Source organism: Streptomyces sp. NPDC050732, from assembly GCF_040654255.1.
Lineage (GTDB): Bacteria > Actinomycetota > Actinomycetes > Streptomycetales > Streptomycetaceae > Streptomyces.
Genome location: NZ_JBFAHP010000039.1, coordinates 1 through 57144 on the forward strand (window position 1 = coordinate 1; position 57144 = coordinate 57144).

51 protein-coding genes and 5 tRNA genes (1 of these 56 only partly in view) are annotated in these 57144 nt (G+C 71.3%); 19 read left to right on the top strand and 37 right to left on the bottom strand.

What is annotated here, in order from left to right; genetic code table 11:
• Positions 1-694: 694 nt before the first annotated feature.
• The 4 genes from AB0H82_RS29635 to AB0H82_RS29650 all read right to left on the bottom strand — a co-directional run bounded on the left by AB0H82_RS29635 (position 695) and on the right by AB0H82_RS29650 (position 6745).
• Positions 695-3223, bottom strand: coding sequence for a [protein-PII] uridylyltransferase (locus AB0H82_RS29635; RefSeq protein WP_362998091.1), 2529 nt, complete (start codon positions 3221-3223; stop codon positions 695-697).
• A gap of 75 nt (positions 3224-3298) precedes the next feature.
• A complete protein-coding gene (locus AB0H82_RS29640) occupies positions 3299-3637 on the bottom strand; it encodes a P-II family nitrogen regulator (RefSeq protein ID WP_362998093.1) in 339 nt (112 codons plus the stop codon).
• Positions 3634-4995, bottom strand: a complete 1362-nt coding sequence (locus tag AB0H82_RS29645; RefSeq protein WP_362998095.1) for an ammonium transporter — start codon at positions 4993-4995, stop codon at positions 3634-3636. Before AB0H82_RS29645 ends, AB0H82_RS29640 begins: the two co-directional genes overlap by 4 nt.
• A gap of 268 nt (positions 4996-5263) precedes the next feature.
• Positions 5264-6745 (bottom strand): hypothetical protein, encoded by a 1482-nt coding sequence (locus tag AB0H82_RS29650; RefSeq protein ID WP_362998097.1) that lies wholly within the window; start codon positions 6743-6745, stop codon positions 5264-5266.
• 421 nt (positions 6746-7166) lie between these two features.
• Here AB0H82_RS29650 and AB0H82_RS29655 point away from each other — a divergent pair, with 421 nt between their 5' ends.
• Positions 7167-7829, top strand: coding sequence for a bifunctional DNA primase/polymerase (locus AB0H82_RS29655; protein ID WP_362998099.1), 663 nt, complete (start codon positions 7167-7169; stop codon positions 7827-7829).
• 97 nt (positions 7830-7926) lie between these two features.
• Here AB0H82_RS29655 and ftsY read toward each other — a convergent pair whose 3' ends face one another.
• The gene (gene ftsY / locus AB0H82_RS29660) at positions 7927-9147 is read right to left on the bottom strand and encodes a signal recognition particle-docking protein FtsY (RefSeq protein WP_362998101.1); all 1221 of its coding nucleotides are present in this window, start codon (positions 9145-9147) and stop codon (positions 7927-7929) included.
• A gap of 198 nt (positions 9148-9345) precedes the next feature.
• Between ftsY and AB0H82_RS29665 the strand changes: the two genes are divergently transcribed.
• Together AB0H82_RS29665 and AB0H82_RS29670 are read left to right on the top strand one after the other, a co-directional pair.
• Positions 9346-10797 carry a cytosine permease gene (locus AB0H82_RS29665; protein WP_362998103.1) on the top strand — a complete coding sequence of 484 codons (1452 nt, stop codon included), beginning with the start codon at positions 9346-9348 and terminating at the stop codon, positions 10795-10797.
• Positions 10798-10911: 114 nt separating this feature from the next.
• Entirely contained in the window at positions 10912-11895 is a 984-nt protein-coding gene (locus AB0H82_RS29670) for an LLM class flavin-dependent oxidoreductase (protein WP_362998105.1), read from the top strand.
• 53 nt (positions 11896-11948) lie between these two features.
• Here AB0H82_RS29670 and AB0H82_RS29675 read toward each other — a convergent pair whose 3' ends face one another.
• The 4 genes from AB0H82_RS29675 to AB0H82_RS29690 all read right to left on the bottom strand — a co-directional run bounded on the left by AB0H82_RS29675 (position 11949) and on the right by AB0H82_RS29690 (position 18290).
• Entirely contained in the window at positions 11949-13373 is a 1425-nt protein-coding gene (locus tag AB0H82_RS29675; protein WP_362998107.1) for a sugar porter family MFS transporter, read from the bottom strand.
• A 207-nt stretch (positions 13374-13580) separates the two neighbouring features.
• Positions 13581-17141 carry a chromosome segregation protein SMC gene (gene smc / locus AB0H82_RS29680; protein ID WP_362998109.1) on the bottom strand — a complete coding sequence of 1187 codons (3561 nt, stop codon included), beginning with the start codon at positions 17139-17141 and terminating at the stop codon, positions 13581-13583.
• A 262-nt stretch (positions 17142-17403) separates the two neighbouring features.
• Positions 17404-17607, bottom strand: coding sequence for a hypothetical protein (locus AB0H82_RS29685; protein WP_362998111.1), 204 nt, complete (start codon positions 17605-17607; stop codon positions 17404-17406).
• 401 nt (positions 17608-18008) lie between these two features.
• Positions 18009-18290, bottom strand: coding sequence for an acylphosphatase (locus tag AB0H82_RS29690; RefSeq protein ID WP_362998113.1), 282 nt, complete (start codon positions 18288-18290; stop codon positions 18009-18011).
• A 129-nt stretch (positions 18291-18419) separates the two neighbouring features.
• On the opposite strand from AB0H82_RS29690, the gene AB0H82_RS29695 reads away from it, so the two are divergent.
• Positions 18420-19298 carry a CAP domain-containing protein gene (locus AB0H82_RS29695; RefSeq protein ID WP_362998115.1) on the top strand — a complete coding sequence of 293 codons (879 nt, stop codon included), beginning with the start codon at positions 18420-18422 and terminating at the stop codon, positions 19296-19298.
• Positions 19299-19362: 64 nt separating this feature from the next.
• Positions 19363-19743 carry a helix-turn-helix domain-containing protein gene (locus AB0H82_RS29700; protein WP_362998117.1) on the top strand — a complete coding sequence of 127 codons (381 nt, stop codon included), beginning with the start codon at positions 19363-19365 and terminating at the stop codon, positions 19741-19743.
• Here AB0H82_RS29700 and mutM read toward each other — a convergent pair.
• The 9 genes from mutM to AB0H82_RS29745 all read right to left on the bottom strand — a co-directional run bounded on the left by mutM (position 19716) and on the right by AB0H82_RS29745 (position 28797).
• Positions 19716-20576, bottom strand: coding sequence for a bifunctional DNA-formamidopyrimidine glycosylase/DNA-(apurinic or apyrimidinic site) lyase (mutM, locus tag AB0H82_RS29705; protein WP_362998119.1), 861 nt, complete (start codon positions 20574-20576; stop codon positions 19716-19718). The genes AB0H82_RS29700 and mutM overlap by 28 nt on opposite strands.
• 110 nt (positions 20577-20686) lie before the next feature.
• A complete protein-coding gene (rnc, locus tag AB0H82_RS29710; RefSeq protein WP_362998121.1) occupies positions 20687-21517 on the bottom strand; it encodes a ribonuclease III in 831 nt (276 codons plus the stop codon).
• 7 nt (positions 21518-21524) lie between these two features.
• Positions 21525-21698 carry a 50S ribosomal protein L32 gene (gene rpmF / locus AB0H82_RS29715; RefSeq protein WP_026165248.1) on the bottom strand — a complete coding sequence of 58 codons (174 nt, stop codon included), beginning with the start codon at positions 21696-21698 and terminating at the stop codon, positions 21525-21527.
• A gap of 2 nt (positions 21699-21700) precedes the next feature.
• A complete protein-coding gene (locus AB0H82_RS29720; protein WP_362998123.1) occupies positions 21701-22384 on the bottom strand; it encodes a YceD family protein in 684 nt (227 codons plus the stop codon).
• A 129-nt stretch (positions 22385-22513) separates the two neighbouring features.
• Positions 22514-23566 (bottom strand): cell division initiation protein, encoded by a 1053-nt coding sequence (locus AB0H82_RS29725; protein ID WP_362998125.1) that lies wholly within the window; start codon positions 23564-23566, stop codon positions 22514-22516.
• 111 nt (positions 23567-23677) lie between these two features.
• Complete coding sequence (coaD, locus tag AB0H82_RS29730; RefSeq protein WP_362998215.1) at positions 23678-24157, bottom strand: pantetheine-phosphate adenylyltransferase; 480 nt, start codon at positions 24155-24157, stop codon at positions 23678-23680.
• A 26-nt stretch (positions 24158-24183) separates the two neighbouring features.
• The gene (rsmD, locus tag AB0H82_RS29735) at positions 24184-24777 is read right to left on the bottom strand and encodes a 16S rRNA (guanine(966)-N(2))-methyltransferase RsmD (RefSeq protein WP_362998127.1); all 594 of its coding nucleotides are present in this window, start codon (positions 24775-24777) and stop codon (positions 24184-24186) included.
• Between the two features lie 53 nt (positions 24778-24830).
• Entirely contained in the window at positions 24831-27041 is a 2211-nt protein-coding gene (gene recG / locus AB0H82_RS29740) for an ATP-dependent DNA helicase RecG (protein WP_362998128.1), read from the bottom strand.
• A gap of 61 nt (positions 27042-27102) precedes the next feature.
• Positions 27103-28797 carry a DAK2 domain-containing protein gene (locus AB0H82_RS29745; protein ID WP_362998130.1) on the bottom strand — a complete coding sequence of 565 codons (1695 nt, stop codon included), beginning with the start codon at positions 28795-28797 and terminating at the stop codon, positions 27103-27105.
• Positions 28798-29036: 239 nt separating this feature from the next.
• On the opposite strand from AB0H82_RS29745, the gene rpmB reads away from it, so the two are divergent.
• The 3 genes from rpmB (at position 29037) to AB0H82_RS29760 (ending at position 33742) form a co-directional block, all read left to right on the top strand.
• Complete coding sequence (gene rpmB, locus AB0H82_RS29750) at positions 29037-29222, top strand: 50S ribosomal protein L28 (RefSeq protein WP_016642993.1); 186 nt, start codon at positions 29037-29039, stop codon at positions 29220-29222.
• 72 nt (positions 29223-29294) lie between these two features.
• Positions 29295-32432 carry a BTAD domain-containing putative transcriptional regulator gene (locus tag AB0H82_RS29755; RefSeq protein ID WP_362998132.1) on the top strand — a complete coding sequence of 1046 codons (3138 nt, stop codon included), beginning with the start codon at positions 29295-29297 and terminating at the stop codon, positions 32430-32432.
• A gap of 35 nt (positions 32433-32467) precedes the next feature.
• Positions 32468-33742: an FAD-dependent monooxygenase gene (locus AB0H82_RS29760; protein WP_362998134.1), complete on the top strand. Its 1275-nt coding sequence runs from the start codon at positions 32468-32470 to the stop codon at positions 33740-33742.
• Here AB0H82_RS29760 and thiD read toward each other — a convergent pair.
• A complete protein-coding gene (gene thiD / locus AB0H82_RS29765) occupies positions 33715-34527 on the bottom strand; it encodes a bifunctional hydroxymethylpyrimidine kinase/phosphomethylpyrimidine kinase (RefSeq protein WP_362998135.1) in 813 nt (270 codons plus the stop codon). The genes AB0H82_RS29760 and thiD overlap by 28 nt on opposite strands.
• Positions 34524-35492, bottom strand: coding sequence for a thiamine-phosphate kinase (locus tag AB0H82_RS29770; RefSeq protein WP_362998137.1), 969 nt, complete (start codon positions 35490-35492; stop codon positions 34524-34526). The genes thiD and AB0H82_RS29770 overlap by 4 nt, the downstream gene beginning before the upstream one ends.
• A 212-nt stretch (positions 35493-35704) precedes the next feature.
• Here AB0H82_RS29770 and AB0H82_RS29775 point away from each other — a divergent pair, with 212 nt between their 5' ends.
• Positions 35705-35938: an Lrp/AsnC ligand binding domain-containing protein gene (locus tag AB0H82_RS29775; protein ID WP_016642988.1), complete on the top strand. Its 234-nt coding sequence runs from the start codon at positions 35705-35707 to the stop codon at positions 35936-35938.
• Between the two features lie 20 nt (positions 35939-35958).
• Positions 35959-36456, top strand: a complete 498-nt coding sequence (locus tag AB0H82_RS29780) for a DUF3515 domain-containing protein (protein ID WP_362998139.1) — start codon at positions 35959-35961, stop codon at positions 36454-36456.
• A gap of 3 nt (positions 36457-36459) precedes the next feature.
• On the opposite strand, the gene AB0H82_RS29785 is transcribed toward AB0H82_RS29780, so the two are convergent.
• The 3 genes from AB0H82_RS29785 to AB0H82_RS29795 all read right to left on the bottom strand — a co-directional run bounded on the left by AB0H82_RS29785 (position 36460) and on the right by AB0H82_RS29795 (position 39485).
• A complete protein-coding gene (locus AB0H82_RS29785) occupies positions 36460-37617 on the bottom strand; it encodes a D-alanine--D-alanine ligase family protein (protein ID WP_362998141.1) in 1158 nt (385 codons plus the stop codon).
• A 48-nt stretch (positions 37618-37665) separates the two neighbouring features.
• Positions 37666-38616: an NAD(P)H-dependent glycerol-3-phosphate dehydrogenase gene (locus AB0H82_RS29790; RefSeq protein WP_362998217.1), complete on the bottom strand. Its 951-nt coding sequence runs from the start codon at positions 38614-38616 to the stop codon at positions 37666-37668.
• Between the two features lie 83 nt (positions 38617-38699).
• Positions 38700-39485: a lysophospholipid acyltransferase family protein gene (locus AB0H82_RS29795; RefSeq protein ID WP_362998143.1), complete on the bottom strand. Its 786-nt coding sequence runs from the start codon at positions 39483-39485 to the stop codon at positions 38700-38702.
• 152 nt (positions 39486-39637) lie between these two features.
• On the opposite strand from AB0H82_RS29795, the gene cofC reads away from it, so the two are divergent.
• Positions 39638-40273 carry a 2-phospho-L-lactate guanylyltransferase gene (gene cofC / locus AB0H82_RS29800; protein ID WP_362998219.1) on the top strand — a complete coding sequence of 212 codons (636 nt, stop codon included), beginning with the start codon at positions 39638-39640 and terminating at the stop codon, positions 40271-40273.
• A gap of 14 nt (positions 40274-40287) precedes the next feature.
• On the top strand, positions 40288-40491 hold the full coding sequence (locus tag AB0H82_RS29805) for a hypothetical protein (RefSeq protein ID WP_362998145.1): 204 nt from the start codon (positions 40288-40290) through the stop codon (positions 40489-40491).
• 116 nt (positions 40492-40607) lie between these two features.
• Here AB0H82_RS29805 and AB0H82_RS29810 read toward each other — a convergent pair whose 3' ends face one another.
• From AB0H82_RS29810 to leuC, 4 genes are all read right to left on the bottom strand, one after another.
• A complete protein-coding gene (locus tag AB0H82_RS29810; protein ID WP_362998147.1) occupies positions 40608-41318 on the bottom strand; it encodes an HU family DNA-binding protein in 711 nt (236 codons plus the stop codon).
• 161 nt (positions 41319-41479) lie between these two features.
• On the bottom strand, positions 41480-41716 hold the full coding sequence (locus AB0H82_RS29815) for a hypothetical protein (RefSeq protein ID WP_362998149.1): 237 nt from the start codon (positions 41714-41716) through the stop codon (positions 41480-41482).
• 248 nt (positions 41717-41964) lie between these two features.
• On the bottom strand, positions 41965-42558 hold the full coding sequence (gene leuD / locus AB0H82_RS29820) for a 3-isopropylmalate dehydratase small subunit (protein ID WP_362998151.1): 594 nt from the start codon (positions 42556-42558) through the stop codon (positions 41965-41967).
• Between the two features lie 2 nt (positions 42559-42560).
• Positions 42561-43988: a 3-isopropylmalate dehydratase large subunit gene (gene leuC, locus AB0H82_RS29825; RefSeq protein ID WP_362998153.1), complete on the bottom strand. Its 1428-nt coding sequence runs from the start codon at positions 43986-43988 to the stop codon at positions 42561-42563.
• 181 nt (positions 43989-44169) lie between these two features.
• Here leuC and ndgR point away from each other — a divergent pair, with 181 nt between their 5' ends.
• Entirely contained in the window at positions 44170-44886 is a 717-nt protein-coding gene (gene ndgR, locus AB0H82_RS29830; protein WP_058942291.1) for an IclR family transcriptional regulator NdgR, read from the top strand.
• Between the two features lie 130 nt (positions 44887-45016).
• On the opposite strand, the gene AB0H82_RS29835 is transcribed toward ndgR, so the two are convergent.
• Entirely contained in the window at positions 45017-45475 is a 459-nt protein-coding gene (locus AB0H82_RS29835; protein ID WP_362998221.1) for a DUF4188 domain-containing protein, read from the bottom strand.
• Between the two features lie 133 nt (positions 45476-45608).
• Between AB0H82_RS29835 and AB0H82_RS29840 the strand changes: the two genes are divergently transcribed.
• Positions 45609-46265 (top strand): MerR family transcriptional regulator, encoded by a 657-nt coding sequence (locus AB0H82_RS29840; RefSeq protein WP_362998155.1) that lies wholly within the window; start codon positions 45609-45611, stop codon positions 46263-46265.
• A gap of 42 nt (positions 46266-46307) precedes the next feature.
• Here the strand turns inward: AB0H82_RS29840 and AB0H82_RS29845 are convergent.
• The 9 genes from AB0H82_RS29845 to AB0H82_RS29885 form a co-directional block, all read right to left on the bottom strand.
• Positions 46308-46380, bottom strand: a tRNA-Glu gene (locus tag AB0H82_RS29845).
• A gap of 28 nt (positions 46381-46408) precedes the next feature.
• Positions 46409-46480 (bottom strand) — tRNA-Gln (locus AB0H82_RS29850).
• 31 nt (positions 46481-46511) lie between these two features.
• Positions 46512-46584 (bottom strand) — tRNA-Glu (locus AB0H82_RS29855).
• Positions 46585-46646: 62 nt separating this feature from the next.
• Positions 46647-46719 (bottom strand) — tRNA-Glu (locus AB0H82_RS29860).
• A 41-nt stretch (positions 46720-46760) separates the two neighbouring features.
• Positions 46761-46832 (bottom strand) — tRNA-Gln (locus tag AB0H82_RS29865).
• A gap of 87 nt (positions 46833-46919) precedes the next feature.
• Positions 46920-47648 (bottom strand): HAD family hydrolase, encoded by a 729-nt coding sequence (locus AB0H82_RS29870; RefSeq protein WP_362998157.1) that lies wholly within the window; start codon positions 47646-47648, stop codon positions 46920-46922.
• Between the two features lie 170 nt (positions 47649-47818).
• A complete protein-coding gene (gene gltX / locus AB0H82_RS29875; RefSeq protein WP_362998159.1) occupies positions 47819-49297 on the bottom strand; it encodes a glutamate--tRNA ligase in 1479 nt (492 codons plus the stop codon).
• Positions 49290-50078, bottom strand: coding sequence for a fumarylacetoacetate hydrolase family protein (locus AB0H82_RS29880; protein WP_362998161.1), 789 nt, complete (start codon positions 50076-50078; stop codon positions 49290-49292). Before AB0H82_RS29880 ends, gltX begins: the two co-directional genes overlap by 8 nt.
• A 78-nt stretch (positions 50079-50156) precedes the next feature.
• The gene (locus AB0H82_RS29885) at positions 50157-50357 is read right to left on the bottom strand and encodes a hypothetical protein (protein WP_362998163.1); all 201 of its coding nucleotides are present in this window, start codon (positions 50355-50357) and stop codon (positions 50157-50159) included.
• A gap of 574 nt (positions 50358-50931) precedes the next feature.
• Between AB0H82_RS29885 and AB0H82_RS29890 the strand changes: the two genes are divergently transcribed.
• The 5 genes from AB0H82_RS29890 to AB0H82_RS29910 all read left to right on the top strand — a co-directional run.
• Positions 50932-54897 (top strand): nitrate- and nitrite sensing domain-containing protein, encoded by a 3966-nt coding sequence (locus tag AB0H82_RS29890; protein WP_362998165.1) that lies wholly within the window; start codon positions 50932-50934, stop codon positions 54895-54897.
• 9 nt (positions 54898-54906) lie between these two features.
• A complete protein-coding gene (locus tag AB0H82_RS29895; protein WP_030787430.1) occupies positions 54907-55320 on the top strand; it encodes a roadblock/LC7 domain-containing protein in 414 nt (137 codons plus the stop codon).
• A 141-nt stretch (positions 55321-55461) separates the two neighbouring features.
• Positions 55462-55863: a DUF742 domain-containing protein gene (locus tag AB0H82_RS29900; RefSeq protein ID WP_362998167.1), complete on the top strand. Its 402-nt coding sequence runs from the start codon at positions 55462-55464 to the stop codon at positions 55861-55863.
• Positions 55844-56428, top strand: a complete 585-nt coding sequence (locus AB0H82_RS29905) for an ATP/GTP-binding protein (protein ID WP_362998169.1) — start codon at positions 55844-55846, stop codon at positions 56426-56428. The genes AB0H82_RS29900 and AB0H82_RS29905 overlap by 20 nt, the downstream gene beginning before the upstream one ends.
• 339 nt (positions 56429-56767) lie before the next feature.
• A protein-coding gene (locus AB0H82_RS29910; protein WP_362998171.1) for a nitrate- and nitrite sensing domain-containing protein crosses the window boundary here: on the top strand, positions 56768-57144 show its 5' end (the start). It continues 2767 nt past the right edge of the window; 377 of the gene's 3144 nt are visible here — the first part of the coding sequence; it begins with the start codon at positions 56768-56770; its stop codon lies off the right edge, out of view.

Below are 57144 nucleotides of genomic sequence, written 5' to 3' on the forward strand. Positions count from 1 at the left end.
GGCAGGGGCGAGTGGGTGGGGGGGGCGGCCTGCGACGTCCTGCGGGGGCAGGGGCGAGTGGGTGGGGGGCGCGGCCTGCGACGTCCTGCGGGGGCAGGGGCGAGTGGGTGGGGGGCGCGGCCTGCGACGTCCTGCGGGGGCAGGGGCGAGTGGGTGGGGGTGGCCTGCGACGTCCCGCAGGAGCAGGGGTGGGTGGGTGGGGGGGACCTGCGACGTCCCGCGGGAGCAGGGGGCCGGGTGCCCTGCGACGATCAGCCGGAGGTGAGGCCAGAGGGCGGGTGCGCCCTGCGACGATCAGCCGGAGTTGAGGCGGCTAGGCGGGAGGGGTGCCCTGCGACGTGCAGCGGGGGCAGGGGCCAGGGGTGCCCTGCGACGATCATTTAGGGCAGGGGCCGGGGGATGCATGCCCTGCGACGATCAGCCTGAGGCCCGAGGGGGGAGCCCGGTGGGAACCCCCACCGGGCCGCAGGCGCAAGCGCTCCCGAGGGGACGTGGGGGTATGTGCGAACGGAGCACCGAGGAAACATCGGCGCCTTTGTCCGTGTGCCGCGGCGCAGGGATGGCGAGTACGCACATACCCCCGCGGCCCCGCCCCACAGACGGGCAGAAGGCGCACCGCCCCAGACAGCCCTGCCCCCCAGCGCCTCCCCGCTCCCCCCCCAAGAAGGGCAGAAGCGCGCCGACCCACACAGACCTAGCCCCGCAGCGCCTCCTCCACCCCCCGAGCCACCCCCGCAGCCCGCTCCCCCGTCAAGGGAGCCCCCTCCACACCCGTCACATAGAACGCGTCCACCGCATTCGCCCCCAGCGTCGACACATGCGCACTCCGCACCACCACCCCCGCCTCCTCCAGCGCGCGGCCGATCCGGTGCAGGAGGCCGGGGGCGTCCTGGGCGCGGACCTCGATCACCGTCGCGAGGCGGGAGCCCGCCGCAGCGACCGTCACCCGGGGCGGCGGCGCGACGGTGCCCCGGCGCCGCGGGTACGCCGCCTCCCGTTCCGCGAGCCGCGCCTCGATGTGCAGCGAGCCGTCCAGTGCCCGTACGAGATCGGCCCGCAGCCGCGCCGCCTGCGGCAGCGACCCGTACTCCGCGGCGACCCGCCAGCTGAGCAGCAGCACGGAGGACCCCATGCCCGCCGGCAACGTCACCTCCCGCAGCTCCGCCGTGCGTACGGCGAGCCGATGCAGCGCCAGCACCCCGGCCACCGATGACAGCACCCCGGGCTGGTCCGGCACCGCGACCACCAGCTCCACACCCAACAGCTCCGGCCCGTCGGCAGACTCTCCCGCCCCCTCCCCTGCCTCCCCTGCCTCCGCCCCCTCCGCCCGCGTACGCAGCGAAAGCACCGGCCCGCCCGTCCGGAACGCCTCCACCGCCAGCCGCTCCTGCTCAGCCGTGGGCACCGCCTCGCCATCGGCCGCCTGCTCAGTCACCTCCCCGGCCAGCACCGCCGCCACCCGCTTCACGAGGTCGGCGACCAACGCGCCCCGCCAGGCCGACCAGGCCGCGGGCCCGGTGGCCAGCGCGTCCGCCTCGGTCAGCGCGTGCAGCAGTTCCAGCGTCCCCTCGGACCGCACCGCCTCGGCGACGCCCCGTACCGTCGCCGGGTCGTCGAGGTCGCGCCGCGTGGCCGTCTCGACGAGGAGCAGGTGGTGGCGGACCAGGCACGCGATGACCGCCACGTCCGCCGTGTCGAAGCCGATCCGTGCCGCGACGTCCCGGGCGATGGTCTCGCCGGCCACGGAGTGGTCCCCGGGCCAGCCCTTCCCGATGTCGTGCAGCAGCGCGGCGACGAGCAGCAGGTCGGGCCGCCCCACCCGCCGGGTGAGCGCGGCCGCCCGCACCGCCGTCTCGACCAGGTGCCGGTCGACCGTCCACGTGTGGACGGCGTTGCGCTGGGGCCGGCACCGCACTCGCTCCCAGTCGGGCAGGAGCCGGTTGATGAGCCCTTCCGCCTCCAGTGCCTCCCACACGGGGACCGTCGGCCGTCCCGCGCCGAGCAGCGTCACGAGTTGCTCGCGCGCCTCGGCGGGCCACGGCGTGGGCAGGTTCCCCGCTGTGGCGGCCAGTCGCCGCACGGCGTGCAGGGAGAGGGGAAGTCCGGCCTGGGCGGCTGCCGCGGCGGCGCGCAGCGGCAGCACGGGGTCCCGTTCGGGCCGGGCGGCGCGTGCGAGCACGGCCTCACCGTCGTGCTCCACGACCCCTTCGGCCAGCGGCGACCGCTCGGCCGCGGTCCCCCGGCCGTCGCCGCGGCCACCTCCTCGACCCGCCCCGCGCCCTCCGAGCATCGCCCGCAGCCGCGGCCGTCCGGACCGCGCCCGCAGCACGCGCCCCACCTCGCGCCAGGTGACGTCACTGGCGTACGAGACGACGCGCGCGGACTCGTACACCTGCCGCAGCAGGGTGTCCGCGTCGAGGAGGCCCAGTTCGGCGGCGACCTGGTCCTGTTCCTGGAGGGCGAGCCGGTCGGTGGCGCGGCCTGTCGCCAGGTGCAGGGCGTCGCGCACGTCGAGGAGGCGTCGCCGGGCGTCGGCGAGTCCCTCGCGGGGCGCGTCCGCCAGCCACGACGCGGCGACGGCCCGCAGCGCGGTCACGTCGCGCAGCCCGCCCCTGGCCTCCTTCAGGTCGGGTTCGAGCAGATGGCCCAACTCGCCCTGCCGCTCGGCCCGTTCCTCGCAGAGTTCGCGCAGCTCGGGCAGTCGTTTCGGTGCCTGGTTGCGCCAGTCGGCGAGCACGGCCGTGCGGAGCGCGGCGGTCAGGCCGAGGTCTCCGGCGACATGCCGCGCGTCGAGGAGGCCGAGGTGCACCTTGAGGTCTTCGCCGGCGGTCTTCCTGGCCTCCGCGGGTGTGCGCACGGAGTGGTCGAGGGCGAGCCCGAGGTCCCAGACGGGGTACCAGAGGCGGTCGGCGAGCGCGGCCACCTCGGCCGGGTCCGCGCTGCCGTCGTGCAGGAGCAGCAGGTCGAGGTCGCTGCGCGGTGACAGCTCACCGCGGCCGTAGCCGCCCACCGCGACGAGTGCGGCGCCCCGCGGCACCCCGGAGGGGCCGCCGCCGACCCGGAAGAGCCCCGCCAGCCAGTCGTCCGTCAGCTCCGCGAGGGCGGAACGGCGCGGCGGCCCGGACCGCGACTCCTCCTGGAGGAGCCGCAGCCGGGCCGCCGCGTAGCCGCTGGGTCCGGAGTCTTCCTGTTCTGAAGCGGTATCCACGTCCACACTCGTCACCCAGCAGCTCCTGTTCAGTCCCGCATGCTTCCGTTCAGTCCCGCCCGGTCGGCCCCCCGGCCCCGCACGCGTGCCTCACAGCGCGTCGGGCCCGCGCTCCCCCGTCCGCACCCGGACAGCCGTCTCGACCGGCACGCTCCAGACCTTGCCGTCCCCGATCTTGCCGGTGCGGGCGGCCTTCACGACGACCTCCACGAGCTCTTCGGCGTCGTCGTCCTCGACGAGCACCTCGATGCGGATCTTCGGCACGAGGTCGACCGTGTACTCGGCGCCCCGGTAGACCTCGGTGTGTCCGCGCTGCCGTCCGTAGCCGCTGGCCTCGGTGACCGTCAGGCCCTGGACACCGAAGGCGTGCAGCGCTTCCTTGATCTCGTCGAGCCGGTGCGGCTTGACGACCGCGGTGATGAGCTTCATGCGTCCACCTTCTTGTTCTTCTGAGCCTGTGCTGCCGCCGTGCCCGGGAGCGGTCCCGGGACGGGGGTACGCGGGGCCGTACCGCCGCCCGCCCCGCTGAAGTCGTACGCGGTCTCGGCGTGTTCGACCTGGTCGATGCCCCCGACCTCATCGTCCTCGCTGACCCGCATGCCGATCGTCTTGTCCAGGAGGAAGGCAAGCACGGCGGAGGCGATCAGGGAGTACGCGAAGACCGCGCCGACGCCCGCGAGCTGCTTCCACAGCTGTTCGAGGCCGCCTCCGTAGAACAGGCCCTGCGCCTTCGACTGGCCGCCGCCGGTGGCGAAGAAGCCGACGAGGACCGAGCCGGCGACGCCGCCGACCAGGTGGACGCCGACGACGTCGAGGGAGTCGTCGTAGCCGAATTTGAACTTGAGTCCGACGGCCATGGCGCACAGCAGACCGGCGATGGCGCCGATGGCGATGGCGCCGAGCGGCGAGCAGGAGCCGCCGGACGGGGTGATGGCGACGAGGCCGGCGACGGCACCCGACGCGGCGCCCAGCGTGGTGAACGCGCCGTGCCGGATCTTCTCGTAGACGAGCCAGGCGAGCATCGCCGCGGCGGTGGCGACCTGTGTGTTGACGAACATGAGCGCGCCGACGCCGTCGTCGTTGCCGAGCCACGAGCCGGCGTTGAAGCCGAACCAGCCGAACCAGAGCAGGGCCGCGCCGAGCATCACGAGCGGCAGCGAGTGGGGCCGCATCGGGTCCTTCTTGAAGCCGACGCGCTTGCCGATGACGAGGATCACGCCGAGCGCCGCGGCTCCGGCGTTGATGTGCACGGCCGTGCCGCCCGCGAAGTCGATGACGCCGAGCTCGAAGGCCCAGCCGCCGGTGCCCCACACCCAGTGCGCGACCGGGAAGTACACGACGGTGGCCCAGAGGGCGACGAACAGCGCCCAGGCCGTGAACTTGACGCGGTCCGCGAGGGCGCCGCTGATCAGTGCCGGCGTGATGATCGCGAACATCAGCTGGAAGACGGCGAAGACGTAGACCGGGATGGTGTAGCCGTCCCAGAGCTGGTTGATGCCGAGGCCGCTGAGCCCGACGTAGTCGCTCTCCCAGCCGAAGAGGCTGCCGTGGTCGGTGCCAAACGCGACGGAGAAGCCGTACAGCACCCAGAGGATGGTGACGATCCCCAGGCTGATGAAGCTCATCATCAGCATGTTCAGGGTGCTTTTGACGCGGACCATGCCTCCGTAGAAGAAGGCGAGTCCGGGCGTCATGAGCATCACCAGGGCGGAGCAGATGAGCATGAACCCGGTATTGGCGGCAGACAGCTCGGGGGCGTCTGCGGCGATCGTGATGCCTGGGGGCATCGGCGTCTCCTCGCTGTGGGGCCGGTTGTGCGCCAGACATTGGCGCAGCGCGGTTTCGGCGGGGGCGCCTCGGTGTTTCACGGCAGTGACGAAGAGGTCGTACGTGTTACGCGTCCATGAACTGCCGGGTCGCGCGGGGTGCGGTTTCCTACCCTGCGCGGAGCGTGAGAACCGGCCGCGGCGGCCATCCGGCTGACCTGGCATGGGGGGAGCCGAGTCGGGCTGTAAGGGATGGTCCGGCCGCGGCCGGGGCCGGTCGTGCCGGGCTTCAGACCGCCTCCGCGGTCTCCGGCATCTCGATGGCGAGCCGTTCGGTGAGCTGGACGACCTCGGCGACGTCTCCGAAGTCGCGGACGGCCGTGTCGACGGTTTTGCGCAGGCGGGTGTTGACCCGCTCGGAGCGGACCTTCTTGGCGATGTCGAGGGCCCGTCCGGCGAGGACCGTGCTCTGCTCGGGCTCGCGTTGGAGCAGGTGGACGGTGGCTTTGCCGATGAGGTTCAGCGCGTACGAACGCTGGTGCTCGGCGTCCGACTCGAAGAGCTCGACCGCGCGGTCCATGACGGGCTCGGCGAGCGAGGCGTAGGTGGGGCTGCGGCCCGCCACGTAGGCCAGGTCGCGGTACGAGTGGGCGTTCTCGCCGTTGAGCTCGGCTTCGGAGAAGAAGCGGATCCAGTCCGGCTCGGGCTCGGTGAAGTCCTCGGCGTCGGCGAAGGTGTCCTCGGCCATCCGCACGGCCCGCTTGCACTTGCCGGGCTGCCCCATGCTGGCGTACGCCCGGGCCTCCATCGCATACAGCATGGCCTGGGTGCGCGGACCCGCGCAGTCCCGGCTGCCGTACTGCGCGAGGTGGATCAGTTCGAGTGCGTCCTCAGGGCGGCCGAGGTGGATCATCTGGCGGCTCATGCTGGAGAGGATGTACGACCCGAGGGGCTTCTCGCCCGCTTCCTTGGCGGCGTGCAGGGCGAGGACGAAGTACTTCTGGGCGGTGGGCTGGAGCCCTACGTCGTAGCTCATCCAGCCGGCCAGCTCGGCGAGCTCGCCCGCGACCTTGAAGAGGCGCTTGGAGGTGGCTTCGGGCTGGGGCTCCTGCAACAGGTCCGTCACTTCGTGCAGCTGTCCGACGACGGCCTTGCGCCGGAGCCCTCCCCCGCACTGGGCGTCCCACTGGCGGAACATCACCGTCGTGGACTCCAGGAGGTCGAGCTCCGGCTTGGAGAGCCGGGCCGGGCGGCGCGACACGGCGGGCTCGGGGTCCTGGCGCGGGGACGAGGGCGAGGGCACGAGCCAGCGCTGCATGGGCTCGATGAGGGCGGGGCCCGCGGAGAGCGCCAGCGAGGTGCCGAGGAAGCCGCGGCGGGCGAGCATCAGGTCGCTGCGGGAGAACTCACTGATGAGGGCGACCGTCTGCGGGCCGGTCCAGGGCAGGTCGACCCCGGAGGAGGCGGGCGTGCGGTGGGCCGCGCGCAGGCCCAGGTCCTCGACGGCGACGACGCAGCCGAACCGCTCGGAGAACAGCTCGGAAAGGATGCGGGGAATCGGCTCGCGGGGATTCTCGCCGTCCAGCCAGCGGCGCACCCGCGAGGTGTCGGTGGAAATGTGGTGAGCACCCAACTGCCGTGCCCTGCGGTTCACTTGCCGGGCCAGCTCGCCCTTCGACCAGCCGCTGCGCACGAACCAGGACGTGAGCATCTCGTTGGGGCGCTTCTCGGCGCTCGTGGCGTGCGTGCCGCCTCCACCGTTGCCGCTCACTGGAACGCCCCCATCCCTCATGACACTTGTGCGCTGTCCACGCCAAGCCCTAACAGAATGCCGCGCCTTACGGCCGCCCGTCCGGAGAATGTCACCCGTCGAACAGGAAACCGACTTGCCTCCGGCATACCCGCGAGTGCTCGAACTCCCAGGGTCATGTACCGAAAGTAATCCCACGATCACGCGCCCGGCGAGGGCGATTGCAGAAACGCCACCATTCGCCACCCCTTCGAATGAACTCCCGTGCGGCGGCAAGCGATTCACTTGACATAGGTCGACGGAAAGTGGGCGGAGCGGAGTGCACCGGCGCGCGCAACGACCGGCGCACCACCGCGAATGCTTCGAGCGCCGCCTCAAGAACAGACGGTCACGAACCGATTCCGTCTCGTAACCGCTGCACGCGCGACACGTTGGAGGGGGCATGGGCTTCACGATCGGCGGCATCCGGGGAACCGACAGGCCCCGGACCGGATCACGGCGGCGCGGCCGCACATCGGACTGCACCGCGGTGGCGGAGTACACCGGCCTGTGGGGCTGGGCCGCGGTGCCCGGCGCCCGCGCCCTGGACGGCGCCTGCTCGTGCGGAGCCACCGCCTGCCCCGCCCCCGGCGCCCACCCGCTGGGCTTCGCGCCCGAGGTCCCGGCCGGGGCCACCCTCGACGAAGTGGCGGACGCCTGGGCGGAGTTCCCCGGCGCCGCCGTGTTATTGCCGGTGGGCCGCGCCTTCGACGTGATCGAGGTGGCGGAGACCGCGGGGCGGCGCGCCCTGGTCAGGCTGGAGCGGATGGGCATCCCGCTCGGCCCCGTGGCGGTCACGCCCGACGGGCGGGCGCAGTTCTTCGTCGCCCCCGGCGCCGCGGCCGGGCTCCCCCAGCTGCTCTACCGCATGGGCTGGGACGGCGCCGACCTGGACCTGCACGGTCTCGGCAGGGGCGACCACATCACGGCGCCGCCGTCCGACCGCGGCGGCCTCGGCCCGGTCCGCTGGCTCCGCTCCCCGGCCCTCGACACGGCGACGAACCCGCCCGAGGCCCGGCTCCTCCTCGGAACCCTGGCGTACGTGGCACACCGCTCCCCCGCGTAGCGCCGCACGGCGAAGACACGGCGGAACAGAGACCGAAGGGCCCCCTCGCATCTGCACCGTGCGAGGGGGCCCTTCACCTGCGTACGAAAGCGGGACCTCAGTCCCCGATGAGCGCGTCCACGAACGCCTCCGGCTCGAACGGCGCGAGGTCGTCCGCGCCCTCGCCGAGGCCGATCAGCTTGACCGGCACGCCCAGTTCCCGCTGCACGGCGACGACGATGCCGCCCTTGGCGGTGCCGTCCAGCTTGGTGAGGACGATGCCCGTGATGTCGACGACCTCGGCGAAGACCCGGGCCTGCACCAGGCCGTTCTGCCCGGTCGTGGCGTCGAGGACGAGCAGCACCTCGTCGAGCGGGGCGTGCTTCTCGACGACGCGCTTGACCTTGCCGAGCTCGTCCATGAGGCCCGTCTTGGTGTGCAGCCGGCCCGCGGTGTCGATGAGGACGACGTCCGCTCCCTCGGCGATGCCCTCCTTGACCGCGTCGAAGGCGATGGAGGCCGGGTCGCCGCCCTCGGGGCCGCGGACCGTGCGGGCGCCGACGCGCTCGCCCCAGGTCTGCAGCTGGTCGGCGGCGGCGGCGCGGAAGGTGTCGGCGGCGCCGAGGACGACCGAGCGGCCGTCGGCGACGAGGACGCGCGCGAGCTTGCCGGTGGTGGTGGTCTTGCCGGTGCCGTTGACCCCGACGACCATCACGATGCCCGGCGTCTCCAGGCCGGACTCGGTCTTCACGGTGCGGTCGAAGTCCGTGCCCGCCCCCGTGCCGAGGAGCGCGATGAGCTCCTCGCGCAGGAGGGTGCGCAGCTCGTCCGGGGTGCGGGTGCCGAGGACGCGGACGCGCTCGCGCAGCCGCTCCACGAGCTCCTGGGTGGGCGCGACACCGACGTCCGCGGTGAGCAGGGTGTCCTCGATCTCCTCCCAGGTGTCCTCGTCGAGGTGCTCACGGGACAGCAGCGTGAGCAGTCCCTTGCCGAGCGCGTTCTGCGAGCGGGAGAGCCGGGCGCGCAGCCGGACCAGGCGTCCCGCGGTGGGCTCGGGGGTCTCGATCTCCGGCGCGGCCGGCTCCTCGACGACGACCGGGGCCGGGGCCGTCGGCTCGACGAGGGGAAGATCCACCTCCTCGATCGTGCGGCGCGGTTCGTCGCGCGGCGTCTCGGCCTCGTCGCCGACCTTCGGTTCGGCGGGAGGGGCGGTGATGGTGGGCGCGGAGGGCGGGGCCTGCGGCGGCAGCTGCTTCTTCTTGCGGCTGCCGATCACGAGCCCGCCGAGCGCGCCGATCACGACCACGGCGATGACTACAGCAAGGATGACGATTTCCATAACCCGTCCAGTATCGGCCATGGCCCCCGCAGAGGCCCAGATTGTGTTTTCCTCCAAAGAACATATGCCCCGGGAGGGCACTACTCGGATTAAAGTACGATGGAGCTCTCTGCATCAACGCGCGTAGAGTCCATCGCGATCAACCCCACCGACGGATCGCGACGTTGCGAGCCGAGCGAGAGGCACGGACCCACCCCCATGAGCACCACCGCCGAATCCGAAGGCGCCCTTGAGACGCGCGGCCTTGAGCCCGTCCCGGACGCCGAGCGCACGGGCAAGACCCGCGAACTGTTCCCCACCTGGGTCGCGGCCAACATCAGTGTCCTGCTGCTCACCATGGGTGCGGGTCTGATCGTGTCCAACGGCCTGAACTTCTGGCAGGTCCTGGTCGTCGCGCTCGTCTCGCCCCTGCTGAGCTACGGCATGGTCGGTCTGATCTCCGTCGCCGGCAAGCGCGGCGGCTCGCCGGGCATGACGCTCTCGCGCGCGGTCTTCGGCCAGCGCGGCAACCTCTTCCCGGGCGCCCTGATCTGGGTCGCCCGCTGGGGCTGGGAGACGATCAACGCGGTCACGGGCGCGTACGCGATCATCACGGTCCTGGACATCTGCTTCGGTGTGAAGTCGAGCACCTGGCTGACCGTCGTCACGCTCGTCGCCTTCGTCACCTGCACGTTCCTGATCAGCGGTCTCGGCCGGAAGATCCTGCACATCTGCAGCACCTGGTCGACGTACGCCTTCGGCGCGTTCAGCGTGCTCGTGCTCGTCTACCTCCTCGCCGAGACCGACTGGTCCGCCGTCTTCGACAAGCCCGCGGGCTCCACGGCGATGATGGTCGCGGGCGTCGGCACCATCGCGGCGGGCGGCATCAGCTGGGTGCCCACCGGCCCCGACTTCACCCGCTACCTGCCGCGCAACGCCTCCAACAAGCCGCTGGTCGGCCACGCCATCGGCGGCGCCGCGATCGTCGTCGTGCCGATGGTCCTGATGGGTGCCGTCATGGCGGTCTCCGACCCCAAGCTCTCCTCGGCGCAGGACCCGGTCTCCTTCCTCGGTGAGCTGCTGCCGATGTGGATCGCCGTGCCGTACCTGCTGATGGCCCTCATCGGCATGCTGCTGATCAACTCGATGTCGATGTACTCCGCGGGCTTCACCGCCATGACGCTCGGCATCAAGGTCCCGCGCGCATGGGCCGTCAGCGTGAACGCGATCATCAGCCTGATCTTCGGCTACATCCTGATGAACGTGGCGACGAGCTTCATGGGCTCGTTCATCTCCTTCCTCACCCTCCTCGCGGTCGCGTTCTCCGCCTGGATCGGCGTCTTCGGCATCGACATGCTGCGCCGCAAGACGTACGACGGCGAGGCCCTGATGGACACCAAGCGCACCAGCGCCTACTGGTACAAGGCCGGCTTCGCCTGGCAGGCCATGACGGCGTGGGCGATCGCCCTGGTGGTGGGCCTGCTCTTCACCAAGGTCGACTGGTTCAGCGGCCCGCTCGCCACGTCCTGGCTCGGCCGGCACGGCCTGGGCTGGCTGATCACGATCGTCGTCGCGGCCGTGCTGTACGCGGTCCTGCCGAAGACGCCGCTGGTGGAGCAGGACGCGGTGGCCGGCAAGGGCGGGGACGACACCGAGCTGGTCTCCGCCTGATCCTCGCCAACTTCCCCGCGGGGCCATCCCACTCCCGTACGAGGGTATCCATCTGATTTCACGTCAGCTAACGTCCCCCTTCGCCGCCCACGCACGGTGAAGGGGGACGTTTCCATGCCCGCCACAGTCGTACGTTTCAACCTCGTCGATCCCGCGGCGACGCCCGCCTCGCTGAGTGAGCGCTACCGGACCGCCCTGGAGATGGCCACCTACGCGGACGACCGCGGCATCGCCACGGTCCAGACGGAGGAGCACCACGGCGCGGAGAACAACTGGATCTCCTCGCCCTTCACGTTCGCGGGCGCCGTCTTCGGCGCCACCCGGCGCATCACGGTGACGGTGTCCGCGGTCATCGGGCCGCTGCACGACCCGCTGCGGCTCGCCGAGGACATCGCCGTGCTCGACCTGCTGAGCGCGGGCCGCCTGGTCACGGTGGCGGGGATCGGCTACCGGCCGGAGGAGTACGAGCAGGCGGGGGTCGACTGGAAGAGCCGCGGGAAGCTCCAGGACGAGCTGCTGGAGACGCTGCTCAAGGCGTGGACCGGCGAGCCCTTCGAGTTCCGCGGCCGCACGGTGCGCGTCACGCCGCGCCCCTTCACCCGGCCGCACCCGCTGCTGCTTGTCGGCGGCTCGTCGAAGGCGGCGGCCCGGCGGGCGGCCCGGCTCGGCCTGCCGTTCTTCCCGAGCGCCCATCTGCCGGAGCTGGAGGCGTACTACACCGAACAGCTCGCGGCGCACGGCACCGAGGGCTGGACGATGATGCCCGCCGCCGAGACCCACCTGCTGCACATCGCCGACGACCCGGACCACGCCTGGGCCAAGCACGGCGAGCACTTCCTGCACGAGGCCCGCACGTACGCCTCCTGGCAGTCGAAAGACATCCGCTCGGCGGTGAAGTCGGCGGCCACCACGGTGGAGGAGCTGCGCGCCGAGGGCGTCTACCGGATCCTGACGCCCGACGAGTGCGTGGCGTACGCGAAGGGCGGCACCGGCAGCCTCATCCTGCATCCGCTCTCCGGCGGCATGCCCGTCGACGAGGGCTGGCGCAGCCTGCACCACTTCTGCGAAAACGTACTGCCCCGGCTGAAGGACAAGTGAGCACGAGTCCTTCGGCCGGGGCAGCTTCCTGAAGAGGAGGGGGCAGCGGGGGTTTAGCCCATCTCCTCCAGGGCCTTGCCCTTCGTCTCCTTGACGAACTTCATGACGAAGGGGATCGAGATCGCGGCGAAGGCGCCGTAGATGATGTACGAGCCGGTCAGGGACCACTCGGACATGCTCGGGAAGGTCTTGGTGATCGCGAAGTTGGCGAGCCACTGGGCGGACGCGGCCACACCGAGCGCGGCGGCACGGATCCGGTTCGGGAAGATCTCGCCGAGCAGCACCCAGACGACCACGCCCCAGGACAGGGCGAAGAAGAGCACGAAGGCGTTGGCGGCGATGATCGCGGTCAGGCCCTGCGCGTTCGGCAGCGAGACGTTGTCACCGGAGCCGGTCTTGTACGAGAACGCCCACGCCATGGTGAACAGGGCCGCGGCCATGCCCGCGGAGCCGATGATGGCGAGGGGCTTGCGGCCGATGCGGTCGACGAAGATCATCGCGATGACCGTGCCGATGATGTTCACGATCGACGTCTCGAACGAGTACAGGAACGAGCTGGACGGGTCCTTGCCGATCGACTGCCACAGCTGGTTCGAGTAGTAGAAGATCACGTTGATGCCGACGAGCTGCTGGAAGACCGAGAGCCCGATGCCGATCCAGACGATCGGCAGGAAGCCGACCTTGCCGAGCAGGTCCTTGAAGGACGGCTTGTGCTCGCGGTGCAGGCCCTTCTCGATCTCGTCGACGCGCGCGTCCAGGTCGATGGAGGTGCCCTCGACCTCGCCGAGCACCTTCTTGGCCTCGGTGTGCCGTCCCGCCGAGATCAGGAAGCGCGGCGACTCCGGGATGATGAAGGACAGCAGGCCGTAGAGCAGCGCCGGGATGACCATGACGCCGAGCATCCACTGCCAGGCCTCAAGGCCCGCCAGCTTGCCGCGCTGGTCGCCGTCGGCCATGTTCAGGATGCCCCAGTTGACCAGCTGGGAGACGGCGATGCCGATGACGATGGCCGCCTGCTGGAACGAGGCGAGTCGGCCGCGGTAGGCGGGCGGCGCGACCTCGGCGATGTACGCCGGGCCGATCACCGAGGCCATGCCGATGCCGATGCCGCCGATGAGGCGCCACATCGTGAGGTCCCAGGCCGCGAAGGGCAGGGCGGAGCCGACGGCGCTGGCCGCGAAGAGGACGGCGGCGATCTGCATGCAGCGGATGCGGCCGATGCGGTCGGCGATGCGTCCGGCGACCGCGGCACCGACGGCACAGCCCAGCAGCGCGGTGGCGATGATCCAGCCGAGCATGTTGGCGTCGACGTCGAAGCGGTGCTGGATGGCGACGGTCGCGCCATTGATCACCGAACTGTCGTAGCCGAAGAGGAAGCCACCCATCGCGGCAGCCGCCGTAATGAAGATGACATGGCCGAGATGGTCCGGGTGGGCCTCTCTGGCTCCGGACTGGGGCGCCTGCGATGTGCTGGTCACGTGTACTCCTCGGGCCACCGGCAGCGCTGCCGGGGGTGGGGGCGAGCTCTTCAAGTGGCGCACAACTTCGTGCCGCCCACCACCTGAAGGTAAAAGCAACGTTGCAGAGACTATGCCTTCAAGTTTCGAAGTCAATAGGTGGGCCGCTGTGAAATTGAGGGCACTCTGAGGCCGCTTGTGTTCAAGCCTTGAAGTTGTGAAGGGGGGCTAGCGGAGGCGCTGGCTGATGACCTTGGAGACGCCGTCACCCTGCATCGAGACGCCGTACAGCGCGTCGGCGACCTCCATCGTGCGCTTCTGGTGCGTGATCACGATGAGCTGCGAGGCCTCCTGCAGCTCCTGCATGATGCGGATGAGCCGCTGCAGGTTGGTGTCGTCGAGCGCCGCCTCGACCTCGTCCATCACGTAGAACGGACTGGGCCGCGCCTTGAAGATCGAGACGAGCAGCGCCACGGCCGTCAGCGAGCGCTCGCCGCCGGACAGCAGCGAGAGCCTCTTGACCTTCTTGCCCGGCGGCCGGGCCTCGACGTCGATGCCTGTGGTGAGCATGTTGCCGGGATCGGTCAGGACGAGCCGCCCCTCGCCGCCCGGGAAGAGCCGCGAGAAGACACCCTCGAACTCCCGCGCCGTGTCGTAGTAGGCCTCCGTGAAGACCTGCTCGACGCGTTCGTCGACTTCCTTCACCACCTGGAGGAGGTCGGTCCGGGTCTTCTTCAGGTCTTCGAGCTGCTCGCTCAGGAACTTGTGGCGCTCCTCCAGCGCCGCGAACTCCTCAAGGGCCAGCGGATTCACTTTTCCGAGCTGCTGATACGCCCGTTCGGCTGACCTGAGCCGCTTCTCCTGCTCCTCGCGGACGAACGGCACCGGCTGGTTGCGCGGGTGCCGCGGGTCGTCGGGCAGCTCCTCCCCGTCGGCGGGGGGCGAGGGCGGCACGGGCTGACCGGGGCCGTAGTCGGCGACGAGCCCCGCCGGTTCCACACCGAGTTCCTCCAGCGCCTTGGTCTCCAGCTGCTCGATCCGCAGCCTCTTCTCGGCACCGAGTACCTCGCCGCGGTGAACGTAATCCGTCAGTTTGTCGAGTTCGGCCTTGAGGTCGCGGCCCCGGCCGCGCTCCGCGACCAGATCCCGCTCCCGCACCTCCTTGGCGCGCTCGGCGGCCGTCCGCTCCTCCTGCGCGCGTACGAGGGAGACCTCGACGTGGGCGAGCAGCTGCCGCCCGCCGGACGCGACGGCCTCGGCGACCGCGGCCTCGTGGCGCAGCCGCGCCCTGCGCTGCTCGGCACGCGCGCGTGCCTCGCGTTCGGCGCGCGCGGCGCGGTCCAGGGAGTCGGCGCGGCCCGCGAGGGCCTTCACCCGCTCCTCGTGCGTGCGGGCCTGGAGCCTGGCCTCCATCTCGGTCTGCCGGGCGTTGGCACCGTCGGCGGCGAGGCGGTCGCGGACGGAGGTGTCGGGCTCCTCCTCGGCGCCGGAAGGGGACGCCTCCTCGGCGACGGCCAGCCGCTCGGCGAGCTCCTCGGCCTCCTCGACCGCTTTGTCCAGCGCGTCCTGGGCCTTCGCCGCGGCCGCGGCACTGCGCTCGGCCTCGCCCGCGGCGCCCCGCGCCTGCCCGGCGAGCCTCCCCAACTGCTGTGCCACGGAGGACTTCTCCCGGTCGGCGGCCCTGCGCCGCTCCCCCAACTCCTCGACGAGCGCGGCACATTCCTTGCGCCGCTCCCCCGCGCTCCGCTGAGCCTCCGCCAACTCCTCGCACCGCACGGCCAGTTGTTCCAGCTCAGCGGCGGCCTCGTCGACGGACGCCTGTACTTCGAGCAGGCTGGGCGCGCCGGCGGACCCGCCCTGCGCGAAGTGCGCCCCGAGCAGGTCACCTTCGGCGGTGACGGCGGTCAGCTCCGGGTGCGCGTAGACCAGATCCTCGGCGTCCTCCAACGTGCCGACGGCGACGATCCCGCGCAGCAGCCGCCGCACCGCGGGCATCAGCTCGTCGGGTCCCCGCACGAGATCGGCGACGTACGGCGGCCCGCCGGGGCGCTCCGGGCGTACGTCGTCGGGGGCGCCCCCGAGCAGCAGCGCCGCCCGGCCCGCGTCCTGCTTGCGGAGCAGCCGGATGGCCTCGGCGGCCGTGCCGGGCCCGTGCACGGCGATGGCGTCGGCCCCGGCGCCGAGCGCGGCCGCGACGGGCACCTCGTAGCCGGGGGCGACGGTGAGCAGGGTGGCGGCGGGGCCGAGCAGACCGGTGAGCTGGTCCTTGGCGGCGAGCAGCGTGCCGGTGCCGTCCTTGCGGCGCAGGCCGAGCGCGAGCGCGTCGTGCCGGGCGGCGACCGCGGCCCGCTTGCGCTCGGCGCCGGTCGCCGCCTCCCGCGCGGCGGTGAGCGCGGCCTCGGCCTCGGCGAGCTCCCGCTTCGCCGCGTCGTGCCGCTCGCCGAGCTCCGCGTCGTCCGCGTCGAGCCCGTCGACCTCGGCCTTGAGCTGCTCGTACTCCTCCTGGGCCGCGACCGCGCGCTCCGCGGCTTCGTCCCGCGCCACGGCGAGCCGGTCGATCTCGGCCTGGGCGGACGCGGCACGCGAGCGGGCCGCGTTGACCTGTCCGGTCAGCCGTGCGAGGCCCTCGCGCCGGTCGGCGATGGCGCGCGCCACGTCCTTGAGGCGGCGCTCCTCGGCGGCCAGCTGCCGTTCCAGTTCGGCCCGGTGGGCGACCGTGTCCTCCAGGGCGTGCTCGGCTGCCTCCAGGGCGGCTTCGAGTTCGGCCTCCTGTTCGCGGATGCGGGCGGCCTCGCGCTCCATGTCCTCGGGGTCGCGGCCGCGCCGCTCCTCGGGGGGCGCTGCGGTGGCGCTCTTGACCCGGGCCTCGGCCAGGGAGACGGTGCCGCGCACGCGCTCGGCCAGCTGGGACAGTTCGTACCAGGTCTGCTGGGCCCGCTGCAGTCGCGGTGTGAGGCGCCGCACCTCTTCTTCCAGCTGGGCCTCGCGCTGCACGGCGGCCTTCAGCTCGGCCTCCGCGCTGTCCTTGCGTTCCTTGAGCGCGGCCTCGTCGGCGACCTCGGCGTTCAGCGCTTCGCGCAGCCGTACGAGGTCGTCGGCGAGCAGGCGCAGCCGGGCGTCGCGCAGGTCGGCCTGGATGACGGCGGCCCTGCGGGCGACGGCGGCCTGCCGGCCGAGCGGTTTGAGCTGGCGCCGCAGCTCGTCGGTGAGGTCCTGCACGCGCGCGAGGTTGGCCTGCATCGCGTCGAGCTTGCGCAGGGCCTTCTCCTTGCGCTTGCGGTGCTTGAGGACGCCCGCGGCCTCCTCGATGAACGCGCGGCGCCCCATCGGGTCGGCGTGCAGCACCCCGTCGAGCTGGCCCTGGCCGACGATGACGTGCATCTCCCGGCCGATGCCGGAGTCGGAGAGCAGTTCCTGGATGTCGAGGAGGCGGCAGGTGTCGCCGTTGATCTGGTACTCGCTGCCGCCGTTGCGGAACATGATCCGCGTGATGGTGACCTCGGCGTACTCGATGGGCAGGGCGCCGTCGGAGTTGTCGATGGTGAGGGAGACCTCGGCGCGGCCGAGCGGGGGCCGCCCGGTGGTGCCGGCGAAGATGACGTCCTCCATCTTGCCGCCGCGCAGGGATTTGGCGCCCTGCTCGCCCATGACCCAGCTGAGCGCATCCACGACGTTGGACTTGCCGGAGCCGTTGGGTCCGACGACACAGGTGATGCCCGGTTCGAACTTCAGCGTCGTCGCCGACGCGAAGGACTTGAAGCCGCGCAGGGTCAGGGCCTTGAGATGCACGCCGTCGGACTCTACCTTTCGCTGACAGTTTCACCGATGAAGGTGCAGGGCACATCAGACGGTAAAGAGGCCAAGGTAAAGAGAGCAGCGTACGCCGGAGCAAGGCGGGGCCGAGCCGGGCTCCCGGGCCGGGGAAAGAAAGAAGGGACGCCGAAGCGTCCCTTGCAGATCTGGACAAGCGGCTGACACGACAGCCTGACCACTTGCTTAGTACGGGCCGTTACGACAAGGCAAGGCCCATGTGTTCGTCATCGGATAGGGATCAGGTGAGCGCAGGCTCCGCCTGGGGTACGTCGATGCTCTCCAGGAGCGATTCGTGAGAAGCGGCAGCCGCCAGCGCGTCGTTCTCCGCCTGGATCCGAGTGAGCTCGGATTCCAGGTCCTGGACGCGCTGCTGGAGCCGTCGCATCTCGGCGAGGAGTCGCGGGTCGCTGCCGCCGACGTAACCGAGAAGCGCCTTTGCCATGATGGATGGTCCTCCACACTGAGTGACCGACCGAAGCGGTGTGGGTCGTGAGGGATTCGCACCCGCGGTGCTTGGCACTTGTTGTTTCGCTGGGTCTTGCTGGCCGTTCTCACATGCCAAACAGCTAAGGTGCGCGGGGCTTCCAGAGTCTCACCAAAAAGTTTGACGGTCAACACGATCACGCCCCGTATTGGCGGGCGACCCGGGGGCGCGCGGCCTCTGAACGGGCGGCGCAGCTACTCCTTCGGGGCCCTGGGGGCGTGGAGATCATCCTTACCCGGGGAGCCTGCCACGACAAGCCCTTCTTGGCAACCACCAGGCTTTTTCTGCCCCGGACAGTTGCCCAGGACACACGTCCGGCGCCATGGCACTCCCTCCTCACCGCGTTCGCGCGGGTCACCTCAGCGGATGGCGAAGGTCTCGTATATGCCGCGCGGTGTGTCCCAGATCTCGGTGACGCCGTCCACTCGCCCGGGTGTGTCGCCCTCACGGAGCCAGTCGAGCAAATTCTGGCAGCCCGCCCGGGGCCCTTCGGCGACGACCTGCACGCGGCCGTCCTCCAGATTGAGAGCAAAACCACTCAGGCCGCCGATCTCCAGCGCCTTGGCCCGCGTGAACCAGCGGAAACCCACGGCCTGCACGCGTCCCCGCACCCAGGCGGTGAGTCGCACGTCATCGTTCATGGGAGCACGCTAACCGGCCAATTGCTCTGGGAGCACTTCGTCCCCATGCGTCATCGCGTACAGTCCCGAATCGATGAGCCTCACTCATACGAGTGAGTCACGTTGCTCGCAGGACGAAAGGCACAGGAGATGGGACGCCACCGACGCTCCGGCGCTGGACAGGCCGCCGCCACCCCTGAGGACCACCCGGGGACGGGGTCCCACCGCCGCAAGCGCCGCGCCGCCCCGGTGCGTACGGGGCTGCTCGGGGTCTCCGCCGCCGTCGCGATGGGCGCCGTCGCGGTCGCCGCGGGCGTGCTGCCGGGCAGCGACAACTATCGGCTGGGCGGCGGGGGCGAGCCCGGCGAGGTGCGGTCCGCGGCCGTTCCGACCGAGGTGGACGCGCAGGGCGGCTCGGGCGCCGAGGCCGGCCGCGGTGAGCCGTCGCCGAGCCGTGGCACCCACCGCTCCGAGACGCCGCGCCCCACCCCCTCCAAGGCCGACCCGAAGCCCTCGAAGAAGCCGTCCGAGAAACCGTCGAGGCAGGCCCCGAAGAAGCCGGACCCCGCCGAGAAGCCGACGCCGCCCCCGTCCCGTACGCCCGAGGAGAAGCCCGAGGCTCCCCCGGCGAGCTCGCAGTCGTCGTCCGACGAAAGCGCCGCGGAGGCCGCGGTGCTCACACTGGTCAATCAGGAGCGGGCCAAGGTCGGCTGCCGGCCGGTGCGGACCGACGACCGGCTCGCGGCGCTGGCCGGCGACTTCAGCTCGGACATGGCGGAGCGGGACTTCTTCGACCACACGGACCCGGACGGCGCGACGCCGTGGGACCGCGCCGAGAAGGCCGGCATAGCGGACCTGGGCGGGGAGAACATCGCCCGCGGCCAGGCCGACGCCCGAGCCGTGATGGACGCCTGGATGAACAGCGAGGGCCACCGCGCCAACATCCTCAACTGCGACTACAAGACCCTGGGCGTCGGCGCGCACTTCGCGCCGGGCGGCCCGTGGTGGACGCAGGACTTCGGCTTCTGAGCCCACCCCGCCACCCGACCGGCGCTAACTATTCGAAAGCGCTGTGCGGGCGTATCGTGTCGGCATGGAATCCTCCGACCTGGCGTACGACGTGTTCTCCCGGCAGTGTCCGTCGCGGGGCACCCTGGAGCACGTCACGGGACGCTGGGGCGCGCTCACTCTCGGAGCGCTGCACGACGGCACGTTCCGCTTCAACGAACTGCGCCGCCGCGTCGACGGCGTGAGCGAGAAGATGCTCTCCCAGACCCTGCAGGCGCTGGAGCGCGACGGTCTCGTCCACCGCGACGCGCAGCCGACCAACCCGCCGCGCGTGGACTACCGGCTCACCCCGCTGGGCCGCGAGGTCGCCGAGCGCCTGCTGGCCCTGATCCGCTGCGTGGAGGGCCGGCAGGACGACGTGCTGCGGGCCCGGGAGCGCTACGACGCGACGCGCGGCGGCCGCTGACAGCGCGGGCAGAAGTAGCTGGACCGGTTCATCCAGGGGCGCCGGCGGATCGGGGTGCCGCAGCGGCGGCACGGCTCGTTCTCCCGGCCGTAGGCGTCCAGCGAGCGGTCGAAATAGCCCGATTCACCGTTCACGTTGACGTAGAGGCTGTCGAAGCTGGTGCCGCCGACGGCGAGGGCCGCGTGCATCACGTCCCGCACGTGGGCGAGGAGTTCGGCGGTGCGCGGGCGCGTGAGGGTGCCGGTGGGGCGCTCGTAGTGCAGCTTCGCGCGCCAGAGCGCCTCGTCCGCGTAGATGTTGCCGACGCCGCTGATCAGCGACTGGTCGAGCAGCGCCCGCTTGATCGTCGTACGGCGGCGGCGCAGCGCGACGTGGAAGGCGTCGTCGTCGAACGCGTCGTCCAGCGGGTCCCGCGCGATGTGCGCGATGACGTCCGGGAGCCCGTCGGGGGTGTTGTCGTGGAGCGAGAGCCCGCCGAAGGTGCGCTGGTCGACGAAGCGGAGCTCGGTGCCCTGCGTATCGTCGAAGCGGACGCGGATCCGCAGGTGCTTCTCGTCGGCGGCGTCGTGCGGCTGCACCAGCAGCTGGCCGCTCATGCCCAGATGGGCGAGGACCGACTGCGCGGAGTCGGCGAGCGGCAGCCACAGATACTTGCCGCGCCGCTGCGCGAGCCCGATCCGGTGCCCCGCCAGCCGGTCGCCGAAGTCGGTGCCCCCGGCCACGTGCCGCCGGACCGCACGGGGATGCAGCACCTGCACGTCCGAGACGACCCGTCCGCTGACCCAGCGCTCAAGGCCGCGCCGGACGACTTCGACTTCGGGCAGCTCGGGCACGGGGCTCCTCTACTGGTGCGCGGGGGCGGGAACCGGCAGCGTATCGCGTGACCTGCGCGTGAGCCCCCGCGGGACCGAGGTCCCGCGGGGGCTCACAAGGAAAGAAGGTGTCAGGCCGGAGCGGCGTCCGAAGCCGAGGGGGTGTCGGCGGTCCCCTCCGCTTCCGCTGCGGCCTCGGCAGCCTTGGCGCGTTCGTCCGCTGCCGCGCGGATGGCGCGCCAGGCGGACTCGGCGGCCTGCTGCTCCGCTTCCTTTTTGCTGCGGCCGGTGCCGGTGCCGTACGAGACGCCTCCGACGCGGGCGGCAGCAGTGAAGGTCTTCTCGTGGTCGGGGCCGCTCTCCGTGACGAGGTACTCGGGCACGCCGAGGCTCTCCGTCGCGGTGAGCTCCTGGAGGCTGGTCTTCCAGTCCAGGCCCGCGCCCAGGTTCGAGGACTTCTCGATCAGCGGGTCGAAGAGCCGGTGGACCAGCTCACCCGCAGCGTCCAGACCCTGGTCCAGATAGACCGCGCCGATCACCGCTTCAAGGGTGTCGGCGAGGATGGATGCCTTGTCCCGGCCTCCCGTGCCCTCTTCGCCCCGGCCGAGCCGGATGAAGGAGCCGAGTTCGAGGCCGCGGCTGACCTCCGCCAGCGCACGCGAATTGACCACCGCGGCCCGCAACTTGGCCAGCTGGCCTTCGGGCAGGTCGGGGTGGGTGCGGTACAGCGTGTCCGTGACGACGAGGCCGAGCACGGAGTCACCGAGGAACTCCAGACGCTCGTTCGTCGGCAGGCCGCCGTTCTCGTACGCGTACGAACGGTGGGTCAGCGCGCGCACCAGAAGGGCGGACTCGAGCTTGTACCCGAGCCGCCCTTCCAGAAGCGTGTGGGACGAGGCCGTTGTCTCCGCCAATTTCTTGGCGTCTTCCGCCTTCTTGGGGCTAGACACGGTGCCTCTCACCAGCCGCTCAGACCTCGAGGACCTGGCGCTTGTTGTAGGTGCCGCAGCTCGGGCACGCGATGTGCTGCTGCTTGGGCTCCTGGCAACGCTCACACGAAACCAGGGTGGGGACCGCAGCCTTCCACTGCGACCGGCGGTGGCGCGTGTTGCTGCGCGACATCTTCCGCTTCGGAACAGCCACGGCTACTTCTCCTGCTTCTCGTCGACGCCCGCTTCCGCTTCGGCGCCGCTCATCTCGTCCTTCTCGCCGTCCTGGATGGTGCCAGCGAGTCCCTGCAATGCCGCCCAACGGATGTCGACGGCGTCATGGTGGTGGTCCGGGTCGTCCGCGAGCCGCACTCCGCACTGGGAGCACAGGCCCGGACAGTCTTCCTGGCACACCGGCTGCATCGGCAGTGCGAGCACCACCGCATCACGCAGCACAGGCTCGAGGTCGAACATGCCGTCCTCAAGAAAGAGCCTGCTCTCGTCTTCCTCGGCGTCGTCGGCCGGTTCCGCGGTGCGGCCCCGGTCGTCGGCGTCAGGGTACGAGAACATCTCCTGGAAGTCCGCGTCGAGCTCCAGCTCAAGCGGCTCCAGACACCTTACGCACTCCCCCTCGGCCGTTGCACGGGCGGTGCCTGTGACAAGCACCCCTTCCATGACCGACTCAAGACGGACCTCCAGCTGGACCGGGGCGCCCTGCGGCACTCCGATGACCCCTTCGATACCGAAGGCGCTCGGCGGACCGGGCGCATCGATCTCGCGGGTCACCCGCTGCATGGCACCAGGACGCCGACCCAGCTCGTGTGTGTCGAACACGAGGGGGTTTCGGTGGTCGAGGCGCGTGCTCAGGGCTTCTCCTGCTTTCGAATCCGGGGAGTTCAAAGGGGGCCACCGCACTGACGCCCCACGGCCGAGGCTCGGGTGGGCAGCCTGGGTCGCGGACGTATGCGCGACTGAAGAGCCAGGATACTTGACCTTTCGCTCTCGGCCCAATCCGGTACCGACGGTCCGCTAGCGGCCCTGTTCGTACTGGCGCAGCTGCTCGGCGCTGATCATGGTCGTGTCGAAGAGGCTGGCCTCTTCGAGCGCGGTGGGTGCCTGCGCCGCCGGCGCCTCGTACGGGGGCTGCTCGTAGCCCTGCTGCGGATAGCCGTACTGATCGTGCTGCTGGTACGCGTACGGGTCCTGCTGGCCGTACGGCTGCTGGTACGCGTACTGGTCCTGCTGCTGGTACCCGTACGGGTCGGGCTGCTGCTGCGGGGGCGCGTAGGGCTGCTGGGGCGGGACCGGCGGGGCCTGGACCGGTGGGGCCTGGGCGGGCTGCGGTGGTACGGGCTTCGCGGCGGTCGCGGGGCCCGCGAGGTCCGCCAGGTACTCCGCGTCGGTGGTGTGGCCCTGGGTGGCGGTGCCCTCGCCCAGCGTGCCGAGCTCGTCGGCGGGCGCCCGGCCGTGCAGGGTCTGGCGGCCGCGGCCGACGGCTTCGAGGGTCTTGGCGAGGACGGCCTCGAAGGCGCCGAGCTTCGCGTCCACGTACGCGTCGGCGTTGCGGCGCAGCGTCTCGGGGTCGTGGCTGCGCTCGGGGGCGTCCTCGTCCTCGTATCCCTGCTCGTCGAGGCCGGGTCCGGTGCCGAGGAGCTTCTCGCGGCCGCGGCCCACCGAGCCGAGGGTCTTGGTGAGGACGACCTCGAAGTTGGCGAGCTTGCTGTCCACGTAGTCGTCGGCCTCGGCGCGGACCTCCTCGGCGGCCTGGCGGGCCTCGGCGAGGATGCGGTCGGCCTCGCCCTGGGAGCGGCGGGCGACCTCGGTGTCGGAGATCAGGGAGCCGCGCTCGGCGTGCGCGCTCTCGATGATCCGCTCGGCCTCCTGGCGGGCCTGCTCGACCAGCTGCTCGCGGCCGCCGATGAGCTCCTGGGCCTGGGCGAGGGAGCCCGGCAGTGCCTGGCGCACCTCTTCGAGCATCGAGAGCAGATCGGCGCGGTTGACCACGCACGAGGCCGACATCGGCATGGACCGGGCGCTGCCGATCGCCTGGACGATCTCGTCGATCTTCTTCTGCACGTCCACCGTGTGCTCGCCACTCTCTACAGCTGGTTGGGAGACGGACGGGACGACTGTAAGGCCAGTGGACGCCCGCCCGACACCGGGTGACGAACTGTCAGCGCTCGTGCGGGTGGGTCACTTCTTGCCCAGGCGTTCGACCAGGGCGTCGTGGACGATCGGCGGCAGCAGGTGCGCCACGTCGCCGCCCCAGGCCGCGACCTCCTTGACCAGCGAGGAGGAGAGGAAGCTGTAGGTGGGGTTGGTCGGGACGAACAGGGTCTCGACGCCCGAGAGGCCGTTGTTCATCTGGGCCATCTGGAGTTCGTAGTCGAAGTCGCTGACCGCGCGGAGTCCCTTGACGATGGCGGGGATGTCGCGCTGCTTGCAGAAGTCGACGAGGAGGCCGTGGAAGGACTCCACCTCGACGTTGCCGAAGTCGGCGGTGACCTGGCGGATCAGCTCGATCCGCTCCTCGATCTCGAAGAGGCCCTTCTTCGACTGGTTGATCATCACCGCGACGTGCACCACGTCGTACAGCTTGGAGGCGCGGGCGATGATGTCGAGGTGTCCATTGGTGATGGGGTCGAAAGACCCCGGACAGACGGCGCGGCGCATCGTGAGTCCCTCGCTCTCCGGTCCGGTCATGGCGCGATCACTGAGTCGTCGCACGTAGAGGCGGCGCGACCGTACCAAAACGTCCCTTCGCCGTAGCGACGGGACCTGAGGGCCTCGAAACCCTCCGGCCAGCCGAAGACACCGCCTCTTGTACTGCGTTCAACGGTGACGAGCGCGTCGGCCGTGAGCCAGCGTTCCGAGCGGAGTGTGAGCAGGATCTCCCGAAGATCGTCATCGGTGACGGCGTACGGAGGGTCGAGGAACACCAGGTCGTACGGGGTGGTGGGGGCGCCGCCCCGGACGATCTGGGCGGCTTTGCCCGCCCGCACCTCGGCGCCGGGCAGGCCCACCGCCTTCACGTTCTCCCGGATGGTGCGGGCCGCCCGGGCGTCGGCCTCGACGAGCAGGGTGTGGGCGGCGCCTCGGGACAGCGCCTCCAGGCCGACGGCTCCGGAGCCCGCGTACAGGTCGAGGACGCGGGCCCCGTCGAGCGTGCCCTGGAGGGCCTGCCAGGTGGAGAAGAGGCCCTCGCGCGCGCGGTCGGACGTGGGGCGGGTGCCGTTGCCCGGCGGGACGGCCAGGCGGCGTCCGCCGGCCGTGCCGGCGATCACGCGGGTCATCTGATTCCTTCTGGCTGGACGGTGGTCATCCCACGATATGGCGTACGCCGGCGTCAGCCCTTGTCGAGGTACTGCTCGCGCTCCGCGTCGAGGAGGGCGTCCAGTGCGGTGCGCAGCGCGGGCAGCCGCTCAAGATCGGGGTCGTCGGCGACCACGGTGACCGCTTCCTCGCGGGCGGCGGCGATGACCTCCTCGTCCTCGATGACGGCGAGCATGCGCAAGGAGGAGCGGACGCCGGACTGGGCCTGGCCGAGCACGTCGCCCTCGCGGCGCTGCTCCAGGTCGATGCGGGACAGCTCGAAGCCGTCGAGCGTGGAGGCGACGGCGCCGAGGCGGCCGCGGGCGGGGCTGGCCTCGGGCATGTCGGTGACCAGGAGGCAGAGGCCGGGGGCCGAGCCGCGGCCGACGCGGCCGCGGAGCTGGTGCAGCTGGGAGACGCCGAAGCGGTCGGCGTCCATGATCACCATGGCGGTGGCGTTCGGGACGTTCACCCCGACTTCGATGACCGTGGTCGCGACCAGGACCTGGGTCTCGCCCGCGGCGAAGCGGCGCATCACCGCGTCCTTGTCGTCCGGCTGCATGCGGCCGTGCAGGACCTCGATCTTCAGCCCCTGGAGGGGGCCGTTCGCCAGCTGCTCGGCGACGTCGAGGACGGCGAGCGGGGGGCGCTTCTCGGCGGTGGCCTCTTCCTCCGCCTTCTTCTTGGCCTTCTTGGGGTCGGCGGGCTCGTCGGCGTCGTCGCCGATGCGGGGGCAGACCACGTACGCCTGATGGCCGTTCTCCACCTCCTCGCGCACGCGCTCCCACGCGCGGGCGAGGAAGTGGGGCTTGTCCTGGGCGGGGACGACGTGGCTGGCGATCGGCGAGCGGCCCGCGGGGAGCTGGTCGAGGACGGACGTCTCCAGATCTCCGAAGACGGTCATCGCGACCGTGCGCGGGATGGGTGTGGCGGTCATGACCAGGAGGTGCGGGGGCTGCTTGCCCTTGCCGCGCAGGGCGTCGCGCTGCTCCACGCCGAAGCGGTGCTGCTCGTCGACGACGACCAGGCCCAGGTCGTGGAACTGCACCTTGTCCTCGATCAGGGCGTGGGTGCCGATGACGATGCCGGCCTCGCCGGTGACCAGGTCGAGCAGGGCCTGCCTCCGGCCGGCCGCGCCCATGGAGCCGGTGAGCAGCGTGACTTTGGTGGCCTGCTCGGATCCGCCCAGCATGCCGCCCTCGGCCAGCTCGCCCATCATCTCCACGATGGAGCGGTGGTGCTGCTGGGCGAGGACTTCGGTGGGCGCGAGCATCGCGGCCTGCCCGCCCGCGTCGACCACGGCGAGCATGGCGCGCAGGGCGACCATCGTCTTTCCCGAGCCGACCTCTCCCTGGAGGAGGCGGTGCATCGGGTGTTCGGTCGCGAGGTCGTCGAAGATCTCCTTGGAGACCTTCTCCTGGCCCTCGGTGAGCGTGAAGGGCAGCTTGGCGTCGAAGGCGTCGAGGAGGCCGCCCGCCTTGGGCCTGCGGGCGACGGCGGGCAGCTGGGCGTCCGCGAGCCGCCGCCGGGCCAGGGCGACCTGGAGGACGAAGGCCTCGTCCCACTTGAGGCGGTCGCGGGCGGCGGCGATGTCCGCCTTCGAGTGCGGCCGGTGGATCTTCAGGAGCGCTTCGGGGAGCGGGATGAGGCCGCGGCCGTCGCGGAGGGCGGGCGGCAGCGGGTCCTCGGCCTCCTGGGCGCTGGGCAGGACCATGTCGACCGACTTGGCGATCTTCCAGGACTCCAGCTTGGCGGTGGCGGGATAGATCGGCAGGAGGGCGCCGGCCCAGGAGCCGACGGCCTCGCCGACCTCGGCGCCCTCGGCGCGCAGCAGCTCGTACGCCGGGTGGGCGAGCTGCATCTTGCGGTTGAAGACCGACACCTTGCCCGCGAACATCGCGCGGGTGCCGGGGAGCAGGTCCTTGTGCGGCTTGTGGATGCCGCGGCCGAAGAAGACGAGCTGGACCTGGCCGCTGCCGTCGGTGATGGTGACCTCCAGGCGCTGGCCCCGGCCGCCGTTGAACTTCAGGATGCGTGCGCTCGCGACCTGGGCGACCACCGTGACGTGCTCGTCCAGCGGGAGCTCGGCGAGGCGGGTGAGCTCGCCGCGCTCGGCATAGCGCCGGGGGTAGTGGTGCAGGAGGTCGCCGACCGTGTGCAGGTCGAGGTGCTCGGCCATCACCTTCGCGGTGGCGGGACCGACCACTTTCTTCAGAGGTTCTTCGAGCGCAGGCACGAGATCCATTGCACACCACGCCACTGACAATCCGCCGAACGTCCCGCCGATTCACCGGTCCCGCGCGGGGCTACTCGACGCCGATCAGCAGCAGTGCAGACTGGCGGCCGCCGCGGTAGACCACCGTGTCGACGGCGAGGTACGTCTCGCGTACGTGCTTCTCCAGTTGCTCCGCGACGGTGTCGGGCACGGATTCGCCGAGTACGAGTGTGACCATCTCGCCGCCCGCCGACAGCATGCGGTCGAGGACCGAGGTGGCGGTGCGGGCGACTTCGGAGCCGATGACCGCGACATCGCCGTCGATCAGGCCGAGCACGTCACCGGCCTGGCAGATGCCCGCCATGGTCCAGGACTGCCGCTCGGCGACGGCCAGTTCGCCGTACCGGGTCGCGCCGGCCGCCGAGGTCATGGCGACGACGTCCTCGTCGAAGCGCCGGTCCGGCTCGTGCACGGCGAGCGCCGCGATGCCCTGGACCGCGGAGCGGGTGGGGATCAGCGCGACCCGCACGCCTTCCGTGCGGGCCTGTGCCGCCGCGGCGGCCGCGGTGTGCCGCAGCTCCGCGTCGTTGGGCAGGAGGACCACTTCGCGCGCGTGGGCCCGCCGGATCGCGTCGACGAGTTCGCCGCTGGCGGGCGGCTCCCCCACGCGCGTGGGCACGGTGGTCGCCCCGGCCTCCGCGTAGAGCCCGGCGAGGCCCTCGCCGGGCACGACGGCGACGATGGCCCGCTGCGCGCGCTCCCGGGGCGGCTGGGCGGTGGTGTGCGCGTCGCCCACTCCGAAGTGGGTGATCCGGATGCGGTGGGGGCGGCCCGCCTCCACGCCCGCCTCGACGGCCGCTCCGGCGTCGTCGACATGGACGTGGACGTTCCAGAGGCCGTCGCCGCCGACCACGACGAGCGAGTCGCCGAGCCGGTCGAGCCGGGCCCGCAGCCGGGTGACGGCGGTGTCGTCCGCCTCCAGGAGGTAGATCACCTCGAAGGCGGGGCCGCCCTCCTCGCCCGCCTCGCCGGGCAGGTCCTCACACTCGACGGCCTCCACGCGCGCGTGGGCGGATGCCGTGCTCGTGGGGACGACGGTCCGGCCGGACAGGGCGCCGACCAGCGCTCCCAGGACCGCGACGAGCCCCCGGCCACCGGCGTCCACCACCCCGGCGCGGCCGAGCACCGCCAGCTGCCCGGGTGTCGCGTCCAGGGCCGCGCAGGCCCCGTCGTACGCGGCCCTGGCCACGGCCCCGCAGTCGCCGTCCGCCGAGGCGGCCGCCTCCGCCGCCGCGGTGGCCACCGTAAGGACCGTGCCCTCGACCGGGTGGGCGACCGCCTGGTAGGCGGCGTCGGCGGCCTGCCGCAGCGCGCGCTCCAGGGTCCGGCCGTCGGCGTGATCCGCGTCACCTCGCGGACCGCCCCCACCCGCCTCCGCGCCCCGCCCGTCCGCCCGCCCGTCCGCGTCGCCGCCGATGACCTGCGCCATGCCCCGCAGCAGCTGCGAGAGGATCGTGCCCGAGTTCCCGCGGGCCCCGATCAGGGCCCCGTGGGCCATCGCGCGCACGGTCTCGGCCAGCGAGGGAAGGGCCGGCTCATGGCCGGTGAAGGCCGCGTCGACGGCCTGGGAGGCGGACTCCACGGTCAGATAGAGGTTCGTTCCGGTGTCCCCGTCGGCGACCGGATAGACGTTGATGGAGTCGATCTCCTCGCGGGCCCTGCCGAGGGCGTCCAGAGCCAGCCGGCACCAGGCGCGCACCGCGACCGCGTCGAGGTTCTGCGGCACCTGTTCGCCTCCTTGACCATGCGGAATGGACGCAGCGTAGACCCACGGTGAACGAAGGGCCCGGGGCGGGGGCCGGGCCGGGCGTGATAGTTTCGTGGAACCGAAGCAGTCGTTGTATGCTGCTTCGGTTGCCCGATACGCATCGGGCCATTCCTCCTGGCAACGCCACTTCGATCATTGCACTGATCCCGGCATGCCGGGATTACCCGTAAGTGCATCTGAAGTCTTTGGAGTGACCCGTGGCTGCCAACTGCGACGTCTGTGGCAAGGGGCCGGGCTTCGGCAACAACATCTCGCACTCGCACCGCCGTACGCCCCGTCGCTGGAACCCGAACATCCAGCGTGTGCGTGCCGTGGTGAGCGGGACGCCGAAGCGCCTCAACGCTTGCACCTCGTGCATCAAGGCCGGCAAGGTCTCGCGCTGACGCCAGCGCGGCCACCTAGCTGGTTGCTGAAAGAGCCGGTCCCCTCAGGGGGGCCGGCTCTTTCGTCTGTCCATGCGTGAAGGGTCGGCCATGTCGTCCGTCCCCGCGCGCGGGGCTGCCAGAATCTGGCGGATGCGCTTCGGCATCCTCGGCCCCCTCGACGTACGCTCCCCCGACGGCACCCCCGTGGACCCCGGCGGGCCGCGCCCCCGGGCGCTGCTCACCCTGCTGCTCCTGGACCCCGGCCGCACCGTCTCGGTGGCGGCGCTCACCGACGGCCTGTACGGCGACGAGCCGCCCGCGGGGGCGGCGAACGCGCTGCAGTCCCAGATCTCCCGGCTGCGCAAGCGCCTGGGCCTCGCCATCGAGGCCACTCCCACCGGCTACCGTCTCGCCGTCCCCCCCGACGACGTCGACCTGCACCGCTTCGAGCGGCTGGCCCGTGCGGGACGCGAGGCCCTCGGCGCCGGGGACCCCGCGCGGGCGGCCGGTCTCCTGAAGGAGGCGCTCGGCCTGTGGCGCGGGACCGCTCTCGCCGATCTGCCGGACGCCCGCCCCCTCGCCGCACGCCTGGAGGAGACGCGCCTGGCCGCCGTGCAGGACCGCGTCGAGGCGGACCTCGCGCTGGGCGGCGGGGCCGAACTCGTGCCCGAGTTGCGCGAGCTGCTCGCCGGGCACCCGTTGAGCGAGCGGCTGCACGGACAGCTGATGCGGGCGCTGCACGCGGGCGGCAGGCCCGCGGAGGCGCTCACCGCCTACGAGGAGGCGCGGCGCACCCTCGCGGATGAGCTCGGCACCGACCCCTCCGCCGAGCTGTCCGCGCTCCACCTGGAGCTGCTCAAGGGCCGGGAGCCGGCGCGGCAGCGGGGCGTGCCCGCGCAGCTGACGCGGTTCATCGGGCGGGCCGACGAGCTCACGAGGATCGGCGCCCTGCTCGCGGAGGCGCGGCTCGTGACGCTCACCGGCCCCGGCGGGGCGGGCAAGACGCGGCTCGCGGTCGAAGCCGCCCGCGCGCTGCCCGACGTCTGCTTCGTGGAGCTGGCTCCGCTCGCCGACGGCGCCCGGGTGACGTACGCGATCCTCACCGCCCTCGGGGTGCGCGACGGCTTCCACAGCCAGGGCGGCGATGCCACGGAGCGGCTGCTCACCGCGTTGCGCGGCCGTGAGCTGCTTCTCGTCCTCGACAACTGCGAGCACGTCGTGGACGAGGCCGCCCGTGTCGCGGCGCTGCTGCTCGGGCACTGCTCGGGGGTGCGGGTGCTGGCCACCAGCCGGGAGGGGCTCGGGATCACGGGGGAGGTCCTGTGGCCGGTGCCGCCGCTGGCCGCCGGGCCCGCCGCCCGGCTCTTCGCGGACCGGGCGGCCGCCGTGCGGCCCGACCTCGCGGGCCCTCCCGACGCGCACGCCCGGCGGCTGACCGACGAGATCTGCGCGGCGCTCGACGGACTGCCCCTCGCGATCGAGCTGGCCGCGGCCCGCCTGCGCACCCTCACTCTGGACGAGCTCGCCGCCCGGCTCGGGGACCGCTTCCGGCTGCTCTCGCGCGGCGACCGCACGAAGGCGCCCCGGCACCGCACGCTGCACGCGGTCGTGGAGTGGAGCTGGGAGCTGCTCGACGACGAGGAGCGGGAGCTGGCCCGGCGGCTGACCGTGTTCTCCGGAGGGGCCACGTCCGACGCCGTGGAGGCCGTCTGCGGGATCCCGTATCCCGAGGATCTGCTCGCGTCCCTCGCGGAGAAGTCGTTCCTCGACGTGGCCGGGGGGCGCTACGACATGTTGCGGACCATCCGCGCGTTCTGCGCCAGGGAGCTGGCCGCGGCGGGTGAGGAGGACCGGTTGCGGGCCGCCCACGCCGGGTACTTCCTGCGCCTGGCCGAGGCCGCCGAGCCGCGGCTGCGCGGCGGTGAGCAGCTGCGCGGGCTTGCCGAGCTCGACGCCGAGCAGCTGAACCTGGACGCGGCGCTGCGCCACCTGACCCGCACCGCGCCGCGCGACGGTCTGCGGCTGATGGCCGCGCTCGCCTGGTTCTGGCTGCTGCGCGGCCGCTACGGAGAGCGCAGGGAGCTCGCCGTCGACCTCCTTGCCGCGGTGGGCCCGGAGCCGCCGGACGGCCTCTCCGAGGAGTACGTCCTGTGTCTGATCAACACGATCGCGGGTGACGGCACCGACCCGGCCGAACCGGCCCGCCTCGCGCGCGCGGACGCTCTGTTCGGCGGCCTCAAGGGGCCGCTGCGGCTGCCGTACCTGGTGGTGCTGTGGTCGATCGCGGGCGGCCCGGCGCGCGCCATGGAGGACCGGGTGCGGGAGCAGGTCGACGACCATCCGTGGGGCGTGGCCCTCCTCGATCTCGGGCTGGGTTTCCAGGATCTCTTCGCGGGCCGGGCCGAGGCCTCGGAGGCGGCCTTCGCGCGGGCGTTGGAGGGGTTCAGGACGGCCGGGGACCGCTGGGGCATGGCCAACTGCCTCGATCCGCTGGGCATGTTCGCCGACTGGCGGGGCGAGCGTGGGCGGGCCCTCGAACTGCTCGACGAAGGTCTCGCGCACGTGAGGGAGTTGGCGGCGCCCGAGGAGACCGCGGACCTGCTGCACCGGCGTGCCACGGTCCTCATGAACGGGGGTGACCTCGACGCGGCGGCCGCCCACTACACGCACTCCGCCGCGCTGGCCCGGACGGTCGGCGTCCCCGACAAGGTGGCGACCGCGCGGCGCGGGCTCGGGGACGTGGCCCGGCTCCGCGGTGACACGGCACGCGCGCGTGCACACTACGAAGCGGCTCTGGAGGCGTGCGCGGCCAACTGGTTCAGCCTCGCGGAGAGCGTGCGGATCCTGATCGGCCTGGGCCGTACCGCGCTCGCCGAGTCCCGCGCGGCGGAGGCCGCCGACTGGTTCGAGCAGGCCCGGGTACTGGCTTGCGGCTCCGACGTGCGGGCCCCGGGTGTCGCCGGCGGCGTGCCCGGCACCGGAGAACTGGCCGAGGTGGCCGAGGCGTTGGCCGCCGTCGCCCCGGGCCCCGAGGAAGCCGTGCGGCTCCTGGGCGCCGCCCACGGCCTGCGCGGCACCCTGGTAGCCGACGATCCCGACGTCGTACCCCTCGCGGAGGCGGCCAGGGCGAAGCTCTCCCCCGAGGCGTACGAGAAGGCCTTCGAGGAGGGGCGGCGCCTGCGGTCGGCGGCGGTCAGGGGTGACGGGCCGACGGTCAGGGAACGGTAGGCGGACGGTCAGCGGCCGCCCCGAGGCTGGCCGGCATGACACACACGACGCCCACGAACACCGAATCGGCCCCTGCGAAGAGCACGCGCCGGGTCGCCACCCGCAGCCTCGCCCACCTGGACGTCCTGATCTCGGGCGCCAGTGTCGCGGGCCCCGCGCTCGCCCTGTGGCTGGCCCGCTACGGAGCCCGGGTCACCGTCGTGGAGAAGGCGCCCGCCCTGCGCGAGGGCGGCTTCGCGGTCGACTTCCGGGGTGACGTGCACCGCACCGTGCTGCGGCGCATGGGCATCTGGGACGAGGTCCACCGCCGTCAGACGCACATGGGCCACCAGACCGTCGTGGAGGCCGACGACACGGAGCGGGTCGCCCTGCCCGCGTTCTTCATGAGCGGCGACGTGGAGATCTTCCGCGGCGACCTCTCCAAGATCCTCTACGAGCGCACCGCGGACCGGGTCGAGTACGTCTTCGGAGACTCCGTCGCCACGCTGACGGAGGACTCCGAAGGCGTCGACGTGACCTTCGACCACGGCGCGCCCCGCCGTTTCGACCTGGTGGTCGGCGCCGACGGGCTGCACTCGCACACCCGCCGTCTGGTCTTCGGCGACGAGTCCCGGTACCTGCGCTTCCTGGGCTACTACGTGGCGGGCTTCGGCATCCCCAACGACCTCGGCCTCGACCGCACCGCCCGCCTCTACAGCGAACCCGGCCGCACCGTCGTGATCAACAATTACGACGGTGCCCCGGACAGGGCGGGCGTCGGCCTGGTCTTCAGGTCCGACCGGCTCGACTACGACCGGCACGACACCGCGCAGCAGAAGAAGATCCTGGCGGACCGGTTCGCGGGCATGGGCTGGAAGCACGCCCCCAAGGCCCTGGAAGGCCTGGAGAGCGCCGACGACCTGTACTTCGACGCCATCGCGCAGATCCACGTCGACCGGCTCTCCAAGGGCCGTGTGGTGCTCCTGGGCGACGCGGGGTACGGCGCCACGATGGGCGGCATCGGGACGGGCACGGCGCTGGTGTCCGCGTACGTCCTGGCCGGTGAGCTCGCGGCCGCCGGGGGCGACCACCGGGCCGGCTTCGCCGCGTACGAGGCGGAGATCCGCGACTACGCCAAGGGCTGCCAGAAGAGCGCGGACAACGCCGGGCCCTTCCTCGCCCCGCCGACCGAGAAGAAGATCCGCAGCCGCGACCGTGCGTACCGCGTGCTCGGCTCCCGGCTGCTGGCGGGCCTCTTCAAGAAGCTGACGGAGAAGGCCGCGAGCGACCTCGTCCTCAAGGACTACGCCCCCGTGGACCGCCAGCCGTGATCCACCGGGCCGATCCCGCCGCCGAGGGCGAACCCGGCGGCGATCGCCCCGGTCACGTACTCCTTGGCGGCCGTGACGGCCTCCGGGACGCTGCGCCCCTTGGCCAGCTGCGCCGCGATCGCGCTGGCCAGGGTGCAGCCCGTGCCGTGCGTGTGCCGGTTGTCGTGGCGCGGGGCGCGCAGCACGTGCTCTTCGGAGCCGTCGGTCAGCAGGTCCACGGCGTCGCCGCGGAGGTGGCCGCCCTTGATGAGCACCCACTGCGGGCCGAACGCGAGGACGGCGGCGGCCGCGCGCCGCAGGCCGTCCTCCGAGTCGACGACGACACCGGTGAGTTGGGCGACCTCGTCGAGGTTGGGGGTCGCGACCGTGGCGACCGGCAGCAGTTTCGTGCGCACCGAGTCCAGCGCGGACACCGCCAGCAGCGAGTCGCCGTGCTTGGAGACGCCGACCGGGTCGACGACCGCGGGGGCGTCCGTGCCGGCGAGCAAGTCGGCGACCGCCTCGACCAGTTCGGCCGAGGCGAGCATGCCGGTCTTCACCGCCTGGACGCCGATGTCGTCGACGACGCTGCGGTACTGGGCCCGCACCGCCTCCACCGGCAGCTCCCAGAAGCCCTGCACGCCCAGGGAGTTCTGCGCGGTGACGGCCGTGACGACGCTCATGCCGTGCGTGCCGAGGGCGAGCATCGTCTTCAGGTCGGCCTGGATGCCCGCGCCGCCGCCCGAGTCGGACCCGGCGACGGTCAGGACCCTCGGCGGGGCGCTCGTCCTCGGCAGGCCGGTCACTCGGACTCCCCGTCGTCCCCGAAGTGGTCCCAGCCCTTGCTGGTCCACGGGGCGCCGTCCACGGTCACCTGGGGCAGCGCGGAGGGGTTGAGGACCTCGCCGATGACCTTCCAGCGGGCGGGCAGCTTCACGTCCGGCGGGAACGTCGCCACGATCGCGTGGTCCTCACCGCCGTTGAGCACCCACTGCAGCGGGTCGACGCCGACGGCCTGCCCGATGTCGTTCATCTGCGAGGGCACGTCGACGTCTCCGGAGCGGATGTCGATGCGTACCTTGCTGGACTCGGCGATGTGTCCGAGGTCGGCGATGAGGCCGTCGCTGACGTCCGTCATGGAGGTCGCGCCGAGGCCGGCGGCCGCGGGGCCCGCGTGGTACGGCGGTTCGGGCCTGCGGTGGGCCTCCACGAAGGCGCGCGGTGAGCGGAAGCCGCGGGAGAGCACCGCGTGCCCGGCGGCGGACCAGCCGAGCCAGCCCGTCACGGCGACGACGTCACCGGGCTGCGCGCCCGCGCGTGTGACGGGTTCGTGGTTGCGCAGATCGCCGAGCGCGGTGATCGCGACAGTGATCGTGTCGCCGCGCACGACGTCGCCGCCCACCACGGCCGCGCCCGCGACCTGGCACTCGTCCCTGAGGCCGTCCATCAGTTCGGTGGGCCAGCTCGCGGGGAGCTCCGCGGGCACGACGAGGCCGAGCAGCAGCGCGGTCGGCACGGCGCCCATGGCCGCGATGTCGGCGAGGTTCTGTGCGGCGGCCTTGCGGCCCACGTCGTACGCCGTGGACCAGTCGCGGCGGAAGTGCCGCCCCTCCAGGAGGATGTCGGTGCTCGCCACGACCCTGCGGTCCGGAGCGGACACGACCGCGGCGTCATCGCCCGGGCCGAGCCGTACGGCCGGTGTGGTGGTGAGCCGCGAGGTGAGCTCTCTGATGAGCCCGAACTCCCCCAACTCGCCCACGGATCCCTTCACCGAGTCTCACCATGCCCTTTCACGCTGCTCGGCCCCCGGTCGCGAGCCGTCTCTGTCATCGGTACGGTCGACGTGACCGTCGACTTCTGCTGTCCGTCCACCACGATGTGCACGCCACAGGTCACGCGGGTCTCCCCGTGACGAGCGGCGACGCGGTACCGTGGCGTCCCTTTCTCCCCCCACATGATCCTCGTGGCCGCCCTGGAGGTTCCGTGGTACAGGCGTACATCCTGATCCAAACAGAGGTCGGCAAGGCGTCGACCGTCGCCGAGCTGATCGGCAAGATCCCGGGAGTGATCCAGGCCGAGGACGTGACCGGACCCTACGATGTCATCGTGCGCGCGCAGGCGGACACGGTCGACGAACTCGGCCGCATGGTGGTCGCCAAGGTCCAGCAAGTGGATGGCATCACTCGGACCCTGACCTGCCCGGTCGTGCACTTGTAGCCCCCGTCTACCCTGGCCCGGTGAACTTCCCCCGTCTCCGGCGCCGCTGCCTCACAGGAACGTCCGCCCTCGCCCTGTTGATCACGACGGCGGCCTGCTCATCTTCGGACGACGAGGCGTCAGTGGTGGTTCCGTCCCCGGCCGCGAAGGCCGCGGGACTCTGCCGGGACCTGCACGAGAAGCTCCCGGAGAAGGTCGACGGTCTCGGGCGGACCGACCCCGGTCCGAGGTCCGAGCTGACCGCGGGGTGGGGAGACCCGGCGATCATACTGCGCTGCGGTGTCGAGCGGCCCCCCGAGATGATCGACCCCTCGTACGCCGAGCAGAACAGCGTGAACGTGAACGGCGTCGCCTGGCTGCTGCAGAAGCACGACGACGGCTCGTACACCTTCACCACCGGGGCGCGCCTCGCCTACGTGGAGGTGACGCTGCCCGCGGAGCGGGCGGGGGGCGGCCTGAGCCCGCTCACGGACTTCGCCGCCCCCATCAAGAAGACGATCCCCAAGGGGATCGCCTGACGGCTAGCGCAGGCCCGTGGAGCGGTTGAGGGCCGCCTGGATGAGGCGGTCCACGAGCTCCGGGTAGCTGACGCCGCTCTTCTCCCACATCTGCGGGTACATCGAGATGGGCGTGAAGCCCGGCATCGTGTTGATCTCGTTGATCACGAACCGGCCGTCCTCGGTGAGGAAGAAGTCCGCGCGCACCAGGCCCTCGCAGGACGCCGCCTCGAACGCCTCGACGGCGAGCCGCTGGATCTCCGCGGTCTGCTCGGGCGTCAGCGGCGCGGGCACGATGCCGGGCGTCGAGTCGATGTACTTCGCCTCGAAGTCGTAGTAGTCGTGCGTCTGCACCGGCGGGATCTCGGCGGGGACGCTCGCGCGGGGGCCGTCCTCGAACTCCAGGACGCCGCACTCGATCTCGCGGCCGCGCAGCAGCGCCTCGACGATGATCTTGGGGTCGTGGCGCTGCGCCTCGGCGATGGCCTCGTCGAGGCCCTCGAAGGACTCGACCTTGGTGATGCCGATGGAGGAGCCCGCGCGCGCGGGCTTGATGAACAGCGGCCAGCCGTGCTCGCCGGCGAAGTCGGCGATGCGCTGCCGGGCGCCCGCCTCGTCCTGCCGCCACTCGCGCGGGCGGATCACCAGGTACGGGCCGACGTTCAGCCCGAAGGAGGCGAACACCCGCTTCATGTAGTCCTTGTCCTGGCCGACGGCCGAGGCGAGGACTCCGGAGCCCACGTAGGGCACTCCGGAGAGTTCGAGCAGGCCCTGGAGGGTGCCGTCCTCTCCGTAGGGACCGTGCAGCATCGGGAAGACGACGTCGACCTCGCCGAGCGCCTTGGGCACGGAGCCGGGCTCGCTGTAGACGACCTCGCGGTTGCCGGGGTCGACCGGGAGCACGACGCCGCCTTCTACGGAGTCGGCGATCTCGGCGACGTTCGGCATCCGGCGGTCGGCGATGGCCATCCGCTCCGGCTCGTCGGCGGTCAGCGCCCAACGGCCGTCCGTGGTGATGCCGATCGGCAGGACGTCGTACTTGGAGCGGTCGATCGCGCGCAGTACGGCGCCGGCCGTGACGACGGAGATGCCGTGCTCCGAGCTGCGGCCGCCGAACACGACGGCCACACGCGGCTTGCGGAGCGGCTGCTCAGGGCTCTGGGGGAGGTTCTCGCTGCTCATATCGCGTTGAGAGTACCCGCTGGCCCCGGAGTAGTCAGGCGACGCCCGTCAGCGGCGCTCGGGCTTGGCGCTGCGCGACATGAGGTCCTTGAGGGCGACCACCGGGGGCGTGCCCTCGTGCACGATGCCCACGACCGTCTCCGTGATGGGCATGTCGACGCCGTGCCTGCGGGCCAGATCGAGCACGGACTCGCAGGACTTGACGCCCTCGGCGGTCTGCTTGGTGACCGCGATGGTCTCCTGCAGGGTCATGCCCTTGCCGAGGTTGGTGCCGAAGGTGTGGTTGCGCGACAGCGGCGAGGAGCAGGTGGCCACCAGGTCGCCGAGGCCCGCGAGTCCGGAGAACGTCAGCGGGTCGGCGCCCATGGCGAGTCCGAGCCGGGTGGTCTCCGCGAGGCCCCGCGTGATGAGGGAGCCCTTGGCGTTGTCGCCCAGGCCCATGCCGTCCGCGATGCCCACGGCGAGACCGATGACGTTCTTCACGGCGCCGCCGAGCTCGCAGCCGACGACGTCGGTGTTCGTGTACGGGCGGAAGTACGGCGTGTGGCAGGCCGTCTGGAGGCGCTGCGCGACGGCTTCGTCCCGGCAGGCGACCACGGCGGCGGCGGGCTGCCGCGCGGCGATCTCACGGGCGAGGTTGGGTCCCGTGACGACGGCGATCCGGTCCGTGGGGACCTTCGTGACGTCCTCGACGACCTCGCTCATCCGCATGGCGGAGCCCAGTTCGACGCCCTTCATGAGGGAGACGAGGACGGTCCCGGGGGCGAGCAGCGGCGCCCACTCGGCGAGGTTGGCGCGCAGGGTCTGCGACGGCACGGCGAGGACCGTGAAGTCGGCGCCCGCGGCGGCCTCGGCCGGGTCGGTGGTCGCCCGCAGGTTCTCCGGGAGCCGCACGCCGGGGAGGTAGTCCGGGTTGGTCCGCGTGGAGTTGACCGCGTCGGCGAGTTCGGCGCGGCGGCCCCACAGGGTGACGTCACAGCCCGCGTCGGCGAGCACCATGCCGAAGGCCGTGCCCCAGGAGCCCGTTCCGAAGACGGCGGCCTTCACGGGCCCTGCCGCGTTCACGGGGGTCACGGGGTTCGTCACTTGCTGTCCTCCGAGGTGCTCTCTGTGGTGCCCTGCGCGGCGCCGCGGCGCGCTGCCGCCTTGCGTCGTTGTTCCTGCCGCGCCCTGCGCGGGTCGTACGGCGTCTCAGGGGCCTTCTCGCCCCGGAGGTCCTCCAGGAGTTCGGTGATCGCGGCCATGATGGTCTCGGTCACCTCGCGCAGCACCTCGGGCGTCGGCTCCTTGTCGTAGAAGCGCGACAGGTCGACGGGCGCTCCGGCCTTCACCTGGAGGGTCTTGCGCGGGAAGAAGGCGGGCTTCTTGCTGTACGGCGGAAGAGCGAGGTTGGCGCCCCACTGCGCGACGGGGATCACCGGGCACTTGGTCTCCAGGGCGACCCGTGCGGCACCGGACTTGGCGGTCATCGGCCACATGTCGGGGTCCCGGGTGAGGGTGCCTTCGGGGTAGAAGGCGACGCACTCGCCGCGCGCGATGGCGTCGACGGCGGCGCGGAAGGCGTCGAGCGCGTTCGTGGTCTCGCGGTAGACCGGGATCTGGCCCGTGCCCTTCATCACCTTGGCGACAAAGCCACCCTTGAAAAGGGCATCCTTTGCCAGGAATCGCGGCACCCGCCCCGTGTTGTACTGGAAGTGTGCGTACGAGAACGGGTCGATATGCGAGTTGTGATTCACCGCGGTGATGAATCCACCGTCGGCGGGAATGTGCTCCATTCCACGCCAGTCCCGCTTGAACAGAACCACGAGCGGCGGTTTAGCGATGACCGCCGCAAGGCGGTACCAGAAGCCGATTCTGCGGCGGGACACTCGGACACCTTCCTCCATGAACCTGGTCGGCCGCACAAGTGTCGCCCCGAGCTGCCGGTCTGTCGAGAACACCGTACGCCCACCCGTCTGCGGCCACCGCCCCTCGTCCGTCGGCAGGTCACAATGGGCGCGACGTGAAGGACGGAGCGCCCGTGCAGTGGACCCTGGTCATACCCCTGAAATCGCTGGCGCGCGCCAAAAGCAGGCTCGCCGCCGCCTCCGGGGACGGTCTGCGCCCGGGTCTCGCCCTGGCATTCGCGCAGGACACCGTGGCCGCCGCGGTGGCGTGCCCGGCCGTACGGGATGTGGCGGTCGTCACGGACGACGCCCTGGCGGGCCGGGAGCTCGCCGCGCTGGGCGCCCGGGTCCTCGCCGACGAGCCCGGCGGGGGCCTGAACGCCGCGCTGGCGCACGGGGCGGCCCGGGTGCGCGCCGAGCGGCCCGACGCGGCCGTCGCGGCCCTGAACGCCGACCTGCCGGCGCTGCGCCCATTGGAATTGGCCCGTGCTCTCGGCAGTGCCGCCGCATTTCCCCGCGCATTCATGCCGGATGCCGCAGGAATCGGGACGACGCTGCTGTGCGCGACGGCGGGAACGCAATTGCGTCCCGCTTTCGGGGTGGCCTCAAGGGCCCGGCATTCGGCGTCCGGGGCCGTGGAACTTGCGCTCGACGGCGTCGATTCCGTACGCCAGGACGTGGACACCGGAGAGGACCTGCGGGCCGCCCTCGCACTCGGCGTGGGGCCGCGCACCGCCGCGGCCGCGGCGCGCCTGCTCATCGCCGACTGAGTACGCTGCTTTCCATGCAGGCGACCGCGTACACGTACGACTCCGAGACCCGCAGCGGCAGCGTGCTGCTCGACGACGGGACTCCCGTGCCCTTCGAGGCGCCCGCCTTCGACGCGGGCGGGCTGCGGCTGCTGCGGCCGGGGCAGCGCGTGCGCATCGAGGTGGACGGCGACGGTGACGCGCGCCGCATCACCCTGGTGACGCTGCAGACGTTCTGAACCCGGCGCGGACGTGCCGCGGACGTGTCTAGGGGCGTTCCGGGCCGTACGGACGCACGACGCGGGCCGGGCTCCCCCGTGGGAGCCCGGCCCGGCGCGTGAGTGCCCTCGTGCCCCTACTTCTTGCGGGCCGTGGTCTTCTTGGCGGTCGTCTTGCGCGTCGTGGCCTTCTTGGCGGGCGCGGTCTTCTTCGCCGTGGCCTTCTTGGCGGCGGGCGCGGTCTTCTTCGCCGTCGTCTTCTTGGCGGCCGGCGTGGCCTTCTTGGCAGTGGCGGTGGCCTTCTTCGCCGGCGTGGCCTTCTTGGCCGTCGCCTTCGTGGCGGTCTTCTTCGCCGTCGCCTTCTTGGCGGTCGCCGTGGCCTTCTTGGCGGTGGCCGTCGTCTTCTTCGCGGTGGCCTTCTTCGCCGTCGCCGTGGTCTTCTTGGCGGCCGGCGTGGCCTTCTTGGCGGTGGTGGCCTTCTTGGCCGCGGCCTTCTTGACCGTCGCCGAAGCGCCGCCGGTCAGGCTGCCCTTGGGCGCCTTCTTGACCGCGACATCGTTCTTCGGGAGCTTCTTCGAGCCGCTCACCAGGTCCTTGAAGCCCTGACCGGCGCGGAAGCGCGGCACCGAGGTCTTCTTGACGCGCACGCGCTCCCCGGTCTGGGGGTTGCGGGCGTAACGGGCCGGGCGGTCGACCTTCTCGAACGAGCCGAAGCCGGTGACCGAAACGCGGTCCCCGCCGACAACGGCACGGACGACGGCGTCCAGGACCGCGTCGACGGCGTCGGCGGCCTGCTGGCGGCCTCCGACCTTGTCGGCAATCGCTTCTACGAGCTGCGCCTTGTTCACGTCTTCCCCTTCGGAGACATTGCCGGGAGCGAAATACTCCGGCTTTTTCGCACGTTAGGCAGATATATACCGCAAATCAAACACGAAACGGGCTAATCACCCTTGTGCCGCAACGAAGTGGCCCATCTCGGAGTTCCCCGAAGGCCCGTTGAGGCTGCGACTCAGGGGTCTTGGGGGAATCGGCCCTCGTCTGCTTCGTCGAGGGACGCCATCAATCGCTCCAGACGCCTTGCCGCATCGGCGAGATCGTGTTTGGCCGCGGCCGTAATGACCAGCAGCTTCCGGGTCAGCGCCATCCGTACGCCCTCCGGGACTTGCAGTGCGCGCACTCGGGAGTGCGCTTCCTTCAGTTGGTCCGCGACGAGCCCGTAGAGCTCGAGTTGGCTGTCACGTCCCATGCACCGATTGTGCCATCTGGGGCGAGTTGTCGCCTCCGCAGGGGGTAACTGCCGCCGTCCGCTGCCTTCCTGAGGGTACCCCGTCGCGCCGAGTGCAAGGGGATTTCCAGCCTCTTCTTCCTTCCCGGCCAAGGGAGTTGAGTCCACCCGTTCAGGTCATCGGACCCCTGTCGGGAGGCGCACACAGATGTACCCCCAACCGTCCACGATTGGGGGTACATCAGGCTGTTGCGAGGTGTTGCGGGCTGTCAGACCCGCACGGTCCGCGGCTTGTACGAGGGGCGTCCGGTCTCGTACGCGGCGATGTCCGGCTCGTTCCGCAGCGTGATGCTGATGTCGTCCAGACCGTTCAGGAGCCGCCAGCGGGCGTTCTCGTCGAGTTCGAAGTCGGCGGTGACACCCTCGGCGCGGACCTGGCGGTCCTCCAGGTCGACGGTGATCTCGGCCTGCGGGTCCCGCTCCGTCAGCTCCTGGAGCGCGTCCACGACCTTCTGGTCGAGCACGACGGTGAGCAGGCCGTTCTTCAGCGAGTTGCCGCGGAAGATGTCGGCGAAGCGGGACGAGATGACGGCCTTGAAGCCGAAGTTCTGCAGCGCCCACACGGCGTGCTCGCGGGAGGATCCGGTGCCGAAGTCGGGTCCGGCGACCAGGACCGTGGCGCCCTGCCGCTCGGGCCGGTTGAGGACGAACTCGGGGTCCTTGCGCCAGGCCTCGAAGAGCCCGTCCTCGAAGCCGTCCCTGGTGACCTTCTTGAGCCAGTGGGCGGGGATGATCTGGTCGGTGTCGACGTTGCTGCGGCGCAGCGGGACGGCCCGGCCTGTGTGCTTGGTGAATGCTTCCATGGTTATCGGACTCCGGCGGTCACGGGGGCGTCGGACAGGTCGGCGGGCGAGGCGAGGTGGCCGGTGACCGCGGTGGCGGCGGCGACCTGCGGGGAGACCAGATGGGTGCGTCCGCCCTTGCCCTGCCTGCCTTCGAAGTTGCGGTTCGAGGTGGAGGCCGAGCGCTCGCCGGGCGCCAGTTGGTCGGGGTTCATGCCCAGACACATCGAGCAGCCCGCGTGCCGCCATTCGGCCCCCGCGGCGACGAAGACCTTGTCCAGGCCCTCCTCGACGGCCTGCAGGGAGACCCGGACGGAGCCGGGGACGACCAGCATCCGCACGCCGTCGGCGACTTTGCGGCCCTCGACGACGGAGGCGGCCGCGCGCAGGTCCTCGATGCGGCCGTTGGTGCAGGAGCCTACGAAGACGGTGTCGACCTTGATGTCGCGCAGCGGCTGGCCCGCGGTCAACCCCATGTACTCCAGGGCCTTTTCGGCGGCGTGGCGCTCCGAAGCGTCTTCGTACGAAGCCGGGTCGGGGACGTTCGCCGAAAGCGGCGCTCCCTGGCCCGGGTTGGTGCCCCAGGTGACGAACGGCGCCAGCGAGGTGGCGTCGATGTACACCTCGGCGTCGAAGACCGCGTCGTCGTCGGTCCTCAGCGTCTTCCAGTACGCGACCGCGGCGTCCCAGTCCTCGCCCTGTGGCGCGTGGGCGCGGCCCTTGATGTAGTCGAAGGTGGTCTCGTCCGGGGCGATCATCCCGGCGCGGGCGCCCGCCTCGATGGACATGTTGCAGATGGTCATGCGGGCCTCCATCGAGAGCTTCTCGATGGCGGAGCCGCGGTACTCCAGGATGTAGCCCTGGCCGCCGCCGGTGCCGATCTTCGTGATGACGGCGAGGATCAGGTCCTTGGCCGTGACGTCGTCGGGCAGTTCGCCGTCGACGGTGATGGCCATGGTCTTGGGGCGGGCCATCGGCAGCGTCTGGGTGGCGAGGACGTGCTCGACCTGGGAGGTGCCGATGCCGAACGCCAGCGCGCCGAACGCGCCGTGGGTGGAGGTGTGCGAGTCGCCGCAGACGACGGTGGTGCCGGGCTGGGTCAGTCCCAGCTGCGGTCCCACCACGTGGACGACGCCCTGCTCGACGTCGCCCAGCGGGTGCAGGCGCACGCCGAAGTCGGCGCAGTTCTTGCGCAGCGTCTCCAGCTGGGCCCGCGAGACCGGGTCGGCGATGGGCTTGTCGATGTCGAGGGTCGGGGTGTTGTGATCCTCGGTGGCGATGGTGAGGTCGAGCCGCCGCACCTGACGGCCGGCCTGGCGGAGGCCGTCGAAGGCCTGGGGGCTGGTCACCTCGTGCAGCAGGTGCAGATCGATGTAGAGGAGGTCGGGCTCGCCCTCGGCGCGCCGGACGACGTGGTCGTCCCAGACCTTCTCCGCGAGTGTCCTACCCATCGCTTTCCCTCCGACCGGCCGCTTCTGCCGGCCTCACTAGAGATCTGTTCGCCGACGCGCGTACCCCTCGTGCCGCACGTCGGCTGCGAAATCCGTTGGTCCGCGGATCGCTCGTACAGAGTGGCGCGTCTCGCAGAAAATTGAACTTGCGTTTCACAGAGTGAGACGCGAGTATCGACGCATGGACAACTCTAGCGGCGTAGGCGTTCTGGACAAGGCGGCCCTTGTCCTGAGCGCTCTGGAGTCCGGTCCGGCCACCCTCGCGGGCTTGGTCGCGGCCACCGGGCTCGCACGACCCACGGCCCACCGACTGGCCGTGGCACTGGAACACCACCGGATGGTGGCCCGGGACATGCAGGGCCGCTTCATCCTCGGCCCGCGCCTCGCGGAGCTCGCGGCGGCGGCGGGCGAGGACCGCCTGCTCGCCACCGCGGGCCCGGTCCTCACGCACCTGCGCGACGTCACGGGCGAGAGCGCGCAGCTCTACCGCAGGCAGGGCGACATGCGCATCTGTGTGGCCGCGGCCGAGCGCCTCTCGGGCCTCAGGGACACCGTCCCCGTCGGCTCGACGCTCACGATGAAAGCGGGCTCGTCGGCCCAGATCCTGATGGCCTGGGAGGAGCCGGAGCGCCTGCACCGCGGCCTCCAGGGCGCCCGCTTCACGGCCACGGCCCTTTCAGGCGTACGCCGCCGGGGCTGGGCCCAGTCGATCGGCGAGCGCGAGCCGGGCGTCGCGTCCGTCTCGGCGCCGGTGCGCGGTCCCTCGAACCGCGTGGTGGCCGCCGTCTCGGTCTCCGGGCCGATCGAGCGCCTGACCCGCCACCCCGGCCGCATGCACGCGCAGGCGGTCATCGACGCGGCGGGACGCCTCTCCGAGGCCCTGCGCCGCTCCGGCTGACGCTCACCCGGCGCCCCCGGCGCCGAGGAACACCCGACGCACGCACACAGCGCCGGAAGGGACCGCCCCAACGCCGCGGCAGCCCCTTCCGGCGCTTCCCTGTTCCCCTCTTCTCTTCTCCCGCGGGGCCTCAGGCCGCCTTCAGCCGGTCGGCGGCCCGGTCCCCGCGGCGGCCGACCGGGACGACGCCGATGGCCCCGCCCAGGCCGAACGCCGGCATGTTGACGTACACCGCCTCATGGGCACCGGCCGGCACGACGTACGTCTCGTGCCAGAAGCCGACCTTGCCCCTGCCCTCCCTGAGGCGACGGTTCCACGCCGCCCACGCGGGCCGGTGCTCCTTGCCCTGAGCGACCGAGTACGCCAGCAGCTTCTCCTGCGACTCCCAGTACTGGACGATGTACACCAGGCGCGGGCCGCCGATGAGCAGCCGGTACCCCAGCGGTCCGCTCCCCCGGTCCCGCGACAGTTCCTTGAGCATGCGCGGCATCGCCATGGCCATGGGCCACCAGCTCCGCACCGCGCGGAAGCTGTTGATGCGCATCCCGATGTGGAAGACGACGACGCCTCCCTGCGCGTCCGCGGTCATGCGCCCTTCGATCGGCTTGCTGCTCACGATGCTTCCCCTCCCTGTAGCCCTGCCCAAGCTTTGGATAGTTCCGCTATCCATGCTTGGATAGTGCCACTCCCCAAAGGGGGGCGCAAGAGGAGGGCACCATCCGATGAAACTGGCGGAGCTCAGCAGACTCAGCGGGATCCCCACGGCGACGATCAAGTACTACCTGCGCGAGGGGCTGCTGCCGCCCGGCCACCGGGTGACGGCGACGCAGGCCGAGTACGGCGACGCGCATCTGCAGCGGCTCCGGCTGGTGCGTGCGCTGATCCAGGTGGGGCGGGTTCCGGTCGCGTCGGCGCGCGAGGTCCTGACCGCCCTGGAGGACGAGTCGCTCGACCACAACTCCCGCCTGGGCACGGCGGTCTCGGCCCTGCCGCACGGCCGGGAGGCGGACGAGGACGACGCGGCGGCGCGGGAGGCGCGCGCCACGGTCGACCTGCTGCTGGCACGGCTCGACTGGGAACACGCCCGTGACCGCCCGGACGATTCGCCGGCCTACCGGGTGCTGGTGACCGCCGTCGCCACCCTGGCCCGGCTCGGATACCCGTGCGGCGTCGACGACTTGGCGCCCTACGCGCACGCGGGACGCCAACTCGCCGTGACCGACCTGGACTTGATCGAGCGGTACGAGACGCCCGACCGGCAGCTGGAGGCGGCCGTGGCGCTCACGGTGCTGTACGAGCCGGTGCTGCTGAGCCTGCGCCGCATCGCGCAGGCGGAGGAGTCCACGAGCCGCTACGGGCAGCGGCGTACGGAGGAATGACGAAGGGGCCCTCCCTCACGGGAAGGCCCCTTGCCGTTTCTGTACCCCCGACCGGATTCGAACCGGCGCTACCGCCTTGAGAGGGCGGCGTGCTAGGCCGCTACACAACGGGGGCGAGGATCTTGCATCTCTGCGCGATCCAGCTGGGCTACCAGGACTCGAACCTAAACTAACGGAACCAGAAACCGTCGTGCTGCCAATTACACCATAGCCCAATGTGGTCTAGACCATGTCTAGTACCTACAGTACCCCCGACCGGATTCGAACCGGCGCTACCGCCTTGAGAGGGCGGCGTGCTAGGCCGCTACACAACGGGGGCCCTAGCGATCCTGCATCAGTGACAGTGGGTGCGACCCGATCTGTCCCCGCGGGAAGGATCTGTACCCCCGACCGGATTCGAACCGGCGCTACCGCCTTGAGAGGGCGGCGTGCTAGGCCGCTACACAACGGGGGCATTGTGGATGAGATCCACAGGTTGCAGATGAGCTCTGCGAGCTGGCCTACCAGGACTCGAACCTAGACTAACGGAACCAGAAACCGTCGTGCTGCCAATTACACCATAGGCCATCAAAGCGCCACCCCCGGAAGGGGTTTTGTTTGACTTGCGCTTCCCGGCCGGACCTTTCGGCCCTCTCGGGCGGCGCAGGAAGAACATTACCCGAAGGTGGACGGCGCTCCAAAACGGGTATCCGCACGCAGCAGCGCGGGGAGCTCCGAGAGGTCCCTGATGCGGTGTACGCCGGTCGGGCCGTCCCCCGCCGTGCCGCTGCGGTCGAGCCAGATCCCGACGAGGCCGGCGTCCCTGGCGCCCCTGGCATCGATCTCCGGCTGGTCGCCGACATAGGCGATCTCGGCGGGCGCCAGGCCCAGGTGTGCGCAGACCGCGAGGAAGGCCTCGGCGGCGGGCTTGGAGACGCCCAGGTCGGCGGCGCACAGCACGGCCTCGAAGCGGTCGCGGACGCCGAGGAGGCGCAGCTTGCGGTCCTGGACGAACAGGGCGGAGTTGGAGAGCACCGCGTGGCGGTAGTCGCCGGCGAGGGCGTCCAGGGTGGGGACGGTGTCGGGGAAGAGGGACCAGGCCGATTCGTAGTGACCGACGTAACGGTCGAACCAGGCGTCGGCGTCGGTGTCGCTCAGCCCGGGGGCGTCGAGGAAGTCCCGCACCCGGTCGCGGCGCTGCTCCTCGAAGGTCACCCCGCCGGCACCGAAGCGGGCCCAGTGCCGCTCGGTGAGCTCCCGCCACCGCCCGAGGGCCCGCTCGGCGGACTCGTACCGCTCCAGGAGTCCCTCGGCGGTGAGATGCGCGTGCATGCCGGCGCTGTCGGCGCGCGCGTAGTCGAAGATGGTGTCGTCGATGTCCCAGACCACGGCTTTGATCGGCATACGGCCGACGGTAGCCGCAGTCGCCGCTCCCGGCTGGGGGTTCGGGGGTTATCCCCCGATGAACGCAGTGTCGATGTCCCAGACCACGGCTTTGATCGGCATGCTTCGACCGTATGCGAAGGACCCGGGAGCCGTGGTGGCTTCCGGGTCCTTCGGCTGCGTATGCGCCGTTACGCGGTGAGCTTCGCCAGGGCCGCGTCAATGCGGGTCAGGGTCTTCTCCTTGCCCAGGATCTCCAGGGACTCGAAGAGGGGCAGGCCGATCGTGCGGCCGGTGACGGCCACGCGGACCGGGGCCTGGGCCTTGCCGAGCTTCAGGCCGTGCTCCTCGCCGGCGGCCAGGACGGCCTCCTTGAGGGACTCGGGGGAGGTCCAGTCGGCCGCCTCCAGCTTGGCGCGGGCCGTGCGCAGGAGGGCGTCGGAGCCCTCCTTCATGGCCTTCGTCCAGCTCGGCTCGTCGAAGACCGGCTCCGGGAGGAAGAGGAAGTCGACGTTGGCCGTGATCTCGGAGAGGACCTTCAGGCGGGTCTGGGCGTGCGGCGCGATGGCCGCCCAGGCCGCCTCGTCGAAGTCCTCGGGCGCCCAGTTGGCGTGCGGGGCCTTCAGCCAGGGCTCGCAGGCCTCGGCGAAGGTCTTCACGTCCAGCATGCGGATGTGGTCGGCGTTGATCGCCTCGGCCTTCTTGAGGTCGAAGCGGGCCGGGTTCGCGTTCACGTCCGCGAGGTCGAACTTCGCGACCATGTCGGAGATCGAGAAGACGTCCTGGTCCGCGGAGAACGACCAGCCGAGGAGCGACAGGTAGTTCAGCAGGCCCTCGGGGAGGAAGCCGCGCTCGCGGTAGAGGTTCAGGGACGCCTGCGGGTCGCGCTTGGAGAGCTTCTTGTTGCCCTCGCCCATGACGTACGGGAGGTGGCCGAACTCGGGGATCGCCTTCGCGACGCCGAGCTCGATCAGCGCCTTGTAGAGGGCGATCTGGCGCGGGGTGGAGGAGAGCAGGTCCTCGCCGCGCAGGACGTGGGTGATCTCCATCAGCGCGTCGTCGACCGGGTTGACCAGCGTGTACAGCGGGGCCCCGTTGGCACGCACGATGCCGTAGTCGGTGACGTTCTCCGCCTGGACGGTGATCTCGCCGCGGACCAGGTCGGTGAAGGTGGTGGCCTCGTCCGGCATCCGGAAGCGGACGATGTGGCTGCGGCCCTCGGTCTCGTACGCCTGCTTCTGCTCGGCGGTGAGGTCGCGGCAGTGGCCGTCGTAACCGGACGGCTTGCCGGCGGCGCGGGCGGCCTCGCGGCGGGCGTCCAGCTCCTCGGTGGTGCAGTAGCAGGGGTAGGCGTAGCCGCCGTCCAGGAGCTTGGCCGCGACGTCCTTGTAGATGTCCATGCGCTGCGACTGGCGGTACGGCGCGTGCGGGCCGCCGATCTCGGGGCCCTCGTCCCAGTCGAAGCCGAGCCAGCGCATCGAGTCGAGGAGCTGCTCGTACGACTCCTCGGAGTCGCGCGCGGCGTCGGTGTCCTCGATGCGGAAGACCAGGGTGCCCTCGTTGTGCCGGGCGTAGGCCCAGTTGAAGAGGGCGGTGCGGACCAGGCCCACGTGGGGGTTGCCGGTCGGCGAGGGACAGAACCGTACGCGTACGGGGGTCGCGTTAGCCACGCTTGATCACCTTGTTGGTGAGAGTGCCGATGCCTTCGATGGTGACGGCGACCTCGTCGCCGACGTTGAGCGGCCCGACGCCTGCCGGGGTGCCCGTGAGGATGACGTCGCCGGGGAGCAGCGTCATGGCCTCGGAGATGTGCACGATCAGGTCCTCGACGGAGCGGACCATCTCAGCCGTACGCCCCAGCTGGCGCTGTTCGCCGTTGACCGTGCACTGGATGGTGAGGTCGGAGGGGTCGAGGTCGGTCTCCACCCAGGGGCCGAGCGGGCAGGCGGTGTCGAAGCCCTTGGCCCTGGCCCACTGCTTCTCGCGCTTCTGCACGTCGCGCGCGGTGACGTCGTTCGCGCAGGTGTAGCCGAGGATGACGTCGCGGGCGCGCTCGCGCGGGACCTCGCGGCACATGCGGCCGATGACCACGGCCAGCTCGGCCTCGTGGTGCACTTCCTGCGAGAAGGACGGGTACACGATGGCGTCGCCGGGGCCCGCCACCGAGGTGGACGGCTTGAAGAAGGCGACCGGGACGTCCGGGACCTCGTTGCCGAGCTCCGCCGCGTGGTCCGCGTAGTTGCGGCCGATGCCCACGACCTTGTTGGGGAGCACCGGGGGCAGCAGCCTGACCTTGCTCAGCGGGACCTTCGTGCCGGAGAGCTCGAAGTCCGCGAACGGGATGCCCTTGATGATGTCGAGGACGAGCCCATCGGTCGTTCCGGGGGGACTTTCGCCCTCGACCGCGCCGAAGGCGACGTTGCCGTCGATGGAGAACCTGGCGATGCGCACGTGTGCCTTGGCCCCTTGCTGGAATGGGTGGAGTCTGACACTCCAGGCTAACGCGGCACGGGGGCCCGACCTCCCGTATTAACCCGCTGCGGGGGCGGGCTGCTCCGGCGCGTCCATCAGGATCGTGCGCTTCGGGTTGGCGGTCTGCGTCGGCAGTTCGACGGCGTGCTCCGGCTGCTCGGGCGCGGCCTGGACGTCGTCCGCGTCCTTGAGGTGCGCGAGAGTGGTGCGGCGCGGGTTGGCTATGTTGCGGAACATCGTCGACTTCACAGTCTTCATCTGCTGTTCGGACCTTGTCGGTTGAGGCGTCACGCGGTGGACGCGGCTTGTCGGATTCGCCATCCCTGTAAAGCGTCAGGCTAAACATCCAATTCCCGGCCAAAGTCCGGAAGACGCCTTGATCTTCATGTGAGTTTGCTCACGAGGGAGCGGACAAATGGTTCAATCCGGGCCAGGGGTCGACCCCTTGGAAACGGACATTGCGCCACTGAAGGCACCATTCCGCTCCTGATCATGAAGACTGGGACACCCCCCACCGGTAGGAGCTTTGTGGGGATCAGTCCGTTTTTTACTAGATCACTTTCTACGTCTGGTGACCCCCCACTCACAACGCGTCACGTAGGCCGTGGCGCGACACACGGGCCTTGTTGGAGATCCGGCACTGTGCTGGAATTCCCGGGACCGCCGCGGGATCGAACCGGCGCGCAGGGGCGCAACGCAGCGCCGAGTGGCGGCGGGGAGGGGGAGCAAGCGCCGGTCACTCACGACCACATAGGGGCGCTTGCCGCCCCACGACGCCGACACCGTCCCGCCGTTATCCGGCAGGACGCCTGGTCCAGAGGTTGCGACGCTAGTGCAGGGACGTTTCAAGAGGGATGGCAAGGGGTCTCCCCAGGCCGACCGCGGCCGAGGGGATGCTCCGGCGGAGCCGGGCGGCTCCTCGCCCCAGCACGCCCAGAACCCCGGACCGGGTACGCCCGGCGACAGCGGCCCCGGGGCCGCCCGCCAGGGCACCGTCGGCAGCGGCGCGACGGCCGCCCCGGCCAAGAGCAAGGGCAAAGGGCCGGCCGGCACCAAGACGCCCGGCCCCGGCTCGCGAATAGCCCTGCGCAACTGGCGCATCTCCACCCGTCTGGTCTCGCTGCTCGCGCTCCCCGTGATCACCGCGACCTCGCTCGGCGCGCTCCGCATCAACTCGTCCCTGGACGAGATCCAGCAGCTCGACAACATGAAGCTGCTGACCGAGATGACCAAGCAGGCCACGGAGCTGGCCGCGGCGCTCCAGGAGGAGCGCGACAAGTCGGCGGGCCCCCTCGCGCACGGCGCGAAGGCCTCGGACTACACGGTCAAGGGCGCTCGCGAGAAGACCGACCGGGTCTACCGGAACTTCCTCCAGGGCACCCAGGACCTCAACGACACCGACGGCGAAAAGGGCCTCCTCGGCGTCCGGCACAGCGCCGTCCAGATCACCCAGCAGCTGCAGGGCATCAACGACGTCCGCAAGAAGGCCTTCGCCGACAAGGGCTCCACCTCGCAGACCGTCGAGGCGTACAGCCAGCTCGTCGAGCAGCTGCTCAAGCTGTCGCAGGACATGGCGCAGGCCACGAGCAACCCGGACATGATCCAGCGCACGCGCTCGCTGGCCGCCTTCTCGTCGGCCAAGGAGTACGCGTCCGTACAGCGCGCGATCATCGCCGCGGCCCTGCCGGCGAACGACAGCGAGTACGGCAAGATCTCCGAGACCGACCGCACCTTCGGCCTCAGCGCCAATGAGAAGGAGCGCTCGGAGCTCCAGACGTTCAGCAAGATCTACGCGGGCAACGCCGGTGAGCTGACCAAGCCCATCGACGGCGGCAACCCCGCGGTCAAGGCCGCCAACGAGTACGCCAAGCGCGTCCTTGAGCAGGAGGGCGGCATCAAGCTCCAGGACAAGCGGTCGTACAAGGACTGGGTCGACGCCGACACCACCAAGATCGACGCGATGTCCAAGATCGAGATCACGCTGCTCAACGAGATGGAGCAGAAGGCCCGCGAGCTGCGCAACGAGTCGGAGCAGTCGGCCATCCTCAACGGTGCGCTGATCCTGCTCGTGCTCGGCGTCTCGCTCGTCGGCGCGTTCGTCGTGGCCCGGTCCATGATCCGCTCTCTGCGCCGGCTCCAGGACACCGCGACCAAGGTCGCCCAGGACCGCCTGCCCGAGCTGGTCAAGCAGCTCTCGGAGTCGGACCCGCAGGACGTCGACACCTCCGTCGAGTCCGTCGGTGTGCACTCCAGGGACGAGATCGGCCAGGTGGCCGCGGCCTTCGACGACGTGCACCGCGAGGCCGTCCGCCTCGCCGCCGAGCAGGCCCTCCTCCGGGGCAACGTCAACGCGATGTTCACCAACCTGTCGCGCCGTTCGCAGGGCCTCATCCAGCGCCAGCTCTCGCTCATCTCCGAGCTGGAGTCGCGCGAGGCCGACCCGGACCAGCTGTCCTCGCTCTTCAAGCTCGACCACCTCGCGACCCGCATGCGCCGTAACGGCGAGAACCTGCTGGTCCTTGCCGGTGAAGAGCCCGGCCGCCGCTGGACCCGCCCCGTCCCCCTCGTCGACGTGCTGCGTGCCGCCGCGTCCGAGGTGGAGCAGTACGAGCGCATCGAGCTCTCCTCGGTGCCCGCGACCGAGGTCGCCGGACGCGTCGTCAACGACCTCGTGCACCTCCTCGCCGAGCTGCTCGAAAACGCGACGTCGTTCTCCTCGCCGCAGACCAAGGTCAAGGTCACCGGTCACGCGCTGCCCGACGGCCGTGTGCTCATCGAGATCCACGACACCGGCATCGGCCTCTCGCCCGAGGACCTCGCGGCGATCAACGAGCGGCTCGCGTCGCCGCCCACCGTGGACGTCTCCGTCTCCCGCCGCATGGGTCTGTTCGTGGTCGGCCGCCTTTCGCAGCGCCACGGCATCCGCATCCAGCTCCGCCCGTCCGACTCCGGTGGTACGACCGCGCTGGTCATGCTGCCCGTCGACGTCGCCCAGGGCGGCAAGAAGATGCCGGGCAAGCCCGGTGCGCCCTCCCCCACCGGCGGTCCCGCCGCGGCTCAGGCCGCTGCCGGTGCCGCGGCCGCGCGACGCGGTGTCGGTGCGGGTGGCAACGGTCCCGGTCTCACCGGCGGCCCCGGCCGCGGTGGTCCCGCGCTCGGCGGTGGCCCCAGTGCGGGTGCCGGCGCCCAGGGTGGTCCCGGGCTGCTCGGCGCCGGTGCGCCGCGCCAGCAGGTGGCGGGCTCGGGCCCGCGGGCCGCGCTGCCCTCCCGGGACACGGGGCAGGGCCAGGGCCAGGGCCCGGCTCAGGGCCGGGGACAGGCGCAGGGTCCGGGCCAGGGCCAGGGCCAGGGACCGGGGCAGGGTCAGGGACCGGGACAGGGCCAGGGTCCCGGTCTGGGCCAGGGTCCCGGTCTGGGCCAGGGTCCCGGTCTGGGCCTCGGTCAGGCCCCCGGCCAGGGTCAGCGTCCGCAGGGTGCTCCGCAGGGCGGTCAGCCGCAGGCGCCGCGGCGCGGTCGCGGCGGCAACGGGCCGCAGCCTCCGGTGCCCCAGCAGCGTACGAACGCCATGAAGCCTCCGGCGAACGCCCAGGCCGACGCCGGTGACCAGGGCCGCAGGCCCCAGCTGCCGCCCCGAGTGGGGTCTCCCCTGGTCGAGCGAAGCCGAGAGCTTGGGGAAGGCCCGCGCGCCGAGCTGCCCGGGGGCAACCCGCAGCCGCGCGTGCCCAGCTGGAGCGACGAGAACGCGCAGCCGCAGGTGGCGCGTGAGCCCTTCGACACCCCGCGGGGTCACGAGGAGCACGAGGCCACCGGTCAGTTCCCGCAGGCCTCGGCGGCACCGGACGACCGGCAGGGTCCCGGCTCCACCGCGGAGTTCGCCCGTCCGGACTTCGACGCCCCGCCGCCCGGTACGCCGACGCCGCAGGACAGTGGCTCCACCGGCCAGTTCGTCCGCTCCGACGTCTTCGGCGGCCAGGGCGGCCCGCAGAACCAGGCCAGCGCCCCGGCGCAGCACGGCAATCGGGAGATGCCCGACTACACCGTGCCGCGCCCGCTGGCCCCGCGCCGCGGCCAGGGTCAGGGCCAGGGTCCGGGTCAGGCGCCGCAGCAAGGCCAGCCGCAGGGCCTGCCGCAGGCTCAGCAGAACCAGCAGGCGGCCCAGCAGCACCTGCAGCCCGCCCAGCCCCTCCAGCCCTCGGAGCCCGAGCCCCTGCCCCCGGCCGGTCCTGGCGACGGCCGTACGCCGCTGTTCGACACGCTGGAGACCAACTGGTTCCAGCAGCAGCAGAACCAGCAGGCGGCCCAGCAGCACGCGGCCCAGCAGGAGCAGCAGGAACAGCAGCACCGGCAGGCCGCGCCGCAGGAACAGCAGGGCAGGCAGGCCCCCGAGGCCGCGCCGCACCGCGCTGCCGAGCCGCCGCAGCGTCCGCTCCCCTCGCGCCCCCAGCGCCAGGACCCGAACGCCGCGCCCCCGGGTGGCGGCGGCACCAACGGCGGCGGCATGCCCAGCGGTTGGCGCTCCTCGCCCAACGACGAGCTGGGCCGCCAGGCCGAGCGCGTCCGGCAGCCCACCGCGGGCGGCGTCACCACATCCGGACTGCCGCGCCGCGTCCCGCGGGCCAACCTGGTCGCGGGCACGGCCCAGCAGCAGCAGGACAGCACAGGTCCGCAGGTCTCGCGTGCGCCCGATGACGTACGCGGCCGGCTGACGAATCTCCGTCGGGGCATCCAGCAGGGTCGCCAGGCCGGTACCGGCCAGACCGGCAGTTTCCCTCGCCCCACTCACCAGCAGGAGCGTTAGTTGAGCCCGATGAGCCAGGCGGCACAGAATCTGAACTGGTTGATCACCAACTTCGTGGACAACACCCCAGGGGTGTCCCACACAGTGGTGGTCTCCGCCGACGGACTCCTTCTGGCGATGTCCGAAGGCTTCCCCCGCGACCGCGCCGACCAGCTCGCCGCGGTCGCCTCCGGCCTGACCTCGCTGACCGCCGGGGCCTCCCGGATCTTCGAGGGCGGCACCGTCACCCAGACCGTGGTGGAGATGGAGCGGGGGTTCCTCTTCATCATGTCCGTCTCGGACGGTTCGTCCCTGGCCGTGCTCGCGCACCCCGAGTGCGACATCGGCCTCGTCGGCTACGAGATGGCCCTCCTCGTCGACCGCGCGGGCGCCGTCCTCACCCCGGACCTCCGCGCCGAGCTGCAGGGCAGCCTGCTCCACTAGCCCGGAGCACGCTCCGAAGCCTTGACCCTTCGGCCGCCCCACCGACCGAACGTACTGACCAACCGTCCGGCCGCCACACTGCCCCCACCGGCTCTGTCAGACGGCACACGCAGATGACCTGCTGTCCCGCCCGGAGGATCCATGACCCCGCCCACCGCCTCTCACAACCCGTACGGCGACGCCTCGTACGGAATGGAGGGCGACCAGCCGCTGGTGCGGCCCTACGCGATGACCGGCGGCCGGACCCGGCCCCGCTACCAGCTCGCCATCGAGGCGCTGGTGAGCACCACGGCCGACCCCGCCCAGCTGATGGGGCTGCTCCCCGAGCACCAGCGGATCTGCCACCTGTGCCGTGAGGTCAAGTCGGTGGCCGAGGTCTCCGCGCTCCTGTCGATGCCGCTCGGTGTGGCCCGGATCCTCGTGGCGGACCTGGCCGAGGCCGGGCTCGTCGCCATCCACCAGCCCGGCGGCGACGAGAGCGCCGGCGGCCAGCCAGACGTGACACTGCTCGAAAGGGTGCTCAGTGGACTTCGCCAGCTCTAGTGACTCGGGCTCGGCCCGCTCCACCACCTCCGCGAAGATCGTGGTGGCGGGCGGCTTCGGCGTGGGCAAGACCACGTTCGTCGGGGCCGTCTCCGAGATCAACCCGCTGCGCACCGAGGCCGTCATGACGTCCGCGTCCGCGGGCATCGACGACCTGACCCACACCGGGGACAAGACGACGACCACCGTCGCCATGGACTTCGGCCGCATCACCCTGGACCAGGACCTGATCCTGTACCTCTTCGGTACGCCCGGTCAGGACCGCTTCTGGTTCATGTGGGACGACCTCGTGCGTGGCGCCATCGGCGCGGTCGTGCTCGTGGACACCCGCCGGCTCGCCGACTGCTTCCCGGCCGTCGACTACTTCGAGAACAGCGGGCTGCCGTTCGTCATCGCCCTCAACGGCTTCGACGGGCACCAGCCGTACACTCCCGACGAGGTGCGCGAGGCGCTGCAGATCGGTCCGGGAACGCCGATCATCACGACGGACGCGCGACACCGTGCGGACGCAAAGAGTGGCCTGATCACGCTGGTCGAACACGCACTTATGGCACGTCTCAAGTAGGCAGGTCCGTACGGCAGTTGTCGTAGCACACCCGGAGCGGCCTGTGTCCTTTGACACGGCCGTGCGCCGTGTTCATAACGTTTCGACAGAGAATTGCAAGGTGACCGCCACGCGTCGCGGTCACCTGGTGTCGCTGTGCTCACAAGAGCCCCGCCTTTTGGCGGGGCTCGCTCTTTATGACCGATTTATCTGAGGCTTACACCACTCGGAATCAGCCCTTCCTACTGTTTGGAAGAGCAGCCCCTGACGTGCTGGAATGCGCTGAACTGCCCAGTAGCACGGGCCTTGGAGACGACAGCGGCACGACGTGAGTGCCGCCGCCGAGAGGTTGTTGGTCGAGTGAGGCGAAGCAAGCCGAGTCCCGCGGCATCCCCCACCGGGGACGCGCGGGGCAACTTCACCCCGCCGCCGCGCACAGCGGCGTCCCCCGTTGACGTGAGCGCCGCCCCCGGCAACGAGCCCCCGGCTCCCTCCGGCGGACGGATGTCGCCCCGCAACTGGCGCGTGCCGACCAGACTGAACGCGATCCTCCTCATACCCGTGCTCGTCGGTCTCGTCATGGGCGGCTTCCAGGTGAAGGGCTCCATCGACACCTGGAGCGAGGCCCAGGACGCCGAGAGCACCGCCCGCCTGGTGCGGGCGTCGCTGGACTACGGCAACCGCCTCATCGAGGAGCGCGACCTCACCGCCGCTCCCCTGCTGCGCGGCAAGCGGAA

Coding starts and splice junctions, on each gene's coding strand:
- AB0H82_RS29695 (WP_362998115.1), top strand. CDS start 18,420: ATGGGACGCCACCGACGCTCCGGCGCTGGACAGGCCGCCGCCACCCCT.
- AB0H82_RS29840 (WP_362998155.1), top strand. CDS start 45,609: ATGAAACTGGCGGAGCTCAGCAGACTCAGCGGGATCCCCACGGCGACG.
- AB0H82_RS29895 (WP_030787430.1), top strand. CDS start 54,907: ATGAGCCAGGCGGCACAGAATCTGAACTGGTTGATCACCAACTTCGTG.
- leuD (WP_362998151.1), bottom strand. CDS start 42,558: ATGGAAGCATTCACCAAGCACACAGGCCGGGCCGTCCCGCTGCGCCGC.
- AB0H82_RS29785 (WP_362998141.1), bottom strand. CDS start 37,617: ATGAGCAGCGAGAACCTCCCCCAGAGCCCTGAGCAGCCGCTCCGCAAG.
- AB0H82_RS29665 (WP_362998103.1), top strand. CDS start 9,346: ATGAGCACCACCGCCGAATCCGAAGGCGCCCTTGAGACGCGCGGCCTT.
- ftsY (WP_362998101.1), bottom strand. CDS start 9,147: ATGGAAATCGTCATCCTTGCTGTAGTCATCGCCGTGGTCGTGATCGGC.
- AB0H82_RS29870 (WP_362998157.1), bottom strand. CDS start 47,648: ATGCCGATCAAAGCCGTGGTCTGGGACATCGACGACACCATCTTCGAC.
- AB0H82_RS29835 (WP_362998221.1), bottom strand. CDS start 45,475: ATGACCGCGGACGCGCAGGGAGGCGTCGTCGTCTTCCACATCGGGATG.
- recG (WP_362998128.1), bottom strand. CDS start 27,041: ATGGATCTCGTGCCTGCGCTCGAAGAACCTCTGAAGAAAGTGGTCGGT.
- AB0H82_RS29655 (WP_362998099.1), top strand. CDS start 7,167: ATGGGCTTCACGATCGGCGGCATCCGGGGAACCGACAGGCCCCGGACC.
- AB0H82_RS29700 (WP_362998117.1), top strand. CDS start 19,363: ATGGAATCCTCCGACCTGGCGTACGACGTGTTCTCCCGGCAGTGTCCG.
- rsmD (WP_362998127.1), bottom strand. CDS start 24,777: ATGACCCGCGTGATCGCCGGCACGGCCGGCGGACGCCGCCTGGCCGTC.
- AB0H82_RS29760 (WP_362998134.1), top strand. CDS start 32,468: ATGACACACACGACGCCCACGAACACCGAATCGGCCCCTGCGAAGAGC.
- AB0H82_RS29900 (WP_362998167.1), top strand. CDS start 55,462: ATGACCCCGCCCACCGCCTCTCACAACCCGTACGGCGACGCCTCGTAC.
- AB0H82_RS29690 (WP_362998113.1), bottom strand. CDS start 18,290: ATGAACGATGACGTGCGACTCACCGCCTGGGTGCGGGGACGCGTGCAG.
- AB0H82_RS29885 (WP_362998163.1), bottom strand. CDS start 50,357: ATGAAGACTGTGAAGTCGACGATGTTCCGCAACATAGCCAACCCGCGC.
- AB0H82_RS29645 (WP_362998095.1), bottom strand. CDS start 4,995: ATGCCCCCAGGCATCACGATCGCCGCAGACGCCCCCGAGCTGTCTGCC.
- leuC (WP_362998153.1), bottom strand. CDS start 43,988: ATGGGTAGGACACTCGCGGAGAAGGTCTGGGACGACCACGTCGTCCGG.
- AB0H82_RS29755 (WP_362998132.1), top strand. CDS start 29,295: ATGCGTGAAGGGTCGGCCATGTCGTCCGTCCCCGCGCGCGGGGCTGCC.
- AB0H82_RS29670 (WP_362998105.1), top strand. CDS start 10,912: ATGCCCGCCACAGTCGTACGTTTCAACCTCGTCGATCCCGCGGCGACG.
- coaD (WP_362998215.1), bottom strand. CDS start 24,157: ATGCGCCGCGCCGTCTGTCCGGGGTCTTTCGACCCCATCACCAATGGA.
- AB0H82_RS29685 (WP_362998111.1), bottom strand. CDS start 17,607: ATGGCAAAGGCGCTTCTCGGTTACGTCGGCGGCAGCGACCCGCGACTC.
- AB0H82_RS29790 (WP_362998217.1), bottom strand. CDS start 38,616: ATGGTGCTCGCCGACGCGGGCTGTGACGTCACCCTGTGGGGCCGCCGC.
- ndgR (WP_058942291.1), top strand. CDS start 44,170: ATGGACAACTCTAGCGGCGTAGGCGTTCTGGACAAGGCGGCCCTTGTC.
- AB0H82_RS29805 (WP_362998145.1), top strand. CDS start 40,288: ATGCAGGCGACCGCGTACACGTACGACTCCGAGACCCGCAGCGGCAGC.
- AB0H82_RS29815 (WP_362998149.1), bottom strand. CDS start 41,716: ATGGGACGTGACAGCCAACTCGAGCTCTACGGGCTCGTCGCGGACCAA.
- AB0H82_RS29640 (WP_362998093.1), bottom strand. CDS start 3,637: ATGAAGCTCATCACCGCGGTCGTCAAGCCGCACCGGCTCGACGAGATC.